Here is a 57671-nt window from a genome sequence, read left to right on the forward strand (position 1 = left end):
CGAAAGTAGTCGCGCGCTTCGGCAAGCGGCAGGCGTGAGCTCGTGCAGGTGCGCGCATGGCGAGCTGCCGACGCGCACATTGCGCGATCTTCGCGCAGGCGGCGGCGTGACACGCGGGGAAAGACTATGGTAATGATCAGGCGTGCCCAGCTCTTCGCGAACGGCTTGCGAGTCGGTTCCTTGTAGCCGCCGTTGCGAGGGGTTGACAGACGCGGCCTTCGAAAGTGTGTTGGCGAATGCGTGCGGCACGCTCGTTGCGTAGGAAAACGGCAAACCTGTTCCGCCCGGAACCGTAGAGGATGATTCGCCGGGATGCGCTCAGGCAGTTCGATGAACGGCACTTTACGACGTCGAAACCGTAGTGCGCCGCCGGACGACAGCATCTGGAAAAGAAGGGGTTGCGCCTGCTCCCAGGCGGCGGATCGCCCCGGCGGCCAGCGATAGCTCGGGATGGCCGCGAGGCGCTTCGGGCGAAAGAACTGGATGACGACGAGGCGTAGATTTTGGCAGGGCACCCCATCGGGGTTGAAGGAGTACGTCCGCGGCTTTCGAGCTGGCAGCGACGTACGAACAAGACCGGGCGGCCAAAGCGGGCCGAGAAGGAATGCTCGCGTTCGCGTCCATTGCGTAGGCGTGGCACGGCGTCGGCGTGGAGGAAGGGGCGGTTTATCGAGGGATTCGGAAGGCGCTGGCGGATGTCGCGCGCACTTCAGGCGGTCGCTGACACATCGACGCTGTGATTGCGGCGGTCTTGGAGAAGATTGGGAGGGAGGCCGATCTCGAAAATCTGGCCGTCGACCCGCAGGCGGGCAAAACCCGCGCGCGCAAAATCGGCAAAAGAGTTCGAGCTTCTGCCCTTGCGGTCGGCGACGGACCGGCGCAGGATCATCAGACGGGTGTCCTCGAAGGGCGAGGACATGATCGACCATCGGCGGACGGTCTGCGCTTCGAGGGCCCGCTGGTGTTCGGCGCATAGGGGTGCCGGACACGGGCGAAGAGAAGGCGCAGGTAGTCGTGAATCTCGGTGCCGTTCAACGTCGAGACGAGGGTTGGGGGATAGGTCGCCTTTCTGTCGATCGAAATCGCGGCGAAGCCCCTCGACAGTGTGACGTCCCGGGTTCTCGATGCGTTGCAGGATTGCCGGGCGTAGCGACGCGACTCGCATAGCGGCGTCTTGCCTCGGCGTAGAGCGTATCGAAAGCAGTGACGAATTGCCCCGGAACCGGACAAGCACGGGATCACGAATCAGGCGATGCGCGGCAGGTCGAGAGGACGTGCTTCATGGTTGTGCGTACGCGCACGCGAATGCGTATTTCGTTGATATACGTCCATTGTGCGAGCACGAGAGGCTTTGGCAACCTGCTTAATATACGCAATTCCGCGTCCGGCACCAAAATCCATGTCCGCCCCAAATATCGACCGAATGAGCAGCAGGAGAAGCGCGCACGATCAGGCGGGAGCGGTGTCTTTGCCTTGCTCATGTCGGTTGTCCTGATCTACCTGTCTTCGCGATCTACGCCAGCGACCTGCCGTCCGGCCCACGATGTGGCGCTCGCGGATTGGCGCTCGGAGAATACGGGCTGACGCAGGCCTTCCTGCAGATAGAACTACGGGGCCGCTTACGATCGTTTCGGGCGCAAAGGCGGTGTAGTTTCGGTGCTTCTACTTTGCCGTCAGGAGCTCGGTTGCCCGACTTCGCGGCGGACATCTACGGGTCAGCCGGCCGCGTGCTGCAGGAGCGGGCCATTCGGCAGCCGTCACCGCGCTGGCTTGCAGAACTCACGCGGAACAGATATCGAACAAGGTGGATGGCATGATCGGCTCGTCGATCGGCATGGTCTTTGCCATCTCGATGGTCGCCGCGCCGCGCTGTTGTCACCATCGGCATGACGGAATCTTCATCCTCACTGGTGGCCTGCCTTGCTGGCGATTTCGTCGTCCTCCAGTGTGGTCCCGGCGCGCCGGCAATTACCGCGTGGCCGCACCTGGCAGAGCTTGGTCGAAGTGCCGCCAATCCCCAACCGCTGCGCTGAACTTCGGCCTGTCTTCGCACTGATGATGCTCACCGCGATGTGGGTCTCTGCCCGGCACAGTTGATCTCGATCGGCGCGCTGCCGGGTGCCGAAACTGGAAGTATACCTGCCGGCGCGCTCGGTGGCCTTCGTGATCATGGTGCGCTAATCGTCGCCGAAAAATATGGCAGCATGAAGTGGTATTCACTACGGCGGTGTTCTTGCTGCTGATGTCGTTAAGGTCGGTTTTGGCCTGTTCTCGACGAGTCTTTACGGGAGGCGCTGTGGCGCGAGGTCCTTCGTGCCTTCCAAATTCTGAAGCGAAGCAGCATTCGCTGATTTCGCGGATCGCACCGCCGCAACGCGAAAGGCGCCGCGCTCGGCGTCTACACCACCACCCAGGGCCTGGGCCTGTTGTCCGGCGGCGGTACTCGGCGGCGCGGGGGGGCTGGGGCCAAGTACCTTGGCCAGGGCGGTTTGGCCTGTGGCGGCTTGCTCACCGTCATTGGCCTGTCGCTGTCGACCACAATGATGATGCCGGCGCTGCGTCCCCGGCAGGCAGCCGCCTTGAGAGTCTGAGCTTAAGCCCTGGCGCGTCATCATATAATCGAGCTTTAATCTGTTCGAACACCATCCAGGGAGGCAAACATGGCTTCGGTAAACAAAAGTGATTCTACGTCGGCAATTGGGGGCCGATCCGGAAACCGTTTCTGCCGAACGGCGGAGCGTCTGCAACATCCGGATCCGCGACTCGAATCGTGGCAAGGACAAGGCAGAACGCGACAAGAAGGAAGCCACCGAGTGGCACCGCAGCCGTGTTTTAGGGCTCGCGGAGATCGCCGGGCAGTATCGAAAGAAAGGCTCGTCGGTCTACGATCGCGGGCAGTCTCAAGCGCGCAAGTGAGGAAGGATGGTACACGAACGCTATACCACCGAAATCATCGGCAACGAGATGAAGAGCTGCGGTCGCGAAGGCATGGGTTCGCCATATGTGCGAATGACGAAAGAGAGTACGGCGGGCAGCATGCAATCGTCGGCCGGCGACTCCGGCGGCGCACCGCGCGGTGGCCCACCGACAGAAGAAGCCCAGCTTCGAAGCATGGACGACGATATCCCGTTCTACGCCCACGCTGCGGGTAACAGCCAGGCCCGGAACGTTTCGGTGAGGCGAGCGCGTTGCTGCCGGCCTTTCGGCCAATATCCTACCACGCGAAGCGAGGGAGCAGGGACGATTACTGTTCCCGTGGACTTGCATAATAGGGCGAGTGGTCTCAAGATATTTCCGGCGGCCTTTGTAGTACTTCCGGCTCGGGGCCGCCGCCGGTCGATTTATCATTTGAAGAAGGCTTTTCTGCACCACCGGAGCGCTGTCGGGCATCGTCGCGTAATTTAGGCGTGCGGTATAATTGCTGCTGAGGATTTCCCGTCGGCGCCGCAGCTTTCATCTTGAGCGAGGTGTGTGGTCTCGATGTAACGCTCACGGCCAAAGCGGTAGGACGAGGGGGTCCCGCGCAGACAGGGATCCGGAAAACCTTCCATATTTGAGGAGAATATACAATGCGCAAGCAAATCACACGGCTCTTGCGGGGGGGCGGCGACGTTGGCGTGCTCGTCGGCCCGTGGAGCGGACTTCAAGGTCAGACGACGTGCTACAAAGGCAGTACAGAAGCGATGAGCAAGCCTGGTCGAGTGCGTTTCTGGAGGAGTTCACTGATCTATATCGACGAGTACCTCACAGGTGCTCGAGAACGCGCGGCCAGTGCAAGGATTCGGCCGCGGCCACTATACAGACATTATCAATCGGCGACTGGCAAACAGCAAAGCGAGTGCATAATGCGCTATCGCGGACATGGAACTGCTGGCAAAGCATCTAAAGGGCCGTCGTCGCGAACCGGAGAAGGCGAAAAACTGTTTCGACTCCGCAAAAGACTATCCTGCTGCGCGCTCACACTCCCAGCACAGGTGAAGCAGCTATCGCGACGGCGCAATGGCTGCAAGGTCTCTGCTGACGACTACTACGCGAAAATGGGGTGGCGCAATTCGGAGCGGCAGGCAATGGAGCTCAACGAGAAATTCGTCGCGGTCACCGCGCGCACGATACCAAGCCGCACTGGAAAAGGGATTACAGCATCAACGGTCTGCCGATCCTGTGCTTCGGTGGGTTGGCTACCTTTACGCGGAGAATCCGGCTGCGGGCAGCGATCGTTTCCGCCGGTGGCTACCTCTATGCGAGGTGATGGTCAATCGGGGAAACCTGCGCATCAAGGAGGATTCGACGGCGAGAAGGTCGGCGCCGAGATCGGCATGACCGTGCAGCTGCTTCAAACACCTTACCCTTCCACTATCACCATCCGCAGGAAATCTACAGACCGGACAAGACGCAGTGTATCGAGCCAGAACAAAGTAATGGTCATGCAAACTGGGATAGGCGACCAATTATGGCAGGATCGGAAGGAAAAGGGCTGGCAGGTGGCGATCGAAGGATCGCAGGGGAAATGGCAGAAATGGTTCGCCAACCAGGAACAGGACAAACGAATGGCTGACCTTATTGAAGTAACGCCATCCAGCTTTTAAGCCCTAGCGACGGATGCAAGCGAGCAGAGAGAACTCCGCGGATGGTACAGTCTGGAGACACGCCCGACGCGCAGGACATGAGCAGAGCATCGCCTGTGTCAGACAACGGCGTCGGCAAGAGGGCCAAAGGGGATGGATGCAACCGGTGACAAGGCGGTCTGTCGACATGCACGAACGGAGCGATGAGTCAGCGCGCAGAGGGCGGGGCGCGTTTCTTCGTCGCCCGCTGCGTCGCTCCGACCCGTTTGCGGGGCTGGCACCAGCGATCGTCGCGTACAGACACGGGTAGACCGACCCGGCAGAGGCGCAGGGATGACCAGAACGCCAGCAGCGACAATCGCAGCCGATTTTTATCGTGGCGCCGGTATCGCGGCGTTCGGTCGCTTAGGGCTGGCCCGCCCTGGACGGTTAGTGGTGACTCGAACGCGGCAGCAGCCCGGCTATCATTCGACGAGGCGTCGGCGGCGCTTTCGCGAGAGTACGGGCGCCGACAGGTGCGCGCCTGACTCGCGCCAGCGGGCGTTCTTCGACGCCCAAGCGCAAGGATTCTGCGACCATGCGATGTCTCGGCGCGTGGGGCCTTGTATGTCGCCATGCGCGGCAAGGAAGATCTGTGGGTGCAGATGGCAAACGTTTCTACCATTGGCGAAACGCTGCGTCTGCTGTCGCCCGCAGAGACCTGTGCCATGCTGTCGGTGTTGCGCCCGGAAGAAGTGATCGGCTCGATTTTCGACCCCACACGCCGCGACATTGACGTGCATGCCCTGCATCAGGGCTACCTGCGTGGGCTTAGTCGGAACGGCGGGCTTGTCGTTTGCGGACGCCGAGGTCAGCGCTGTGCAGCGTAGCCAGGACCTTTGGTGGCTCGACGCGGTGGGCAAAAATATGCCGCGCCAGTGCTGGTCAACGCTGCCGGTGCGTGGGCGGACCACATCGCCACCCTGGCAGCTGTTTGCCCCCATCGGACTTGAACCCAGACGTCGAGCGGCGTTCTCTTCTGCGCCGCCCGAAAACGTGGACACGACGCGTTGGCCATTGACCATTGGTGTGGCCGAAGACTGGTATTTCAAGCCGGACGCCGGCCTCTTACTGGGATCGCCGGCCAACGCCCGATCCGGTTCGCCGCCACGACGTGCAAGCCGAACGAACTGGACATCGAAACCGGCATCTACCGCATCGAACAGGCGACGACGCTAAGTATTCGCCGTCCCAGCCACCGCTGGGGCGGGTTTGCGATCCTTCGTCGCCGATGGCGATCTGGCTGGGTGGCTTCGATCGCTCCACGTTGGATTTTTCTGGATCGCCGCCCAGGGAGGCTACGGAATCCAGGACCTTCGCCGGCGATGGGGAAAGCTGTGCGGCGCTGCTACGTGGCCCAGCGATTCCGGCGTGCCTTGCCGATTTGGCTTTTCTGCGGCAATGCTGAGTCCGCAGCGGCTCATGCCGCTTGCCGGTACTTCTTCCACGCGCTCCAGCTGAAGACCAGCAGGCCGAGCCAGATCAGCGCGAAACTCAACAGTCGCTCACTCTGCATCGGCTCACCGAAGATCCAGACCGCGGTCAGGAACTGCAGCGTCGGATTGATATACATCAGCATTCCGAGACTGGCCAGGTCGAGGCGCTGCGCGGCGGCGGCGAAGGCGATCAGCGGCAGCGCCGTGAGCGCACCCGCGCAAGCCAGCAGCAGGGTGGTTTCGCAGGTCGTGGCCGGTAAATACGGCATGGCCGCTCTGTGCCTGCCACAGTGCGTAAATTATGCACAAGGGCAACATGGCCAGGGTTTCCAGCCACAACCGGAGGTCGAGTCGACCCGGCAGTTTCTTGCGCACCAGGCCATAGGTACCGAAAGTGCCGGCGAGGACCAGCGATACCCAGGGCAGGCTGCCGAGAGCGATGACGTCGTTGGCGATGGCGATCAGCGCCAGGGCCACCGGAAATCCACTCCAGCGGGTTCAGCGTTCCTTGAGCACCAGCAGAGCGAGGAGGACGCTCACCAGCGGGGTCAGGAAATAGCGAGGCTCGAGGCAACGACCTGCTGGTTGGCGACAGCCCACAGGCAGACCAGCCAGTTGGTGCGATCAGCAGGGCGGCAAGCGCCAGCATCGCCAGGTGCTGCCAGGTTCTGAAAACCGTGGCCACTTTGCCCCCACTGGCGGCGCAGGTGAGCAGCAGGCCGACGAAGATAAAGGCCAGGCAGCGCGGTTGCTGAGCACGTCCATTGGCGAGACGTGCGACAACTGGTGGAAGAAGAGCGGAAAGAAGCCCCACATGCCGTAGGCCAGCAGGCCGAAGCCGATGCCGGCCACCTGGCGGTCAGCGCTTCACAGCTCAAGGTTCCGGGCGCAGGACGTCGAGCGTCGCCGAGCGGTAGTCGCGCGATAGAGAACGATCAGGACACTCAGCGAAAGGACGCCGAGGAGCACCGGGCTGAGCAGCCAGCCGGCCGCTGCCAGGCCAAAAGTAGTAGGCACGGATGCCGCGATTGAAGTCGTCTCCGGCGAGGTTATGGACGCCTGCCACACGGCGTGCGAAAGCGTCAACTTTCGGCTCGTCGCGATGGCCTGTTGGCGCCGCACCGATGAGGATCGACAAGACATTGAACTGGCGCAGCGCCCAGGTGAACTTGAAGTAGCCGTAGACGAAGCTGGCGAGAACCAGGATCAGCTTGATTTCGAGCTGTTCGCGGCTGCGGCTGCCGCCAAGCGTCAGGTCGGCGGAGAAGCTCAACAACTGGTCGGCCGCGCCCAGGGCGGCGACCAGGCCGGCGATAATGTAGATGGTGGTGTTGGCGTAGAAGGAAACGCTGGTCATCAGATTGCCGATCAGCGCCGCATCGGTCATCCGCAGGTCGCGTTCGAGCATGTGGTAGGCCCAGTCCTTACGATAGCTGTGCAGGTGTCCGATCAGGCCCTTGCAACACCAGCGACTACGCTCGGAAAACCAGGTGTAGCCTGCCCAGCAAAGCAGGAAGGCGGAAAGGGCCAGCCAATCGATGGTCGATAAGTTCGCAAGTGCGCGCATCGAGCCATCTTGCCACAGAATGCTGCGCGCACACACGGCGGCAGGCACTGGCCAGCCACTGGGCAAGCACTGTGCGGTCCTAGGCCGAAGCGGGGGCTGCGGCTGCGCTGAGTTTGCCGAGCAGCCAGTAGATGCAGCAGGAAGGCGCCGATATGATAGGCGGTGTTCAAGAGCAGCCCAAACTGGACATAGATCAGCACGTCAGCGCCAGGTAGAAGAGCAGGCAGGCCACCAGCAGCAGGCGCCGCCAGAGCGCTGGCATGGCTGGCCGGAACAGGCGCAGCCCGCCGCCAGCGATGGCCAGTGCTGCCATCGCCAGGACTTGCAGCCAGGGGTCGAGGCCGCGCAAGTGCACCCCCTGCAGCAGGTTGTTGACGACATCGGCATGCAACTCGACGCCGTGGCGAAACTCCGCGCCGACGCCGCGCCGAACCCGGAATTGATCCTTGCCGGCACGAGCAATCGCCAATCAGGACGATTTTTCCGGCCAGTTCGCCGGCAGCGATCGTCGCTGCGGGACCGCTGATCGATCGAGTCGTAGAGTGCGGTGGTGCGCAGATCTACGATCGGCGCCAGGCGGATTCAAGCGTCTGTGCGACACGATCGCCGCGCTAGCAGGGGCAGCGTTGCGCCAGCGACCGAGGATTCGACGCTTGCCGGAAGGGCTCAGTGGTCGAGCAGAGCGTCTGCCCCCCCCGGTGTAGCTGACCAGCTCAGTTCGCGCAGCTGTCGTTACGGCCAGTGTTCTGCCGGACCGCGAGGTGGCGAGGCGGCGATCGGTCGCCGATGGGTTCACGGGTGGCTGTCGCTATCTACCGCAGCGGCGAGCGTGAGGCGTGCGCATTGGCGCGACGAGGCGTAACAGGCGGCCGCAAACGCACAGCAGGCCCAGGCACATGCTGCCTTGAGCAGTTCGGAATCACCGCGGGCCTTGGTCGACAGCTGATTGACGCCGACGATGACCTCCGCTGCACCCTGCCTGGCACGCCGATGGCGGCGATCAGCGGGTCGGCGGGATTCGCTTTTCGAATCAGAGGTCGAAGACAATCACATTTGGCGCCCGCGGCGACCAGCTGCGAGCGTAGCGCGTGCTCACGGCCGCCATCGGGTCCGACCTGCCGCAGGCGCGCTTCGGATTCTCGTCAAACCGACGATTCACGATGCGCTCGCTGACCCGGCGCCGCTGGCGACCGGGTCGCCGGTGCATGGGTAGCTTCGAGACGTGTATCGATGCCCAGCGCGTCGAACAAAACTGTACCCAGCCGAGGAGAAATCAGCAGCGCGACGCCGGCGCCACCGTAGAGTCCCATTCGACAGGCGTTCGGCATTCATAACTTGCACGAATGATGAGCCAGGGATTGCCGCCCCTCTGATGCTGCGGATCAAGGCATCAAGCTCAATTTGAACCCGATTGTCGTCAAGAGCGTGGCCTGGCGGCGAGCAGCGCGAAGAAGTGCCGGTAGCTCCCCGGCGGCGGCATCGTCGCGCCGACGACCAGACACCGGGAATCAGGGCGTTGCCTGTGGAGCCCGCTGCCCGCAGTTCTGGCAGGCAAAATCGTCGGGATGACGAGAAGCCGGCGTTCTCGTGTTGAGGGCGCACAGCCCAACGCGGGCCAATCAAGGCGATGACTACGTCACAGGTGTCGATCTCGCGGTCGAGCACGTTCACGAAATCGTCGCCAGCTTCGATCTGGCCGATGTCCATGAACACCTGCTCGGCGCCGAAGTGCGCACTCAGGTGATCGTAGAGTCGTCCGGCGTAGGCGATGCTGTCTTCGCGGCGATAACTGATGAAAATCCGGGATGCGGTCTTTGCCAATTGGGCTGGGCCTGTTTTCGGTCGTGCGTCGCTGAACGGCAGTAGCTTCTGCACGGCGCTTGCAGCCGCCGCTCAAAGCGGTGGCCAGTTAGCGAAACTTGTCGCCGCGTGTTGGTGGCGGCTCCATGGGTGCTTTCCGATCGCTGTCGTGGCCGTCGTTCGAGCGGCTGCTCATCACCCCCACGCCGATAGCGAACAATCCCGCTGCCAGCGCGGCTGTGCCGAGGTTGGCGGTGTTGGGCACCAAGGCATCGAGATTCCTGATGCGGTGCGAATCTGCTCGACTTCGCCGCTGCTCGCCCGCCCGACTTCGAGAAGATCGGGGCCGACGATCGTCGCCGATTGCCCGACTGCCAGCCAGGTCTTGGCCCACTGCGCGGTGTTCGAAGTCAGCGCGACGCGGTCTTCGGCGACGACCACCCTGACCTGCGCGTCGGGGTCCACCCGCACCAGGTATTCGGTACCTTCCGAAGCGGCCGTGGCGTACTCGGTCTTGACTTTGAAGAGGCCTCTGGCCTTGACCAGGACTTCGCCGATGAAAACGAAGATCGAACCCAGGCGGACGTGCGTGTTGGGCTGCACGTAAACCCGGGCGCCCTCGGCAAAAGTGAGCACGACGGTCGACTGCGCATCGGTTCGGATCTCGTCACCCGGCTGCAGCGACATATTATGTTTTCGGCTGTGCGCGTGCGCCCTGGCGAACGACGTCGACGCCAGCGATCGTCGCGCTGTCGACCAGTTGCCCCCCCCTGCACGACACCGAGCGTGATCGACGCACAGCCGCTGACGGCGAAACAGAGAAGGAAGAGAAGGACGAGAAGCGGGGCAGCACGGCCATGTTCGAGCAAGTGTCGCCATGCCAGCCAGCCAGATGTAGTGTTGCTCTGTGTGCTTGACGCCATGAGAACGCCCTCCTTACCGCGGTTTAGCCCTGGGGCTGCGCGAATGGTCGCGGGCAGCTCGCACGAATCCAGGCCGGGTTGAGTGGGTTCGACCGCCCTGCGTGCCAGTAAGTGCGATGGACGTATGGGGAGTCGAGGAACGATAGCAGGAGTATATTCACAGCGGTCGGCAATAACAAACCCCCCGCAAACCCCAGTAAGGCTCAGAGCTCCGAGGAGGAGTCGACAAATGCAGATTGCGCGCCAAGTCATTCTCGCGGTGCTCGTTGCCGGCCTGGTCGCCTGCTCCTGGCTGGCGCCGCTGGACTCGGCCGCCACGCAGCAGGCCGACGCCGGTCTGCAGCGGGCACTGCTCAGCTTTGCGACCGCCAGGGCTCTGAATGCGGCAATTTCGGTCGCCCAGGGAACCGAGATCGCGGTGCAACCCGGTGGCATGGGCGTCGTCCTCTCGCCCGGGCAGGTGCTCGATCCGGTCAACGATCTCGTCGAGCAGTTTTCGAACGTCATGCTCGCCGCCAGCGTCGCTTTCGGCGTCCAGAAAATGCTCATCAGCATGGCTGGCTACTGGCTGATCTCCCTGCTGCTGAGCGGCACAGCTGTCTGCTGGGCGTGGTTTCACTTCCGGCAAGAGGCGCTGCCGGGATGGTTGGCGCGGACCCTCGTCGTCCTCCTGATGCTGCGCTTCGCCGTGCCCGCAGTGAGCATCGGCAGCGACCTGCTGTTCGAGAAGTTTCTCGTCGCCGACTATGACGCCAGCCAGCAGGTGATGAGCGTCGCACCGGCGCAAGTCGCCAGACTCGATGCGCCGCAGCCGCTGCCCGCCGGGGAGCAGGGCCTGCTGGACAGAATCAAGGGCTGGTGGGGGCAGGATCTGGAGGTGAAAGCGCGTTTCGACGCCCTGCAACAGGCGGCGGAGCAGGCCACCGAGCACATCATTACCTTGATCGTGGTCTTTCTGCTGCAGACCGTGGTCATCCCACTCCTCCTTCTCTCCGGTCTTTATGGCCTGGCGCGTGCTGCTTTCACGGTGCGCCGGAGCTGATCGGCGCGCCGAGTCCCTGCGCCCCGGTGGCGCGGCTTGGCGCCGATGCGCTTGCGCCTGCCGGCTATAATCGGGGGCTACTCGCCAGGGGATTCTGATTCATGTCCGATTTGCTCGCCCATCTCAATCCGCCGCAGCTTGCCGCGGTCACCCTGCCGCCGCAGCATGCCCTGATCCTGGCCGGTGCCGGCAGTGGCAAGACGCGGGTGCTGACCACGCGCATCGCCTGGCTGATTTCCACCGGGCAGGTTGGTCCGCAGGGTGTCCTGGCGGTGACTTTCACCAACAAGGCGGCCAAGGAAATGCAGGCCCGCCTGGCGGCACTCTTACCGATCAATACCCGCGGCATGTGGATCGGGACCTTTCACGGCCTGTGCAACCGCTTCCTGCGCGCGCACCATCGCGAGGCCGGCTTGACCGCGCAGTTCCAGATTCTCGATTCGGCGGACCAGCTGGCGGCGATCAAGCGCCTGCTCAAGAACCTCAACATCGACGACGAGAAGTATCCGCCACGCGAGCTGATGCATTTCATCAACGCGCACAAGGAGCAGGGGATTCGCGCCGCGCAGGCCGAAGCCTACGACGCCTATACCAGTCGGCGCGTCGAACTGTATGGCGAGTACGAAGGCCAGTGCCAGCGCGAAGGGGTGGTCGACTTCTCCGAGCTGCTGCTGCGTTCCTACGAGCTTCTGCAGCGCAACGAGCCACTCTGTCAGCATTATCAGGCGCGTTTCCGGCACATCCTGGTTGACGAATTCCAGGACACCAACCGCCTCCAGTACGCCTGGCTGAAACTGCTTGCCGGACGCGGCAGTGTCAAGTCCGAGAGCGCCGGCGCCTGCCTCTTCGCCGTCGGCGACGACGATCAGTCGATCTACGCTTTTCGCGGTGCCGAGATCGGCAATATGCGCGACCTGCAGCGCGAGTTCGATTTGCCGGAGGTGATTCGCCTCGAGCAGAACTATCGCTCGCACGGCAATATCCTCGACGCGGCCAATGCCCTGATCAAACAGAACCGCGGTCGTCTCGGCAAGAACCTGTGGACCGAGGCCGGCGCCGGCGAACCGATTCGCGTTTTCGAGGGCTATTCGGACATCGCCGAGGCGGCGTTCATCGTCGAGGAAATTTGCGAACTGGCCGGCGACGGGGTTTCGCGCCAGCAGATGGCGCTCCTTTATCGCTCGAATGCGCAGTCGCGGGTGCTCGAGCATCAGCTGTTCAAGCAGGGCCTGGCCTATCGGGTACATGGCGGCCTGCGCTTCTTCGATCGCCAGGAGATCAAGCACGCGCTCGCTTATCTGCGGCTGCTGGCCAATCCCGACGACGATACGGCTTTCGCGCGGGTGGTCAATTTCCCGACGCGCGGGATCGGCGGTCGCAGCAGCGAGGCGCTGCAGGAGGCTGCCCGGCAGAGCAACTGCAGTCTGTATAACGCCGCCGCCAGTCTGGCCGGCAAGCCCGGCAGTGCGGTGGCCAGGTTCATCGCCATGATCGAGAGCCTGCGCGCCGAGACCCGGGATCTGCCTTTGCCGGAAGTGATCGACCAGCTCATCGAGCGCAGCGGCCTGCGCCAGCACTATCTTGCCGACAAGGAAGGCCAGGATCGGCTCGAAAACCTCGACGAACTGATCAACGCTGCGAGCAGTTTCCTGAAAGACGATGGCGTACCGCTGGTCGACGGTGACGAAGTCGTGCCTGATGGCGGTCCGCTGGCCTCCTTCCTGGCGCACGCCTCGCTCGAAGCGGGCGAGCACCAGGCCGGCGAGGGGCAGGACGCCATCCAGTTGATGACCGTGCACGCGGCCAAGGGTCTCGAATTCGACATCGTCTTCATTACCGGCCTCGAACAAGGCCTGTTTCCGCACGAGAATGCGGCGCAGGAGCGCGAAGGCCTCGAAGAGGAGCGCCGGCTGATGTACGTGGCGGTGACGCGGGCGCGCAAACGCCTCTACCTGACGCACGCGCAGACGCGCATGCTGCACGGGCAGACCCGCTACTGCCTGCCGTCGAGCTTTCTTGAAGAACTGCCGGTGGAACTGTTGCGCAAAATCAACCGTGGCCTCAGCAGCGCCCCGCTCGCTCCGCCGCGTTCGACCGCCGTCGCTGGTGCTGCCTGGCAGCAGCCGGCTGCTGCCAACGCTCTGCGCATTGGTCAGAACGTCCGCCACGCCCGCTTCGGCGTCGGGGTTATCGTGTCCAGCGAAGGGGCGGGGCCGGAGGCGCGCGTACAGGTCAATTTCGGTGCCGGCGGCGTGAAGTGGCTGGCGCTCGAGTACGCCAAACTGACGCCTGCCTGAGCTGCGGCGGGTTGTCCACAGGTCGCGCGTCACAGCGGCGCTGGTTTCGGTGCGGGATTTGTAGTTACGCACCACTTGTGTGGATAAGCCTGTGGAACGTCTGTTGCTTCACTCGGCAAGTAGTAGCCTGGACAGGCCTTTTTTGCGCTTGCTCAAAAAGCGGGCAGCGCACTAGACTATCAGGCCTAACCAAGGAGGGAGCTGGCCATGCCTTTTGCCATTCGAATTCATCAGACCGGTGGGCCGGAAACGATGTGCTGGGAAGAAGTGTCAGTGGGCGAACCAGCGGCTGGCGAGGCGCGGGTGCGTCACGAAGCAGTCGGGCTCAACTTCATCGACATCTACCATCGCAGCGGACTCTATCCGCTGCCGCTGCCCAGCGGTCTCGGCCTGGAAGGCGCCGGGGTGGTCGAGACCGTCGGTGAGGGCGTCACGGAGCTGCGCGCCGGCGATCGAGTCGCCTATGCGGGTGGTCCCGTGGGTGCTTACAGCCAGGTGCGTTGCCTGCCCGCCGACCGGCTGCTGAAACTGCCCGAGGCGATCGCTTTTCGCACCGCGGCGGCGATGATGCTGCAGGGCCTGACCAGTGCCTATCTGCTGCGTCGTACCTATCGCGTGCAGGCCGGCGAAAGCGTCCTCATCCACGCCGTTGCCGGCGGCGTTGGCCTGATCGCCTGCCAGTGGGCCAAGGCGCTGGGCGCAACGGTGATCGGTACGGTTTCCAACCCGGCCAAGGCGGCGCTGGCTACCGCCCACGGCTGCGATCACGTGATCGACTACAGCCGCGAGGAGGTCGCGCCAAGGGTTCGCGAGATTACCCGCGGCGAGGGGGTGGCGGTGGTCTATGACGGGGTTGGCAAAGACACTTTTGCCGCCTCGCTGGACAGCCTGCAGACGCGTGGGATGATGGTCTGTCTGGGCAATGCCTCGGGGCCGGTGCCGCCCCTGGACCCGCTGCTGCTTTCGCAGAAGGGCTCGCTATTCCTGACGCGGCCGACCTTGATGCACTACATCGCCAAGCGCGCCGAACTCGCCGAGCTGGCTGCCGAACTGTTCGAGTTGGTCGGCTCGGGCAAGGTCAGGATCGAGGTCAACCAGAGCTATGCGCTTGCCGACGTGGCTCAGGCGCATCACGATCTGGCCGCACGCAAGCATAGCGGGTCGACCGTCCTGCTGCCGTGATGGAGGGTCTGCGCGCAGCCTTTCGCTGGCTTTTGCCAACCTGCGTTACAAAGTGCGCGAGCACGTCAACCGGCTTCGTGAGAAGCTTTGCCGGCCTGCAACCACACCCATGACAAGGACAAAAAAAGAATGAAATCCTTCCTGATTGCCAATCCAAAAGGGGGTTCCGGGAAATCGACGTTGGCGATCAATCTGGCCGGCCACCTCGCGTGTAGCGGCCATCATGTGATGCTCGGCGATGTCGATCGGCAGCAGTCGTCACGGGAGTGGCTGCGCATGCGCCCGCGCGCGCTGGCGGAGATTAGCTGTTGGGACATCGAACCGGGGAAAACTGCCCGGCCGCCGAAGGGCACGACGCACGTCGTCCTCGACACGCCAGCGGCTTTGCACGGCAAAGCGCTCGATAACGTCGTCAAGCAGGTCAGTCGGGTACTCATTCCGGTGCAGCCGTCGCTCTTCGATATGCTCGCGACACGCCAGTTTCTCGAGGCCTTACTGGCCGAGAAAGCGGTACGCAAGGAGCAGACCCTCATCGCCGCGGTCGGCATGCGCGTCGATCCACGCACGCGTGCGGCTGCCGAGCTGGAGCGTTTTCTGGCCAAATTCGAGCTGCCGGTGCTGACGCATCTGCGCACTACCCAGCTCTACGTACAGACGGCGATGCACGGCATGACCATCTTCGATATTTCCGCGTCGCGTGCGGCCAAGGACCTCGAGCAGTGGCAGCCGATCATCGACTGGATCAACCAGGGCTAGGCTCCTGCGGCAGCTGTTCGCGAGCCCCGCAGGGCGTGTGGGGTCGGTGATGACTTTCGTGATCCGGGGTGTCCCTCCATGTCGTGACCGTTTGCGTGCCGCGTCGGCGTAAAATGGCCGGATGCCTGAAACCCCGTTCGTCCATCTTCGCCTGCACAGTGAGTATTCGGTTACCGACGGCATCGTCCGTCTCGGTGATGCGCTTGCTCGCGCAGGCAGCTACGGCATGCCGGCTCTGGCGCTCACCGATCTGGCGAATGTCTTCGGCCTGGTCAAGTTCTACTCTGCGGCACGTGGCAAGGGAATCAAGCCGCTGCTCGGTAGCGATGTCTTCATTGCCAACGAAAGCGATCCCGATCGTCCGTATCGACTGCTGCTACTGGTTCGCTCGGGGCAGGGCTACCGGCAACTGTGCGAGCTACTGTCGCGTGCCTATCTGGCGCCGCGCGTGCGTGGTCGTGCCGAGCTCAGCCGGCGCATGCTGCACGAGGTGGGCGTCGATGGTCTGATCGCGCTTTCGGGCGCTGCTGGCGGCGATGTCGGTGAAGCGCTGCTGCAGGGCCGGTTCGAGCAGGCGGCGCTGTGCGCGCGGCGTTGGCAGCAGCTCTTCCCGGACGCTTTCTATCTCGAAGTGCAGCGCTACGGGCAGCCTCAGCAGGAGTTCCTGGTCACCGCGACCGCCGATCTTGCGGCGGAGCTGGAGCTGCCGCTGGTGGCCACGCATCCAATCCAGTTTCTCGAACGCGACGATTTCAAGGCGCACGAAGCCCGCGTCTGTATCGCCGAGGGCTACATGCTCGGCGACGCCCGGCGTCCGCGCTTGTACACTGAAGAGCAGTATTTCAAGTCCTCCGAGGAGATGGTCGCGCTTTTTGCCGACCTTCCCGAAGCGCTCGAGAATGCGGTCGAAATCGCCAAGCGCTGCAATCTGCAGATCACCCTCGGCAAGAGCTACCTGCCCGATTTTCCGACTCCGGAGGGTGTCACCCTGGCTGACTTCCTGCGCCAGGAAGCCGTCGCCGGCCTCGAAGTGCGCTTGCAGCAGCTCTTTCCAGATGGCGCCGAGCGCGCCGCACAGCGGCCGGCGTACGATGCGCGCCTGCAGCTCGAGACGGACACCGTCGTGCAGATGGGCTTCCCGGGCTACTTCCTGATCGTTGCCGATTTCATCAACTGGGCCAGGCACAATGGCTGTCCGGTCGGGCCGGGGCGTGGTTCCGGCGCCGGTTCGGTGGTCGCCTACGCCTTGGGAATCACCGACCTCGATCCCCTGCGCTACGCGCTGCTCTTCGAGCGCTTCCTCAACCCCGAGCGGGTGTCGATGCCCGACTTCGACATCGACTTCTGCCAGGACAATCGCTGGCGGGTGATCGAATACGTGCGCGAAAAGTACGGCGCCGCGGCGGTGTCGCAGATCGTCACCTTCGGCACCATGTCCTCGAAGGCGGTGATTCGCGATGTCGGGCGCGTGCTCGACCTGCCCTACACTTTCTGTGATCAGCTTTCCAAGCTGATCCCGGTGGAAACCAACAAGCCGCTGTCACTGGCCAAGTCGCTGCTTGCCGAACCTCAGTTGCAGGCGCGGATCGACGAGGAAGAGGAGGTCAGGGATCTCTTCGACCTCGCAGCCCGTCTCGAAGATCTTACGCGCAACGTCGGCATGCACGCTGGCGGCGTGCTCATCGCGCCCGGCAAGCTGACCGACTTCTGCCCGATCTATTCGGCCGACGGCGGCGGCTCGGTGGTTTCGCAGTACGACAAGGACGATGTCGAGAAAATCGGCCTGGTGAAGTTCGACTTCCTCGGCCTGCGCAACCTGACGATCATCGAACTGGCGCTCAAGTACGTCGAGCAGCTGAGCGGCGAGCGCCCGGATCTGGCGAGCCTGAGCTTCGACGATCCCAAGACCTACCAGATTCTCAAGGACGGCAATACCACCGCCATCTTCCAGGTGGAATCGGAAGGCATGAAGAAGCTGGTGCGCAAGCTGGCGCCCGACCGCTTCGAGGACATCATCGCCGTGCTCGCGCTGTACCGGCCGGGGCCGCTGGGCTCCGGAATGGTCGACGACTTCATCCTGCGCAAGAAAGGTCAGCAGAAGATCGACTATTTCATCGACGACCTGAAGACCTGCCTCGAACCGACTTACGGGGTCATCGTCTATCAGGAACAGGTGATGCAGATCGCGCAGATCATCGGCGGCTATACGCTGGGTTCCGCCGACCTCCTGCGCCGCGCGATGGGCAAGAAAAAAGCCGAGGAGATGGCCAAGCATCGCGACATGATGCGTGACGGGGCGAAAATCAAGGGCTACGACGAAAAGCTGGTGATGCAGCTCTTCGACCTGATGGAGAAGTTCGCCGAGTACGGCTTCAACAAGTCGCACACCGCCGCCTACGCGGTGGTCACCTATCACACCGCCTGGCTGAAGGCACACCACTGCGCGGCCTTCATGGCAGCGACCCTGTCCTCGGACATGGACAACACCGACTCGGTGAAGATTGCCCATGACGACGCACTCAACAACGGCCTGCAGATGCTTGGCCCGGACATCAACGCTTCGCAGTATCGCTTCACGCCGGTCGATCGACAGCACATTCGCTATGGCCTCGGTGCGGTCAAGGGAACCGGCGAACAGGCGGTGAATACCATTCTCGACGCCCGCGCAGCCGCCGGCCCGTTCAAGGATCTCTTCGATTTCTGTCGGCGTTCGGACAAGCGCATGGTCAACCGGCGCAGCATCGAGGCGCTGATTCGCGCCGGCGCCTTCGACTCGCTCGACGATCATCGTGCCCGTCTGCTGGCCTCGGTCGGCATCGCCATCGAAGCCGCCGAGCAGGCCGAGCGCAACGCCATGCAGGTCAGCCTGTTCGATCTTCTCGAAGCCGGTGGCGACGAGGACGGTGGAGCGCACGGCCCGCGCTACGTCGAAGTGCCGCGCTGGAGCGAAAGGCAGCGGCTCAACGAAGAGAAGATCGCCCTCGGCTTCTACTTTTCCGGTCACCCTTTCCACGAACTGCAGGCCGAAGTGTCGCGTTTTGCGCGCAAGCCGCTGGCGGCGCTGGAGGCGCGCAAGGAGCCGCAGTTCCTCGCCGGGCTGGTGGTCGGCGTGCGCAGCAAATTCACGGCGCGCGGCAAGATGGCCTTCATCCAGCTCGACGACGGCAGCACTTCGCTCGAAGTCTCGGTGTTCAGCGAGTTGCTCGATGCCGAACGCGCCAAGATCAGGGAGGACGAGGTGCTGATCGTCGAAGGCAAGGTGCAACGTGACGACTTTGCCGGCGAAGGTCGCCTGAAAGTCGTTGCCGAACGCCTGCTGACGCTGGCCGAGGCGCGTGGCCGCTTTGCTCGCCATCTGCGCCTGACGCTCAACGGCCAGGCCAGTGGAGGCAATGCCCGGGCTGCGGCACAACGCCTGCGCAGCCTGCTGGCACCGTACACTCCGGGCAATTGTCCGGTACGGCTGGCGTATCACAACGGCGAGGCGACTTGCGAACTGGCGTTCGGTGACGCCAGTCGGGTGCGCCTCGAGGACGATCTGCTGACCTCTTTGCGCGCCTGGCTGAGCACGGAAAACGTCAGCGTTGACTACCCCTGAGCGAGGCCATGAAAATCCCCTTGCTAATCGACCAGGCTCTGCTCGATAGCGTCAGTCTCGAAGCCTGTCGCAGCCCGCGCCAGCGCAAGAATCGCAACTTCCATGCCGACGATGCGGCGCGCGCACACCGCTTGCTCAATGCCATCGAGCCCGGCTCCTACTTGATGCCGCATCGCCATCTCGACGCCAACAAGGACGAAACGATGATTGTTCTGCGCGGCCGCCTGGGCGTCGTTTTCTTCGACCAGCTTGGCCAGGTGCAGCAGACGGTGGTGCTGGCGCCAACGGGCCCGGTCTGCGGCGTCGACATCCCGCACGGCGTGTATCACACGATTCTGGCGCTCGATCCCGGGACGGTGATGCTCGAAGCCAAGGGCGGTCCCTACCTGCCGCTCGACGAGGCCGAGCGTGCGCCATGGGCGCCCGCCGAAGGGGCGCCGGAAGTAGCCGCCTACGCGCGCTCATTGCGCGAGCGCTTCGCGTAGCGAAGCGGCAGTCCAGCGACTTGCAGGCGATTTGCCCGGATCATCCCTCTTTGGGCTTGCTGGCCAGCCGATCCGGTACCGTCAGGTTCCAGTGGATGGCCGCTGCGCGCAGCGCGAAGATAAGCACGATTGCCGTCGCCGCGCCGAGCGATCGATACTCGGGAGCGAATGCCAGTAGCGCCACGTAGAGCGCGCAGCCGAAGCTTATCGGTATGGCGTAGATCTCGCGCGTCATCAAGAGCGTTTGTCTTCCCGCCAGTACGTCGCGAATCAGTCCGCCACCAATCGCGGTGATGATCCCCAGGATGACCGGGGCCAGTGGCCGGCCGAAGTCCAGTGCCCAGACCTTGTCGGTCGCCGCGATCGCAAACAGGGAAGCGCCCAGGCCATCGAGATAGAGCATCAGCCTGTAAATCTCTTTGCGCGTAAATAGCGAGTTGGCAGCAAAGGTAGCCAGACTGGCAGCCAGCGCGACCCAGATATAGGCGAGATCGGAGGCCCAGAAGACCGGCACGCCGAGGATGATGTCGCGGATCGTGCCGCCGCCGATGGCGGTGATGATTCCCAGGACCGTCGCCCCGAAAAAATCGATGCCGCGGGGCGCGACGGCGAGCACCGCGGTGACTGCGAAAGCGGCCGTGCCCGCCATCCCGACCCAGTAAGTGAGCGCATTCAATACAGTTCTCCCTCCGCAAGGTGGTGCGTGTTTTTTTCTGGTGCTGGTGCTGTTCAGGGCGCTTGCTCGGCGGCCGTTCCCGGCCGGCAGGGTCGCGCGGCGGGGCTTGTCGGTCTCGATCCGCTGTTTTATGGTGACATTATCGGCGCTTACGGGGTTCTCGAACGTGCTGCTGGGCAGCGAAGGCGCGAGTCGTGCAGCGGATCTCTCGTACAATCGGGAAAAAGCGGGAACAAGCGGGATGGCCTCCGCTAACGGAGCGGCAGGCGCCGAAGTCCGCTCAAAGTCCGCGAACGCTGCACCTGCCGGTCGATCGCTGGATTAGCCACCGCTCGAGCGTGCCCCCGACAATACATGAGGCCTGTCCGATCACTGCCATGCAAAAGACAACCAAGTTGAACGCCAAGCGTGGTTGGGCAAGGTACGTCCTGCTCGCACTGGCGGCGCTGATTCTGGCCCTGATCAGCGCCGCGAGCTGGTTTGTGCTTGACGGTGAGCGCATGCGCGTGGCGCTCGAAAAAGGCGTCAGCGCCCTGAGCGATCGCCCCTTCCACGTAGACGGCGATTTGGCGATCAGTTTCGGTCGCATCACGACCGTCCGTGCTGCCAATATTCGCTGGCTGAATCCGGCATGGAGCAAGCAGCCGGACATGCTTTCGGCGAGGAATCTGTCGCTCTCCATCGACCTCTGGAGTCTTGTTCGCGGCCCGATCGTGATCAGCAAGGCGCAGGCTGACGACGCCAAGCTGTTCTTCGAGTGGGGTGAAGAAGGGCAGTTCAACTGGACAATGGGGGGCAGTGACAGGAGCAAATCTGACGAGCGCTCATCTCCGCTGCGCCTGGTTCTCGGTCAAACCGAACTGCGCAATGTCCAGTTCCGCGTCCGTCACCCCGGCATGACTGACGAGTTGCTTGTCGAACTTGTCCAGGCAAGCCAGCAACAAGATGCGGAAGACATGCTGCTGATCAGCACCGACGCCGTGATCAACAAGCGCCCGATCAAGGTAAACGGTCGCGTCGGTCCTTTCCACGAGCTCATCGCCGGGGGGGCGATAAACTACGACTTCAATCTCGAAGGGCCGAATGTCAGCCTGAAAGCGAGCGGCCATCTCGATCGCCTGAGCGATCCGAGAGCGCCGCGCATGAGTGTCGATCTTTTCGCGGCCGACGCTGCTGACGTCTTGCGTACCCTCGTGCTTCCCGAACTGACCACCGGCAGCATCGAGCTGCACGCCGGGATTACGCCTGTCGAAGAGCATCTGGACGGTACGCTGAAGGGCAACTTTGGCGCCTTCAAGCTGGATGGCAAGTTGACGACGACGAGTCTCTCTTCGCTAGACGATTTCTCCCTGCTGTTGCACTCGGATGGTCCCGGTGTGGCTGCCTTCGGCAAGCTGCTTGGCGTCGCTCGTCTGCCAAACGAACCCTACTCCTTGCAGGTCGATGTCAGTCGGAATGGCAAGGAGTTGCACGTCAGGCAGCTGTCGTACGCCAGCGAAGGCTTGCTGATCAAGGCATCAGGCGCGGCGTCCAGCTGGCCGGAACTCGGCGACCTCGATCTCGATATTGACGCCAAGGTGGCCAACTTGCAGAGCTTCGGCAAGCTGCTATCGCTGCCGTCCTTGCCGACATTGCCACTGACGGTCAAAGCCAGCGTGAAGCGCAAGGGGGGCGGTGGTAGCAACGACTTGCAGGGCGACTTCGCCCTCGGCAATATCGCCGGCGAGGTGTCCGGCAAGCTGAGCGACCGCAAGAATCTCGCCGGTTCCACCTTCAGCTATCGTGCCGGCTCTGCGGACTTGCGCGAACTGGCACGGGCGCGTGGTATCCCTTTGCCCGCGGAGGGACCGCTTCCTGCACGCTTGAACGGCGAGCTGGCGCTGCTTTCGGAGCAGCTACGGATCGACAGCTTTGCTGCGGACATTGCCGACAATCATTTGTCCGCCAGCGGGCAGATCGACTTCCGACCTGCCGACTCGCTTGTTGAACTGGAACCGCAGATAAGAGGCACGGACCTGTATCGCCTGGCGCGATTCCTCCTTGGCGAAGAGAAAGCCGCTTATTTTCCCGTTGGCCCCTATGCGCTTGGCGGCAAATTGCGGCTCCAGGGTTCTCGGCTGCAGTTCAACAGCAAGGACGCACAGGCGGGAAACAGCGTGCTTGGCTTTGATGGTTCGCTTGATTTTGGGAAAAAAAAAGCGCCAAGGGTGGACGCCAGGGTCACGGCCAAGGGCGGGAGCCTTGCCGCGCTCCTCAAACCGGAGATTCTGGAGGGGGTGCCGGCGGCGGCGTTCTCGTTGAGTACCACTTTGGCAATGTCCGATCAGGGAATGGTGCTGAAGGATCTGCAGTTCGCGCTGGCAGATAGCACTTTGACCGGGCGGCTGTCGACGGGCTGGCCTCGCGAGCCAGAACGCATCAGCTTCGATTTGATTGCCGCCGGCAGCGATCTGCGCGCCTCCTTGCCGGCCACTCCTGGCTACGTCGCCGCGCCGGTTGCCTTTCGCGTCGAAGCCAAGGGCAGGGCTGACCCGGCCAGTGTTCAAATCGAGCGACTGGATGGCAAACTCGCGGAGGCCACTATCGCTCTCGCCGGCAAGCTGGTCTTGAAACCGGTTTTGTCGGCCGATGCTCTCCGCCTGTCGCTGAAGGGGCCGAAATTGTCGGCGCTTGGCAGCCTGACGGCGTGGCCCGTGGTCGATTTGCCCTTCGCGGTCAGCGGCACCATGACCGGCAGCAAGGATGGCGCGCGCATGGACGATTTTCAGGCCACCCTTGGCAACAGTGACCTCAAGGGAAGTTTGCGCATCAGCACCGCGGCCAGGCCACGTATCGATCTCGACGTGCGCTCCGACTATTTGGCCCTCGATCTACTGCGCGAGCCTCAGGGCGTTGTGGCGCAGGCGACGACTGGGGTCGATAAGGCGAGAGGGGGCCAGAAAGCGCAGGCAGACGACAAGAGCGGCAAATTGTTTTCGGACGAAGCGCTGCCTCTGGACGTGCTGCGTACCTTCGACGGCACACTGCTGGCGTCGCTTGCCAAGGTGGAAGGTACGCAACAGCAGCTACGTGATGTTCACGCCGCCGCCACTCTTCAAGACGGACTGCTGGCGGTGAAACAACTGCAGGGTCAGGGGCGGCAGGGCAAAGTGACGGCAAACTTCACGCTCGATGTTCGGGGTAAGCAGCCGGCCGTCAAGGGGCAGCTCAAGGCGAGTGATGTGATTTTCTTTGTCCGCGGCATGGCCAAGGAGGATGAAGCCAGGCTCCCGCATCACACCCTCGAAAGTCACTTTTCCGCAAGTGGGAACAGCGTCAGCGCCTTGGCCGCAGGCCTTGACGGCTATTTCTGGTTGCGCAGTTCCCCGGGGCAATTTCGCTCGCTGGACATGGACGTGCTCTTCGGCGATTTCGCCTCCCAGTTGTTCAGCACGCTCAATCCCTTTGCCAAAAAGAACACCTACTCGACCCTGAGCTGCGCCGGCGTTTATCTCGAGGCGCGCAAGGGGCGCGTCGAGACTGCGCCAGCGGTGGTTCTGCAAACTGACCGGCTTTCCGTTGTGTCGCGAGGAACGATCGACCTGCGCTCGGAGAAGATCGACTTCACCTTCAGAGTCGCACCGCTGCAAGGGGTCGGCTTCAGTGCCGGCGACCTGATCAAGCCCTTCATCAAGCTGGGCGGCACCTTGCAAGCCCCGGCGCTGGATCTCGATGTCGCCAACGCCGCGGTTGAAGGAGGTGTTGCCGTTGCCACCTTCGGAGCGTCGCTGCTCGCCGGCAGTCTCTGGGATCGCTGGATCAGCTCGCCTGGGGCTTGCGCGAAGATCGAGGAGGAGGCACGCAAGCTTCGCCTTTCGCGAAGCACGTAGGATGTGCCCGGGTTCTGACCGCAGAAAAGAATGTGTACCGCGTTGCGCAAGTCGGCGAACAGGAACGGGCGAGCGAGTCGGCGCCTTCGAGGGTGCGAATTTGGCGGCCGCGAAGCAAAGGCGACTGGAATGTACCAATGGCCTGTATGCTGGTGGTCAGGAGGTTGTTGCAGATGAGAATCACGGCATCTTGGCCCTTACGTCTTGCCTTGGCTGTGCTGTTGCTGCTGGTCGTCCCGGTGGGTGTGGCGCTCAGCCGGCATTTGAGCGACGACAGCCGCCCTGGCGACTGGCGTAGCGCCCGGCACGATAGCAGCGGGCAGGCGCCCGATGCACGCAACACGCCGGAGGCCTTGATCCAGGTCTATGCGGCGCGCGCTTTCGGTTGGCGCGGCGTGTTCGGAGTGCATACCTGGATCGCCACCAAGGAAAGTGACGCCGACCGCTACACCCGTCTGGAGGTGGTCGGCTGGGGCATAGGCCGGGGCATGGATGCGGTGCGCATCCACAAAGGAGAAGCTGACGGCTATTGGTACGGCAGCGAGCCAACGCTGATTCGCCAGCTCCGTGGCGGCGCCGAGGTGGACACGCTGATTGCGCGCCTGCACACAGCGGCGCGTGCCTATCCGCATAATCACGAATATCGGCTGTGGCCTGGTCCGAACAGCAATACCTTCATTGCCTACCTGGGCCGAGCCGTTCCGGAGCTCCATCTCGACCTGCCACCGACGGCAATCGGCAAGGACTACCTGCCGGAGGGCGGCCTCGTTGCCAGCGCACCGAGTGGCGGAGGTTTGCAGTTTTCCCTGGTCGGCCTGATCGGTGCGACGATCGCCGCCGAAGAGGGCATCGAGGTGAACCTGCTCGGCTTGTCGCTCGGCATCGATCTCTCGCCGCCGGCGCTCAAGCTGCCGGGGGTCGGCCGAGTGGGGATGTCGGAAGTCGATTGACGGCTGGCCGAGAGGCCGGGCTTGGCCCAGCGATGGTGTTGGTCATGGCCGGTGAATGTCCCGTAGCCGGGCGAGCAGTTTTGCAGGCAGGCAAGGAAAGCGCGTGAAAAAACGGCTTGCTGTTCCGGTTCCGATTTTACAATTCGTCATGGAAGTTTATTGACTGACAGATGGCCAAGCGTTCCTTCGATTTCTTGCTGAGTGTTGTTGCCGCGCTTGTTCTGGCGCTCCCCCTTGTGGCGATTGCCATACTGGTACGTCTGACTTCTACCGGCCCTGCGTTGTATTGGTCTGACCGGGTTGGCAAGGGAAACCGCATTTTCCGCATGCCAAAGTTCCGCAGCATGCGACTGGGAACGCCTGCAGTGGCCACTCATCTACTGCAAAACCCCGACGCGCACCTGACGCCGATCGGCTCGTTTCTGCGCAAGAGCAGTCTCGATGAACTGCCTCAACTCTGGAACATCCTGAAAGGGGAGATGAGTTTCGTTGGTCCGCGTCCTGCGTTGTTTAATCAGGAGGACTTGATCGCCTTGCGCACAAAGTGCGCTGTGCACGAGCTTTTGCCGGGACTGACCGGCTGGGCGCAGGTCAATGGGCGGGACGAGCTGCCAATTCCCGAAAAGGTGAAGCTGGATGCGGAATACCTTCGCCGTCAGTCGCTCGGCTTCGATATCTCTATCTTGTGGTTGACCGTTGTGAAGGTTGCGCGGCGCGATGGAGTGGCGCACTGATGGGTGGCTGTCTATTTCGGCTGGGTCGTGCGCAGTGTCGCGAGCGTCAATGTGAAAGTCGCCTACGCGACTCTCGACTCTCCCTCTCACCTTGCGCGAGAAGGGCCTGGGGACGACGGGAGGGGGCGGTCATGACTTTCATGATCCGGGGTGTCTGGACAGGTCATGGCCGTAAGGGCGACGAAAATGGGATAATAGCGACTTTTCGCCGGGCCGAAGACGGTGATTCTCGCTAACGGCATTGGCAAGACCGTCCCGTGGTATCGGTAGCGCCGGAACTGACTCGCGCTTGGCTTGAATAGGCGAAAACGACAACCCTCTTTCCTCTTGCGGCCTGAAACAGCCCTGCTGGAAAAGCGGCGTCGCACGCATGCCAACCGAAGTCCTGGAGAAAAATCCTCATGACCCAACGCAAAGGCATCATCCTCGCCGGCGGCGCCGGCACCCGTCTCCACCCGGCTACCCTGTCCGTCTCCAAGCAGTTGCTGCCGGTCTACGACAAGCCAATGATCTACTACCCGCTGAGCACCCTGCTGCTGGCCGGCATCCGGGACATCCTGATCATCTCCACCCCCGAGGATACGCCGCGTTTCCAACAGTTGCTCGCTGACGGTCGCCAGTGGGGCATCAACCTGCAATACGCCGTCCAGCCCAGCCCGGACGGTCTCGCCCAGGCCTTCATCATCGGCGCCGACTTCCTCGGCAACGAGAGCTCGGCGCTCGTCCTCGGCGACAATATCTTCTATGGCCACGACTTTCATCAGATCCTTGGCAATGCCGACCTGCGCCCTGACGGCGCCACCGTCTTCGCGTACCACGTGCATGATCCGGAACGCTACGGCGTTGCTGAATTCGACGTGGCTGGCAAGGTCCTCAACCTCGAGGAAAAGCCCAAGCAAGCGAGATCCAATTACGCCGTTACCGGCCTGTACTTCTACGACAACAAGGTCGTCGACTTCGCCCGCAACCTGAAACCCTCAGCGCGCGGCGAGCTCGAAATCACCGACCTCAACCGCCTCTACCTCGATCAGGGCAAACTCAACGTCGAGATCATGGGCCGCGGCTACGCCTGGCTCGACACGGGCACCCACGACAGCCTGCTCGAAGCGGGCCAGTTCATTGCCACCATCGAAAAGCGCCAGGGCCTCAAGGTCGCCTGCCCGGAAGAAATTGCCTTGCGCCAGAAGTGGATCAGCCGCGAACAGCTCGAAGCGCTCGCCCAGCCACTGGCCAAGAACGGCTACGGGCAATACCTGCTTGGCCTGCTCAAGCAAGAGGTGTTCGGATGAAGGCCACCCTCTCAGCCATCCCCGATGTCGTCATCCTCGAACCCCAAGTATTCGGTGACGAGCGAGGCTTCTTCTTCGAAAGCTTCAACGCCCGTGCCTTCGAGCAAGCCACCGGTCTGAAGCGCGAGTTCGTTCAGGACAACCATTCCAAGTCCGCGAAGAATGTCCTGCGCGGGCTCCACTATCAGCTTGAGAAGCCGCAAGGCAAGCTCGTTCGCGTCGTGCAGGGCGAAGTCTTCGATGTTTCGGTAGACCTACGCAAAAATTCGCAAACCTTTGGCCGCTGGGTCGGTGTACTCCTGAGCGCAGAAAACAAGAAACAGCTCTGGGTGCCAGAGGGCTTTGCGCACGGCTTTTTGGTGCTCAGCGAAACGGCGGAGTTCCTGTACAAGACCACCGACTACTACGCCCCGGAATACGAGCGCGGTCTGTTGTGGCATGACCTTGCGCTGGGCATCGACTGGCCCATCGAGGGCGAACCCAAGCTTGCCGCCAAGGACGCTGCTGCCAAGCGCCTTTCCGAAGCAGAAACCTTTGCCTGACGCGGAATCTTCCCGCCAACCCGCACGCGATCGCCATCTAAGCGGTGTGGCCCGGTCCGCTGCTGCAAGCGCTGCCCGAGCACTATGCTGCCGAGGTCAAGCGGTAGCTGCACCTTCGCGAGGGGCGTCAGAGGGATGAACATACCGCCCTGCGCGAAGTCATCGACGACTGGAAAATAATCCTGCGTCCGCGCGGAGCCCCTGCTGCCACTCGCCAACAATGCCGACTCCAGGATCATACCGATTCGCGAGTCTCCGAACATGCGCAAAGGATATTTGTGCACTGGAAAATAGACACGGTGAAAATGCTTCAGTAGGCAGCCCTGAAGCATGAACGCTGCAGCCCCGTATTTTCAAGGCCTGGCGGTGGGTAGCAAGAAAAAACCTTCGCGCAAGAGGGCTAAACAGCCGGGCGGACTTCTGGCAGGATAGGTGGAGCGTAATCAATCGGCGCTTCAGTCGGAGGTTTTGCGATGGTTGCAACGAGTGCGGGGGAATGGCAGCGCTGACGCATGACCCTGCTGAACCGGCCCTGTTTGCCGGCAGCGCCTACTTTCGCCGCCGAGGCGGGCAGTTCGCGGTTGGCTAGCGGCGAAGGACGGGGGGCATGGAGTCAGTCAGGAGGATGTCGAAAGGTTTTTTAGACTCCGTTACGATCGCCAGGCGAGCCTTTCCCGACGCGGAGTACGCCGGGCTTGAGAAGAGGTCTTGAGCGGGTGCGGGCAAGGTTATTCGAGTTGCAGCAGGAACGGTTCGGCGAGGAGTAGGCGGATGCGTGCTGGGTCGAGCCAGGGGGCGGCGCAGGAGCTTCGGATGAAGGCGATGGCACCGCGCACGCCGAGTTGCTGATAGAGATCGCGTAGCTGTCGGGTGAAGCGTGCCAGGGTATTGAACACATGCGCCAGGCGCATGAGGAGGTGATAGCCTTTCATGGCATTCCAGTCGAGGGCAAAGGCATGCTCGTAGTGGTAGCCCTGATGTTTTGTGCGCCGTGCCAAGGCGCTGTCTTTCAGCGGGTGCGAATCCCGCCCGGCAACTTTCGCTCCGGCCGGTAGCAACTGGAGCAGTCGTGGAGGTAACGAAGCGGCTGAAGCCTCTGGTGTAGAGGGTTCTTTAAGGAACTTGGCGAACACGCAGGCCGTAATTTGATTGAACACTGAGCAGGCCTCGAAAAGGGTGATGCGGAAGCCGACCCGGCGAAACTACGGGGAAGGCCGTTGTCACAGGTGAATGCGAGCGAAACGCAGCCTGGGGTTCCGCCGGGGTAATGGTGACGGCATGTGTGGAAGAGGGAGACAGACGCAACACGGGAAGCCCCATCACGTGGTCAAGCGCAAGACCAACCGGACGCCCGCGAGGGACAGGCCGGGCGAGGTGGGGTGGCGGAGAGGCCCGTAGTACCGTTGAAGTCGGGTAATGCCGATGGAGGAAAGGGGCCTCAGTTCAAGACTAACGCAAGAAGCGGAAAGGGACAGGAGATTGGGGCAACCCTGTACACTCCGGAGAGTTCAGAGACCGTGGAAAGCGTTACATGCCGAAGTGAAGGAAGAACTCGGGTACTGAACACGTGCTCGGGAAACTGGCGTCGCCAGCAAGTCATGGGATCAATATCCATGCTTGTCGCGGCTACGTCAGTGGTTGTGCAAGGCTCTTGGCAAGGGGGAGGCGTTACCCCAATCAGTGCCCAGCAAACTGCTGGGGCTGGTCAATTTGCCGGTAAGCAGAACCCATGACCTTCCGTGGGCGAAAGCGTGATGTCTTGTCCGAGAGCCGGATGCGGGAAATCCGCCTGTCCGGTTCGATGAGCGGGATGTGGAAACGGGGCGATGGCCCGGTTACTTGGGCACCGTCAGACGAAAGGGACGGTAACGGACAAGCCGAACCTAATGCTACCGCGCCACATCTCGACTCTACTCGACGAGGAAGCCCGCTTCGATGCCCCAGCGGTGGCGGGCACCGAGGTTGCAGCGCTCATGGACATTGTCTTGGCTGAGCGGTTGGCTGGAGAGCCAGGCGTGGCGCGATGTTTCGGTGACGGTCCTGGCCTGTTCATCGATCTTCTCCCAGCTTTCCTCACAGACCACCAGGTTCAGCTTGAGACGCTGACGCCCGTTGGCAGCGAAGGCGTAGTCGATGTCGTTGACCCAACTGAAGTGTTGTCGGCGTCTTCCCCAACCGCGCTGCATGACTTGTGGCTTCAGGGCGTGGAGCGCGCGGAACTCCTGCCAGACCGTGGACAAATCCTTGTCCTTGAGCACGATCATGAACTGCCAGTGGGCGCGCAAGCAGCGCTGCATCACCGGCCCGTTGGCGTAGAGGCCGTCGAGCAGGAGCAGGATCGGCAGGCGGGGGAACAGCGTCTTGAGCCGGTCGCTCAAGCGCACAAAGCCGCGCAGCTCGCAGTCCTGCTTTTGCGCTTCGGGTTCGCCCAGCGCGTGTTCGAGGAACTCGCTGAGCAGTGGGATGACCAGGCCGTTGTGGAAGGCAAGGCTGGCCTCGAGGACGTAGACGAAGTACTGGGTGTGGCGGGTTTCCTCCTTGCCGACGGTGCGCTGCAGGAGTTCCTCCGCCCAGAGGGTGTCGCCGGCGACCTTCTGCGAGCCGTCGATGGCGATGGGGTAGCAGTGGTTGATCAGATAGCGGCGGAAGCTCTTGCCGCGGATCAGCCGCTTCACCAGATCGACGTGGGCCTGCTCAAGGTGGTCAAGGTCGATGTCGCGCAGCAGCCGAAACAGGGTGTCGGCGTGTGGCAGGGTATCGATCTCCGGGAACAGCAGGTGGAGGTTGGCCATGAACTGGGGACGGGATATTTCGCGGTTGGTCTCGCGCCGAGAGGAGAACTGAAAGACGAACATCAGCAGACCGTAAAGCAGCAGCGCGGTCAGCTTGTGGCGGCGCTTTTTGGGGTCTCTCGGGTCGGGAATTTGTTCCAGCTGACCGAGCAAGGCGGGCAACTCTTTGCGCAGGAGACGCATCTGTTTGCTCACGGCGTCCTCGCGGGCCTTTTGTTCCTCGTCGACGGTCGCGAAGGGCGAGCGTCTGTTGGGCAAGGGAGCGGCTGAGTGGGGGACTTGTCCCGTTGCGCGCAGCTTGGCGTTCAGTACCTTCTCCTGCCGTTTCTTCTCCGAGCGCAGTTTCTTGATGGCAACGCGTGTCGGGCGACGGCAAGGTTTGCTCATGACCGCGGGCTCCCCGGCGCGGCGCACAGCGAGGCGCAAGCATCCGAGGTCAGCGCTTTGACCCACACCTGGCGGGGCGTGCTGTGATACGACTGGCCGGGGCGAGCCAGCCCGCGCCCGCTGGTCTCCCCGAGTAACTGCCAACCGGCGGCACGGTAACAGGTGCCGGCATGGTGACGCGGATCGACGAAGGTCTCCAGCAACAGGGGCTCGAAACCCCAGTGATCGAGCCAGTCCGCGCGTGCGCGGCGCGCGAGTTGCCCGAGCACATGACTGGCCAGATGCGGCACCCGGACGTGGGGAAAGATCAGGAAGCGGCTGTTGTTCACCACTCGCGCCATGTTCTCGCGGCGTGCCTGGGCCGTCCAGCCGATCCACTGATCGCGCACGGCCACCGCGCGGGCAGCACCGGACAGCAGGACGCAGCCCAGCCGCCGGTCGCCCGCCGTGATGAAGTAGCGCAGCCGGTAGCCGAAGGCCCCCTGGAAACCCAGCGGGTGCCAACGCGCCACCAGCGCATCCCACTGCGCCACCCGGGTCGCGTCGCGAACCACTTCCAGGGACACCGGCGCGAGCGCCGACAGGGCGCAGTGCACCGCCGGCTCGGCAACGGGGGCGGCGGATGCCGAGGGTGGCGCGCAACGGCGCGGCGGCGAGGGCCTCAACGCAGGCAGTACCAGCAATCCGGCCGACTGCAAACGCTCCAGGAAGTCCAGGCAGGCGCTGATCTTCGCCGTCCCCGTCAGGGTCGTCCAGCCCAGGTGCTCGCACACCGTCGCCGCCAACTCCTTGCGTGCCAATCCCGGCAGCCACGCGACCGTCGCGCAGAGCTCGGCAATCTCCGTAGCGCTGAACACGCGACCGCAGTGCACCCATTCCCCCGCACTCGTTGCAACCATCGTGAAACCTCCGGCTGAAGCGCAATTTGATTACGCTCCACCTATCCTGCCAGAAGTCCGCCCAACTGTCTAGGCGCTTAAGCGGGTGTTGACGCAAACATGTTGGTGTTAATGTAGGTGCCAGGACCAACGGTGATGTGCAGGGTGTCGAAGGTGCTGCGCAACTGGCGCTGGAGATTTTCGTAGTGCTGGTCAAGGGCCTGGATGTTCTTGGGTGGGGGTCCCAGGTGTGGTTTGCCGGCGCCGGCGAGAACGGGTTTGATGACTTTCTCGCGCAGGATGAGCCAGCCAGCCAGAATGCTGATGCCCGTCGGATGGGGCCGGTAGCGGCGCGTTGTGGCGATGCGCTCGATGAGTTTCTTGCCACGGAACTTCATGAGATCGTAGGCGGCCTGACGCCCGGTGTAGCCGTCGCGGGCGACTTCAGGCAGCGAAGGACGCACTGCGTCAGCAAGCTCTTGTACCGTGAACCCGTCGGGATTGGGCGCGAGATGCAGGACGGCTTCGGCGACAGAGCGCATGCGCGGCTTTTGTAGATCGACGCCGGACAAGCGGCGATTGCCGCGCTCGGTCGGTTCGATGAGGGAGTCGAGCACGCCATCGGGAAGGAAGCTGACATGTGCGGCCTGCATGGCGTTGAGAAAGTCGATCGCCATGTGCTGGAGCTTGGCCAGCATGATCGAGAGTTTCTCCAGCGAACGCCCGCAGCGCAGTTCCTTGATGTTGTGGGCGATGGCCTCGGCGCGCAGCACGCGCGCTCCCTTGTCGTAGAGCTTGAGGGTCAGCGCTCCGAAATGTACCTTGAAGACCGTCAGGTCGTAGGCAGACTGATCCACGATACGAGCCACGCCGTGGCTTCTGTCGGTACGCCAGCGGGGTCTTTGTTTGCGGCCGAATAGCGTGCGCAGGACCGGCACGTCGAGCAGACGCCGGGTACGATCGATCAAGCCCTGGAAGATCGCATCCAGGGTGTTGCCACGAACGAACAAGAGATTGCGACTGTACTCGATCTGATAGACCGAGTAGCGGTACCGAAAGCGGCTGCGCTCTTGCTCCTCGATCGTCAGAGCGAAGCACAGGCAGCTCGAGTACACCCAACGGTCACAGACCTCGGCCAGTCGCCCTATGGCGTGCTCATCGCACAAGGTATCTGCGAGCTGATCCAAAGCCTGGAACGAACCCCCGACGAAGCAGTTACCCTCCTTCTCCAAGGAGATGGTCTGCGCGCGGGCTTGCCGTTCGACCCATTCGTGACCGTTGAGCATGATTTGGACACCGAAAGGCGGATGTCCACTCATTTTGATGGTGAGGTGACCCCACTCGGGGTCGATCAGGTGAAAGTGGTAATGATTGACGTAGGGCCAGGGCTTCTTGCGCTCCAGGTGGGGCGAACCGTTCTTGCAGGTCGTCACCTCCCAGACCAGGGCAGGTGCCTTGGCGACGAGGATCAGGAACAGGCCGCGAAACTGCGGATCCGCGGGTAGGTATTTCTCGGCCAACTCGTGCTTGCGCAGATCGGGAGGGCAATGGATCAGGGGAATGTCGTGCTCCTTGGCCCAGGCATGAACCCGACGGCTGAAGCGCCCGGCCATCTGCATCAGGTGATCCGCATCCAGGGTCGCGTCCGATCCGGTGAGCGCTCGCCACCAGGTACGGAAAGCGCCCCCTTGCTGGCCGAGGGGAAAGTAGCCATTGAGCACGATGCGATCGATGCAGTCATAACGACCTTCAAGGAGCTCTTCGTAATACGCGGACAAGTCATCGGCTTGTTTCATCGCAAGAACCTCGGTGGGCACCGGAAAATCCCGTCATCCTTTGACAGGCGCGGCGCGAACGGGATTCTTTTCTTTCGCCCGGCGAGGCGTGACCCTCTGTTTGCCCGGAACCACCCCTGAGTGTGGCACCCCTCGCACGGTCTGCGTACCATCACGAATACCCATCCCATGGCGTCAGGACCGCACCATTCCGACAACTCAGTTCGCGGCTGTTCTCCGCAGGAGAACCTCTTTTCCCAAGCGCAGTCTTGGGAAAAGCCTAGCCCCCTTGTGCGAAGGTTTTTTTTTGCTACCCACCGTCAGGCCTTGAAAATACCGGGCTGCAGCACTCATGCTTCAGGGCTGGGGGAATGGGTGCACTGTGGTCGCGTGTTCAGCGCTAGGGAGATTGCCGAGCTCTGCGCGACGGTCGCGTGGCTGCCGGGATTGGCACGCAAGGAGTTGGCGGCGACGGTGTGCGAGCACCTGGGCTGGACCACCCTGACGGGGACGGCGAAGATCAGCGCCTGCCTGGACTTCCTGGAGCGTTTGCAGGCGGCCGGATTGCTGGTACTGCCTGCGTTGAGGCCCTCACCGCCGCGCCGTTGCGCGCCACCCTCGGCATCCGCCGTCCCCGTTGCCGAGCCGGCGGTGCACTGCGCCCTGTCGGCGCTCGCGCCGGTGTACCTGGAAGTGGTTCGCGACGCGACCCGGGTGGCGCAGTGGGATGCGCTGGTGGCGCGTTGGCACCCGCTGGGTTTCCAGGGGGCCTTCGGTTACCGGCTACGCTACTTCATCACGGCGGGCGACCGGCGGCTGGGCTGCGTCCTGCTATCCGGTGCTGCCCGCGCGGTGGCCGTGCGCGATCAGTGGATCGGCTGGACGACCCAGGCACGCCGCGAGAACCTGGCGCGGGTGGTGAACAACAGCCGCTTCCTGATCTTTCCCCACGTCCGGGTGCCGCATCTTGCCAGTCATGTGCTCGGACAACTCGCGCGCCGCGCACGCGCGGACTGGCTCGATCACTGGGGCTTCGAGCGTGTGCCGCAGGTACACAGAAAGGAAGTTCGCTATGAACTGACGAACTGTGTTGAAGCTGCACGGAAGATGAGGGTAGGTCCCTCGGGGTCGGCTTTCAGGAGCGGGCCTCAAACCACCCCAAGCTGCTGCGGTCAAGAGCCGTGGTGGTAAGCGTTGGGGCAAGAGTCCAAGGAATACCTTGGGCAGGTATGGATCAGAGAGACGAACGAAAGTGAACCTTCGATGAGGCGTCGTAATCCAGAGCTTTGTCGTCAAAACCAGAAGCCGCTCGTACTTCTGGGACAAGCTTGCCGGGCACCTGATTACTGGGCAAGCGGCGGCCGGCGTAGAGGAGGCGTGAAGCTGATCCTGGCTTCTGTGTGGAACTGCGGGAACCAGTCGTTCCGATGTCAAGGGAGAAGCACAAGTGGCAGAAACCACGAGGCGAGAGTACCGATGCGGAGCACTGGGACGGACCGACCTGTATGAGCGTTGAAGGCTGTGTAATGCGGCTGGAGCAAAGGGGTCGGGTCAAGCGGTTGTGTTTGACGTCCAACTGACAACAGGAGGAGACGCCGAATTCAACGAGGCTATCTGTCGTGAGACAGGTATGTGTGCTTGATGGGAGCGGTGTGAATCGAGAGGTTCACGCACCGTTCTGTGAGCGGCCGGAGGTGCAATTCCTCCGGCCGACTTAACCCCTGCTGCTGGAGACCTTCGTCGATCCGCGTCACCATGCCGGCACCTGTTACCGTGCCGCCGGTTGGCAGTTACTCGGGGAGACCAGCGGGCGCGGGCTGGCCCGCCCTGGCCAGTCGTATCACAGCACGCCCCGCCAGGTGTGGGTCAAACCGCTGAGCGCCGATTGTCGCGACCGGCTGTGTGCCGCCCCTGGGAACTCCCGGCCATGAGCAAACCCTGCCGTCGCCCGACACGCACCGCCCTCAAGGAGCGGCGCTCAGAGAAGAAGCGGCAGGAAAAGGCACTGAACGCGAAACTGCGCGCGAGTGGACAAGTCCCCCACTCACCCGCTTGTCTGCCCAACCGATGCTCAGCCTTCGCGACCGTCGGCGAGGAACAAAAGGCCCGCGAGGACGCCGTGAGCAAACAGATCCGTCTCCTGCGCAAAGAGCTGCCCGCCTTGCTCGGTCAGCTGGAACAAATTCCCGACCCGAGAGACCCCAGGAAGCGCCGCCACAAGCTGACCGCGCTGCTGCTCTACGGCTTGCTGATGTTCGTCTTTCAGTTCTCCTCTCGGCGCGAGACCAACCGCGAAATATCCCGTCCCCAGTTCATGGCCAACCTCCACCTGCTGTTCCCGGAGATCGATACCCTGCCACACGCCGACACCCTGTTTCGGCTGCTGCGCGACATCGACCTTGACCACCTTGAGCAGGCCCACGTCGATCTGGTGAAGCGGCTGATCCGCGGCAAGAGCTTCCGCCGCTATCTGATCAACCACTGCTACCCCATCGCCATCGACGGCTCGCAGAAGGTCGCCGGCGACACCCTCTGGGCGGAGGAACTCCTGCAGCGCACCGTCGGCAAGGAGGAAACCCGCCACACCCAGTACTTCGTCTACGTCCTCGAGGCCAGCCTTGCCTTCCACAACGGCCTGGTCATCCCACTGCTCAGCGAGTTCCTCGAACACGCGCTGGGCGAACCCGAAGCGCAAAAGCAGGACTGCGAGCTGCGCGGCTTTGTGCGCTTGAGCGACCGGCTCAAGACGCTGTTCCCCCGCCTGCCGATCCTGCTCCTGCTCGACGGCCTCTACGCCAACGGGCCGGTGATGCAGCGCTGCTTGCGCGCCCACTGGCAGTTCATGATCGTGCTCAAGGACAAGGATTTGTCCACGGTCTGGCAGGAGTTCCGCGCGCTCCACGCCCTGAAGCCACAAGTCATGCAGCGCGGTTGGGGAAGACGCCGACAACACTTCAGTTGGGTCAACGACATCGACTACGCCTTCGCTGCCAACGGGCGTCAGCGTCTCAAGCTGAACCTGGTGGTCTGTGAGGAAAGCTGGGAGAAGATCGATGAACAGGCCAGGACCGTCACCGAAACATCGCGCCACGCCTGGCTCTCCAGCCAACCGCTCAGCCAAGACAATGTCCATGAGCGCTGCAACCTCGGCGCCCGCCACCGCTGGGGCATCGAAGCGGGCTTCCTCGTCGAAAAACATCAGGGCTACCACTACGAGCATGCCTTTGCCCTCGACTGGAATGCCATGAAAGGCTATCACCTCCTCATGCGCCTGGCGCATGTGTTCAATACCCTGGCACGCTTCACCCGACAGCTACGCGATCTCTATCAGCAACTCGGCGTGCGCGGTGCCATCGCCTTCATCCGAAGCTCCTGCGCCGCCCCCTGGCTCGACCCAGCACGCATCCGCCTACTCCTCGCCGAACCGTTCCTGCTGCAACTCGAATAACCTTGCCCGCACCCGCTCAAGACCTCTTCTCAAGCCCGGCGTACTCCGCGTCGGGAAAGGCTCGCCTGGCGATCGTAACGGAGTCTAAAAAACCTTTCGACATCCTCCTGACTGACTCCATGCCCCCCGTCCTTCGCCGCTAGCCCTGCCCTTGCCCCACATCTTCAACTAACACGAGTTTTTCGTGTTGAGACAAAAGCCTTCGCACAGAGTCTGAAGCTGGGCATAGCCGTGCCACATGATTTGGTGTCCTGGGGGCGGATCGTTGGCACGGCCGAGGTAGCCACCCAGGCGAGCGACGAGGCGCACGGCATCACCCAGATGTTTGGGCTGAGGCAGTCTTTTTTTTTTTGCATAGGCATCGAGCACCTTGATTTCGAGCTCGGAGAAGAGAACGTCAGGGGGAAGCCCGGGACATTCTCTGCCGAGCAGGGTCATCAACATGATCCGCCAAGCAATCACCAGATGGATGGCGATGGCGCGTTGCAGTCGCTCGGTACTTCGGTGTGCCAAGGCTTCGACGCGGCAACCGCTCTTCAGGACGCGATGCCAGTCTTCAATGCGCCAGCGCAGGCAGTACCAACGCAGACACTCCTGTGCCTGCTCGACGGTCGTGATTTCGCGCGTCGTCAGCAGAAACCACTCAAGCGCCTTGGCATCCGCTGGCGGAGCGGTTTCGCGCACGTGCACGACCCACAGCGTGATCGGCGCCTTATCCTTGTGCGCGAGTGGTGGCGGTAGATCGACACGCCGATAGCGCAAGGCGACCGCCGCACAACGCTGCTTTCGCGGCGCACGGGCCTTCTGCTTGCTTTTCTTCGCTCGGGCACTTTGCCGAGGTACCGTGATATTCAAGCGGCCCTGCACAGGGCTTTGTCTGGCCGACTCGAAGAGACGTAGGGCCTCGCCAGTGCAGCGGTCATGCTGGGCTCGGATCAAGAGATCGACGCGGGCGCGTTGGCGCTGCTCGTCGAAGAGTTCAAAGAAATCGGCCTCGCGATCCATGACGCAGATCTGGCGTGTCGTGGGGAGCTCTTTGGCCTGTTGGCTGCACGTGCGCAAGCCCTCAATCCAGGCGAAGGTCTTCTTTTCTTCAATCGGCACGGGAGGCGTCGCCCCCTGCGGCTCGTTCTTCACCTTGGCGATCGGCGCCGAGCACTGCGCCGCCAGGACGCCGAGCGGCAGGCCGTCGGTGCTCACGACCAGGGTCGAATGCAGGTGCAGCCCCCGACTCTGGGCACCGGTCTGATTGCTCCCGATCACCCCCAAGCCCGCGCATTGCGCGAGTCCGGAATAATTGAGGTCGCTGCCATCCTGAATGCACAGGACCGTCGCCTGTGCTTTCATCCGCTGCAGGGTCCGTTGGCGGTGCGGTGCCAAAATCGCTTCAAGGGTGACAGCCGAGTCAGCGGCTTGGTCGATCAGCCGGTAGTGCCCCTTGACCGCGGCGCGGTCGCCTTGTGCCGCGCCGGAGAACGCGCGTCCGGGCATCGCCGCCAGCGTGCAGGCACTATCGACCAGGCGCTGGCTGAGCCGCTCATCCCCCAGTGCGGCCCCGGCAAACTCCTGCGCCGCCCACGCGTTGCCCTCCAGGCCCTCGGCGATCGTCAGCGCCGGTAGGCCGATCGGTTCGGCAAGCCCCAATCGGTTGCGCCAGTCCGACGCCAAGGGATAGGCGTAGATCGCTTTGACCGTCTTGTTCTTCTGATGCGCGCGGTCTTGGCGGCCTCGACCTCGGGTTTGCCCGATGGCCTCCCAGTTCGCCGCCCGATAACAGGTTCCGGCAAAATGCGCGCTGTCGACAAAGCTTTCGACCAGCCAGGGTTGATACCCGTATTGCCTTTGGAAATCCCCGCCCAGGCGACGAAGAACCATGCCCAGCACACGCGAGGCCAGGTTGTGACAAGCGACTGACGGCCGAATCAGAAAGCGGCTCATGCCTACCACCCGGTGCAAGTGTTGCCGACGCGTCGCCGCGTCCCAGCCCATCCAGCGGTCCCGATCCGCCAGTTGCAGGGCGGCGGCGCCGAATCCCAGACCGCCCAGCCAACCATGCGCCGAGCCAATCAGATAACGCATCTGTGCGCCGACCAATGGTCCGGCTCCCTGCGGATGTTCGCTCAGCATCAGTTCGTTCCACAGCCGCATCTGATCGACCGTTTCAACCGGGAGTATACCAAGATAGGTCACAAACGACTTTAACTATTTGGTGTAACAGGCTGTAGAATTACGGCATTGCTTTCTGCGTGGACAGGCTGCGATGCTGAGACTGACATTTACCCAGGCGGAGGCGGAGGCGGAAGCCTTGGAACACGAGCGCTTTCACCATTCGCATCCGCACGTGCGACGCAAGATGGAAGCGCTGTGGTTGAAAAGCCAGGGGCTTGCGCACCAAGAAATTGCGCGGTTCGCGGGCGTGAGCGGCAAGACGCTTCGCACTTACCTCCAGCAGTATGCGGAGGGCGGCGTCGCAGGGCTGAAGGAACTGCATTTTCGTCAGCCGCAGAGCGAACTGGTGGCGCATCAGGATACGATAGCGGGTTATTTTCTAGCCCATCCGCCGGCTTCGATCAATGAGGCAGTTGATGCGATCAGAAAGCTTACAGGCTTGAGCCGCTCGCCGACGCAGGTGCGCCTTTTCCTGAAAGAGAAGTGCGGAATGAAGCGCCTGAAGACCGGCACCCTGCCGGCCAAGGCGGATCCGGAGGTCCAGGAAGCGTTTAAAAAAAACACCTTGAACCGCGTTTGGCGGAAGCCCAAGAGGGCCAACGTGCCGTGTTCTTCGTAGACGCGGCGCACTTTGTCTTGGGAGCCTTCATGTCGGCGGTGTGGTGCCTGGCTCGGGTCTGGATCAGGGCGCCCTCGGGGAGACAGCGCTTCAACGTGTTGGGTGCCATCGATGCCGTGACCAAAGAGGTCATTACCGTCGTCAATTCCGCCTACATCAATTCGCTCAGCGTGTGCGCCTTGCTGGAGAAACTGGCCTCCTTGCGGCCCACGCTGCCCATTACGGTCGTACTCGACAACGCCCGTTATCAGCGTTGTGCGTTGGTGCAAACCTGCGCCGACCAACTGAAGATCGAGTTGCTCTTTTTGCCGACCTACTCCCCGAATTTGAACCTCATCGAGCGTTTGTGGAAGTTCGTCAAAAAGCAGTGCCTCTACGCCAAGTACTACCCCGACTTCCATTCCTTCACTACCGCCATCGAACGCTGCTTGCAAGATACCCATACCATCCACGCCAAGGCGCTACAGTCTCTATTGACCTTGAACTTCCAAACCTTCCAGAAGATTCAATCGTGACCGCTCACGGTATAGCGTCAGTTCCTGGACCGCCTCCGCTTGTGCTGGTACGCCGTTTGGCGCCTCGACCGGTTGTCCCAGGCGCCGCGGTCGGCGGCCTTCGACCGACACCCGAGGCCGTGCGGTGGGAAGCACAAAATGACCGCCACGTTCCAATTCCAGCAGCGCCTTTATACAGCTAGCGGCTTGTGGTTTCCCTCGCCCGTCAACAAAGCCGAACTGCTCGCACACCTCGCCAACAAACGCCGAACGCGTAGAATGACCAAAGTTGCCCAGAAGCTTGCAGATCGTTTCGATCGAATCCGCTTGGGCCAGCGTTCGTTTGATCTGATGTTGTTTTTCCATCCCGTCAGGATGGCCGGCCCGCCTAGAAAAGTTCAGCACTTATTGTGGGGCAGGGGCAGCGCTAGCCAACCGCGAACTGCCCGCCTCGGCGGCGAAAGTAGGCGCTGCCGGCAAACAGGGCCGGTTCAGCAGGGTCATGCGTCAGCGCTGTTCAGTAGGCGGCTTTCTTTGTCTGATGCTCAAATGCAAGTACAATGCCGACGTGCGCGGCATGGTGAATGGATTGCCGACGGATGGGGTGTACCGCCCGGATCCGCTCATGCTGCGTATTCGACTGATGCGGTGGGGTTGCCATTGGTCACAAGGAATTCAGGCACGAAGCACTCTCGAAATGGCGCTCGCCGCGCCGCGACAAGAAATCGGCATTGGCCGACCTCAAATATTTTTTGGATTGCCCTGTCGAGGCTGACGTCGGCTTTATCCTATTCCGCCTGTCAGAGGACGAAATGCGTAACTACCCCACGATTACCGGTCGCAGGATCCGAATGGCGCTTGTCGGTTGCGGACGCATCGCGGCCAATCATTTTGGCGCCATGGAGCAGCACGCCGAGCACATCGAAATCGTCGATGTTTGTGACGTTGACCGCAACGCGCTCGACAAGGCCGTCCAGCGTACCGGCGCCAAAGGGCATGACAGCCTGACGGAAATGCTGAAGTCGACGACCTCGGACATCGTCGTCCTGTCGACGCCGAGTGGTTTGCATCCCGAGGAGACGATCGAAATCGCGCTGTCAGGGCGTCACGTCATGACCGAGAAACCGATGGCAACGCGCTGGCACGACGGTCTGCGCATGGTCAAGGCTTGCGACGACAACGGTGTGCGCCTCTTCGTCGTCAAGCAGAACAGGCGCAACGCGACGCTGCAATTGCTCAAGCGTGCGGTCGAGCAGAAGCGTTTTGGCCGCATCTATATGGTCAACATCAATGTGTTCTGGACGCGGCCGCAGGAGTATTACGACAGCGCCAGGTGGCGCGGCACCTGGGAGTTCGACGGCGGAGCCTTCATGAACCAGGCTAGCCACTACGTAGACCTGCTCGACTGGTTGATCGGCCCGATCGAAAGCATGCAGGCCTATACTTCCACGCTGGAGCGCAACATAGAGGTCGAGGACAGCGGTGTGCTCAGCGTTCGCTGGCGGTCCGGCGCACTGGGTTCGATGAATGTCACCATGCTGACCTACCCGAAGAACCTGGAAGGCAGCATCACGATTCTTGGCGAGAAAGGCACAGTGCGTGTGGGCGGCGTTGCGGTCAACGAGATCCAGCACTGGGAGTTCGCCGAAAAGCTGTCCGAAGACGAGCAAATTGCCTCGGCCAACTACGCAACCACTTCCGTCTACGGTTTTGGGCATCCGCTCTATTACGACAATGTAATAAAGGTGATGCGCGGCGAGGCGGAGCCGGAAACGGATGGCCGCGAAGGCCTGAAGTCACTGGAGGTGCTCATCGCTGCGTATCTTTCGGCTCGAGACGGCAAGCGCGTTGCCTTGCCGCTGGATTACTGACATGGCGGTCACCATCCATCCCTCCGCGATCGTGGACGCGGGCGCCGTCATCGGCGACGGCAGCCGCGTCTGGCATTTTGCCCATATCTGCGGTGGTGCGCGCATCGGCAAAGATTGTTCCTTCGGCCAGAACGTGTTCGTCGGCAACGACGTCACCATCGGCAACAACTCCAAGGTGCAGAATAACGTTTCGATCTACGATGGTGTGCATCTTGAGGACGACGTCTTCTGCGGCCCGAGCATGGTTTTCACCAACGTCTACAACCCGCGCTCGGCGGTCAGTCGCAAGGATGAGTACCGGGCGACCAAGGTCAAGAAGGGGGCGACTCTGGGTGCCAATTCCACGATCGTTTGTGGTGTCACCATCGGCGAGTTCGCCTTTATCGCCGCCGGTGCGGTAATCAATCGCGACGTCAAGCCCTACGCCCTGATGGCGGGTGTGCCATCCCGACAGATCGGATGGATGAGCGAGCATGGCGAACGGCTAGACCTGCCGCTCGAGGGCGACACCTCCGTGCAATGCCCGAACACCGGCAAGACCTACAAGCTGACGGGGACGATGCTGGCGGTCGAATGAAGGCTGCAGTTAGCGGCGGCGGGATCAACGGCGTCATGACCGCCTGGGCCTTTGCCCGGCGCGGCGATTCCGTCGATCTTTACAAGAAAGGCCAGTTGATGTCCGCTACCAGTCCGGCCTCTACCAGGATGCTGCACGGCGGCTTGCGTTAGCTTGAACATGGCCTCTGGGGCTGATTCGCGAGGAACTCCCGGAGCGCTCCTGGTGGATCAGGCAGGCGCCGCAACTGGTTCAGCCCCTGGAGTGGCTTATCCCGATTCGCCGCAACGGTGAGCAAACAAAGTGGTTGGTCGGGGCAGGCCTCAGGCTCTGCAACCTCCTGGCAACCGGATCCGGCTTGCCGTGTGGCGGTTGGTACGGTGCCGCCGACGTGGCCGTCCGCTTTCCGGGCTTGCGGCGCGAACAGTTGCTCGGTGCTTACGGATACTGGGGTGCCCGAATGGATGACTACCTGCTTGGCCTGTGGGCAGCAGAAAAGGCCAGAGAATCGGGTGCCAGATTTCACGAGCGGAGCCCCGTGCTCACGGTTGATCCGGTGACTGGAGAGCTTTCCAGTGGCGTGTTCAGTGCATGTTACGACCGAAGTCAGTCAGGAGAACCCCGATCAGTGTGCGCCAAGCGATGAGCAAATCGCTTACCTGATTGCCAATTACAACCGCTATTTTTGTAGAAAGATAGCGCTGCAGGATATAATCAGTCGCTTTTCAGGCATCCGGCCGATTGTCGCCAGCAAAATCGATTTTTCCGCAGCTAGTCGGGAATCGGTCGTCGAGCGTCAGGGCAGGCTGATCAACGTCCTTGGTGGCACGTAGACCACCTCGCGGGCGCTTGTCGAAGCCGTCGTCACGAAATCGCAGCATTGAGGTGGGACATGGCAATACAGTTCATCGACCTGAAGGCCCAGTATCAGGCGCTCAAGAGTTCCATTGATGCGCGTATCCACAAGGTACTTGACCACGGGCAGTACATCATGGGTCCGGAGGTCGCGGAACTCGAATCGAAGCTCGCCGAGTACACAGGCGCCAGGTACTGCATCACCGTAGCCTCCGGTACCGAGGCGCTTCTGATTGCCCTGATGGCTCTCGATATCAAGCCGGGTGACGAGGTTATCACCACCCCGTTCACTTTCGTCGCTACTGCCGAAGTTATCGCCCTGGTGGGCGCCACTCCGGTCTTCGTCGATATCGAATCGGATACCTGCAACATCGACGCCAGCAAGATCGAAGCCGCGCTCACCCCCAGGACCCGCGCCATCATGCCGGTGAGCCTCTACGGTCAACCCGCGGACATGGAAGAAATCAACGCCATCGCCGCCAGGCATGGCCTGACGGTCATCGAAGATGCCGCCCAGAGCTTTGGGGCCGAATACAAGGGCGAGAAGAGCTGCAACCTGTCCACGATTGGCTGTACCAGCTTCTTTCCCAGCAAGCCGTTGGGCTGCTACGGCGATGGTGGGGCGATCTTCACCAGCGACGATGGTCTGGCCAGGGCGATGCGCGAGATTCGCGTGCATGGGCAGGAGAAGCGGTACGTGCATACGCGCATCGGCGTGGGTGGCCGGATGGATACCCTGCAGTGTGCTGTCGTGTTGGCCAAGCTGGAAAGATTCGACGGGGAAGTTGAGCGGCGCCTGAAGCTTGGCGGCCGCTACAATGCGCTGCTTGCCGGCAAGGTGCAAACCGTCACTCAGCGTTCGGGCCGGACCAGCGTCTTCGCGCAATTCACAGTCTTCGTCGACAGCCGCAAGCAAATAGAGGAGCAACTCAAGGCCGCAGGGGTGCCCACTGCAGTGCACTACCCTGTGCCGCTACATTTGCAGCCAGCATACAAAGCCCTTTGCCGGGTGCATGGTGGCGTACCGGTCGCCGAATCAATGTCAGGGCGCGTGATGAGTTTGCCGATGAGCGCGGATATCACCCAAGGCGACCAGAGTCAGATTGTTAGTGCCCTTGAGGCAGCCTTGAAACTTTAGGGCTCTATTTTTCTCGCCGGTATTGCAAGCTTATCTAAGTCTATAACCATGACCATCATCGTCACAGGCGGCGCCAGCCTGATCGGCAGCAATTTCGTCCTCGATTGGCCGGTCGAATCGGATAAGCCGGTCATCAACCTCGACGCGCTGACCTCCTGCGCCAGCTACCTCGATAAGGTCGCCAGCCTCCAGGGCAGTTCGCCCCACGGCGTCGTCAAGGGAGACATCGGCGACGTGGACCTCGTCGCCATGGGGCTTGCCGAGCACCAATTCCGTCCCGCGGTCAGTTTTGCCGCCGAATCGCGCGTCGAACGCAGCATCCATGGCCCGGAAGATCTCATCCAGACGAGCATCGTTGGCACTTTCTGCCTGCCCGAAGCGGTGCGCGCCCACAGGAACGGCCTCGATAGCGAGGCGAAGGACAACTTCCGCTTCCTCCACGTCTCCAACGACGAAGTCTATGGCTCGCTGGAAGCGGGTGAGTCCGCCGTCTCCAAGACCCACCGCTACGAACCCAACAGGCCTGCCAGCGGCCACCTGGCGCGCGCCTACCACCACACCGACGGCCTGCCGGTGCTCACCACCAACAGCTCCAACAACTGCGGCTCCTTCCACTTTCCGGGAAAGCTCACCCCGCTGGTCATCCACGATGCCCCGGCCCTGACAAGCCCTTGCCCATCTACGGCGACGGCCAGAAAATCCGCGATTGGCTCTAAATGAAAGACCATTGCAGCGCCATCCGCCGAGTCCTCGAAGCGGGCAGGGTGGGCGAGGTCTACACAGTCGCCAGCGGGAACGAGAAGCCCAACCTCGACGTCGTCCACGCCTTCTGCGCCATGCTCGACGAGCTGGCCCCGCGTGCCGACGGGAAGCCGTGCAAGGAGCAGATCACCTACATCAAGGACCGGCCGCCCCCCGGCCACGGCCGTCGCTACGCCATTGACGCCTCAAAGATCGAACACGAGCACGGCTGGAAACCGGCTGAGACCTTCGAAACCGGGATTCGCAAGACCGTACGGTGGGCCCTCGTCGACCAAGCCTGGGTCGGCAACGTCACCAGCGGCGCGTACAAGCACTGGGTCGGCAAGCAGTACGGAGAGGTAAAGTGAGGCGTCGCAAAGGCCTCTCACTCGACCGCAACCTGAAACCCTCGGCCCGAGCAGAGCTAAAAATCACGGATCTTAATCGCCTCTACCTCGAACAAGGCACGCTTAGTGTCGAAATCATGGGCCGCGGCTATGCCTGGCTTGATACCGGCACCCACGACGGTCTGCTCCAAGCCGACCAGTTCATTGCCACCATCGAAAAACACCAGGGCCTCAAGGTCGCCTGTCCCGAAGAAATCTCCTTCCGCCAGGGCCGGATCAGTCCGGAGCAACTCAAAGCAATCGCCCAAGCACTAGCCAGGACGGGCTATGGCCATCACCTGTGCAGCCTGCTCGGGGAAAGGGCCTTCTGATGGAAGCGACCTCCACGACCATTCCCGACGTGATCGTCCTCGAAGCGAAAGTCTTCGGGGATGGTCGTGGCTTCTTCTTCGAAAGCCTCAGCCTGGCCGCATTCACTAGAGCAACGGGATGCAATGTCGACCGTGAGCAGGAACACACTTGAAGTCGGTATTTATCCGAAATGTGGCTTCGGTGCTGACTGGTAGCATCATGGCGCAGGCGGTGCCGATAGTCGGGGCATTGGTACTTGCCCGGCAGTACGCGCCAGCGGAATTCGGTGCCTATTCGGCATGGCTTGGCGTGGTTCTATTCATGTCCGTGGTTGTGACCGCCCGGCTTGAGGCATGTCTTGCGATCGAGCCTGATGGTCAGCCTCGGAAAGACGCAGTTGTCTCAACGCTCTACACCATCGTGGTAATGTCCCTGCTGCCTTTGGTCATTGTGGCTATCTTGTTGCTGGTCCGCCTGGATTACTTTGAGAGATTTTCTGGTGTATTGATCTGGCTATTCGTGCCGGCAGCGTCTCTTGTTGCTGCAGTCCAGACGTATCAAGCATGGGCAGCCGCCGAGGGGATGTATCGCAGACTTTCCCTCATGCGGATTTCACAGGCGGTTAGTGTTACTGGCCTGCAAGTTGCCGCAGGTGAATTGGTCCCAACGTCGCTTGGACTTGGCGCGGCATACTGCTTTGGCTTGGCAGTTGCGCTTGCGGCCGCGGTCACGCTTATGCCTCTGGGTAGAATTCGATGGGTGCAATTGATAACCAACGCAAAGGCGTTATGGTATCGACAGAGGAACTTTCCAAAGTTCTCATTACCGGCGGATGCAATGAGTGTCGCTGCTGCACAATTGCCGATTGTGATCGTTGCAGCGCGCTTTGGCGCTGATTCTGCGGGGCTTCTGGCGATGGCTATGCGGATGATGGGAGCCCCGATAACCATTTTGGCTTTTGCGGTTCTGGATGTATTCAAGAGGCATTCGGCGGATGCGTTTCGAACGCGAGGCGAGTGCAGGGCTGAATACGTTCGCACGTTCAAGCTTCTGACGGGCGTTGCGGTTGTGCTGTCTGTTGTCTTGTCTTTTGGTGTGGAATTCCTGTTTGGAGTGGCGTTTGGTGAGCTTTGGATTGGAGCAGGGGCGATGGCTCTTTGGCTACTTCCGCGATACATGATGGGCTTTGTTGCCAGTCCGCTTAGTTACATCGTCTACGTCTCGCAGAAGCAGCATATTGACCTTTTGTGGCAACTGGCGCTTTTTGGAGTCACCATGGCGACTTTCATGTTGTTGCAGCCACTTGGCATGGCCGTTAAGGCGTACAGTCTTGGTGCTGCAGCCTTGTATGTTGTCTATTTGGGGTTCTCATATCGACTCAGCAAGGGACAATTGCTGTAGCAAACCTGGGTTATTAACCATGTAAGCAAATGGCAGATATGCGATATAATGCTGTACATGAAGAAGTTCGATGATCGAAAACTACCCCGCCCTGCCCAAGACGCAATTCGTCGGCAGGCAATTCGGCTCCATGAAGAACTGAAATTGCCCTGAAAGGAAGTCACAAGGGTGGTTGGCGTGTATTTGAGTACGGTCATCGGGTGGTACAAGCGCTATTCAATGGAGGGCATGAGCGGCCTGAAGTCGAAGGTGTGCGTTCGCCGATACCTGTCGGGATGGGCGCCGGCTCTGGCCAAGGAATGGCAGTTGCGCTCGGTTATCGTCGGCGAGAACCCCAAGCAACTGACTTTGCCGTTTGGATTGTGGAGCCGCTGGGCTGTAATGCGGTTGGTCAAGGTGCTGTTCAACATCGAGATGCCGATTCGTACGGTGGGTGAATACATGCTGCACTTGCGCTACGCCCCGCTGCAGCCGATGAGGCGGGCGCTGGAACAGAGTCCGTTCGGGGTCGAGCAATGGCTCAACGACATCTACCCGACGAACGCTGCCGGGACTAAGGCGGAAGGCGCTGTCGTTTGCTGGGGGGGTGAAACGGCGGTGGCAGAAGACGGGCACTGGCTACGCAGCTCTGCACCGACCGGACAGGGGTCCGCTCTGGCGGCACCGGGCAAGCACGCCATGTCCTGGCGATGGATTCCGCCATCAGCAACCAGGAGGGGCGCGCTTCGAGTTCGCTGGGGCAGCCATGAACACCGACCTGTCCATCGGTTTCATGGAAAGGCTGATTGCCGACAGCCGTCAGAAAGTGTTCCTGTTTCTCGACAGCCTGAAGGTGCACTATGCCAGTTTGGTCAGCGCGTGGCTGGTGGAGGAAGGGTCGAATCGAAGTCTTTTATGTTCCGTCCTGCTCGCCAGAGATCAATCCCAATGAATATTTCAAGCGGGACTTCAAGACCGAGTTTCGCTCTTTTGATCGCATCACCAGCAGAAAGGTATTGCTTCGCAAGGCGAATACCTTCATGAAGCGACCGGTCAAGGCACCGGAACGGGTGATGGCTTATTCCAAACATTCGGCTGTCCAATATGCAGCACTTTTTTTATTTGATTGCCCGGTTAATAATAAAACATTGGATCTAAACCAGAGAATTCTATGATCGTTGTTGTGGATTACGGCGCTGGAAACATCGCCTCGGTGATAAACATGTTGCGGCGGATCGGCGCACCTGCCAAAGCGTCAGGGTGCGCGGATGAGATTGCTGCTGCCGAAAAAATTATCCTGCCTGGGGTGGGATCGTTTGATGCAGGCATGTCGAATCTCCGTGCCCGTGGCCTGATTGATGTTCTGAACAATCAAGCCCTAATTCAAAAAAAACCAATTCTCGGAATATGCCTTGGCTCCCAAATGCTCGGGACAAGGAGCGAAGAGGGAGAATTGCCGGGTTTGGATTGGATTGACATGGAGATCGTCAGATTTCATTCGCGGCCAGACCTCAAAGTTCCGCATATGGGTTGGAACTATGTCAAGGCTGCCAAGAGCCATCCAATTCTCGACGGCATCGATAGAGATTTTCGCTTTTATTTTGTGCATAGCTATTTCATGCGGCCGATAACAGCCGGTGATGTCTTGCTTACGGCGGATTACGGTGAGCAGTTCGTCGCTGCGGTTGCCAAGGAAAATATTGTTGGCCTGCAGTTCCACCCGGAAAAGAGTCATCGGTTTGGAATGACACTTCTGAAGAATTTCGTGGAGAAGTGCTGATGTACCGTAATCGCGTTATTCCCTGTCTCCTGTTGCTAGATCGAGGTCTGGTGAAGACCGTGAAGTTTCGTGATCCCGTATATGTGGGTGACCCGGTTAATGCGGTCAAGATCTTCAATGAGAAAGAAGTTGACGAGCTGGTTATTTTGGATATATCGGCATCCAGACTAAATCATGAGCCAGATTTTGACCTTGTCGCCGAGATCGCGGGTGAGTGTTTTATGCCCATTTGTTACGGCGGCGGGATCAAGAGCCTTGACCATGCTCGGCGGCTTTTTACTTTGGGCGTCGAGAAAGTTGCGTTGAATTATGGCGCAATTAACAATTTGAGCCTTGTTACGGAAATCGCCACCGTTTATGGCAGCCAAAGCGTTGTTGTCGGGATCGATTGCAGGAAGGCGTTATTGGGCGGTCATCATGTGGTGGCCCTATCGGCCACCAAAGACTTGAAGACCAAACCTTCGGAATGGGCAAGAAAAGTTCAGGATGCAGGGGCAGGCGAGATATTTCTCAATTCTGTCGACCGCGATGGAACAATGCGCGGCTTCGATCTTTCGTTGATTGAGACCGTGGCCAGGGCCGTATCTATACCGGTAATTGCGTGCGGTGGAGCTGGATCCCTCGCGGATCTTGCTGAACCGATCCAGCTGGCCAGCGCGTCCGCTGTCTCTGCTGGAAGCCTATTCGTATTTCATGGAAGGCATCGGGCAGTGCTGATCAACTACCCGACCCACGATGCAATGAACAAATTCAATCTATAGAGGTTTAGTGTGGGCACTTATCAGATATGTACTCGTTGTGTCATGGATACCAGTGATCCTGAAATTGTCTTCGACGAAGACGGAGTGTGCAATCACTGCCTGCATTTTGATAACGTTCAGGCCAAGCAGTGGTTTCCCGGGGAAGCTGGAAAGCCAAAGCTCGCTGCGATACTCGACACCATCAGAGAGGATGGGCGCGGTAATGAATATGACTGCATCATCGGCCTGAGTGGTGGCGTCGACAGTTCATATTTGGCCGTAAAGCTGAAGGAGTTCAACCTGCGGCCGCTTGTTGTTCATGTTGATGCCGGGTGGAACAGCGAACTGGCGGTCAGCAATATCGAAAAGGTGGTCAAGCACAGCAATTACGACTTGCACACGCACGTCATGAACTGGGAGGAAATGAGGGATCTTCAGTTAAGCTATCTAAAGGCCGGCGTGGCCAACCAAGATGTACCGCAGGATCATGCGTTCTTCGCGAGTATGTACCATTTTTCAGTCAAGCACCGGATCAAGTACATCTTAAGTGGGGGAAATATTGCGACGGAAGCGGTTTTTCCAACTGCATGGCATCATAGTGCGATGGATGCTATCAATCTAAAGGATATTCATCGAAAGTACGGCGCTCGACCCATGAAAGATTACAGAACCATCAGTTTTTCCGAATATTATTTCTTGTATCCATTTGTCAGAGGTATGAGAACGTTTCTGCCGCTGAACTTCATGGCCTACGACAAAGAGGCTGCGCTGAAGTATCTTTCCGATGTAATAGGTTATCGCCCCTACCCGCGCAAACACGGGGAGTCCGTATTTACAAAGTTCTTCCAGAATCACTACCTCCCGGTCCGGTTTGGTTACGACAAGCGCCGGCCGCACTTGGCGAGTTTGATTGTCTCTGGGCAGATGACCCGAGACGAAGCGTTGCGTAAGCTTGACGAACCCCTCTATGACGTCGATGAACTTGAGTTGGATATCGAATATTTCTGCAAGAAGTTGAGAATTCCCCGCCGCGAATTCGACGAACTTATGCAGGCGCCAATACATCATGCTAGCGACTTCAAGACGTGGAACGGCAGGCAGCAGTTTGCGAAGAAAATGCAGCGGATTGTTCAGCGCATTCTTGGCCGATCTCTGAATATCTATTCCTGATAGCGCTGGAAAGGTATGTCCTCGCTCCCCGGGATTTTTGGCAATGTCTATCATGCTCGGGAGAAAGGCGCACTCAGTCAGCGCTTGGGTTTCCACGACACTATTTCAGTATGAGGTAACACCTTGAAGAGAATCGTTACGATCGTCGGGGCTCGGCCGCAGTTCATCAAAGCGGCCATGGTGTCCAGAGCACTCAAGAGCAGTGGTCAGTTTTCCGAGATAGTGTTGCATACTGGCCAGCATTATGACAAAAACATGTCTGACATCTTCTTCGATGAATTGGGCATTCCGAAACCCGACTACAACCTTGGCGTTGGCGGAGGTGGTCATGGTCAGAATACAGGCCGAATGTTGGAAGGCATCGAGTCCATCCTGAACAAGGAGCGCCCGGATTGGGTGCTTGTGTATGGAGATACCGACTCAACCCTTGCGGGGGCCCTCGCTGCAGTAAAGTTGCTGATTCCCCTGGCGCATGTGGAAGCTGGGCTTCGTTCCTACAACAAGCAGATGCCGGAAGAGATTAACCGGCGGCTCACCGACCATGCCAGTGATCTCCTGTTCGCACCGACCCTCTCCGCCATCGCGACTCTCGCCAAAGAGGGCATCGTCGGTCCGCAGGTCGTCAATGTTGGAGACGTCATGTTCGATGCTGCTCGCACCTTCGGCGAAGTAGCGGCAAAGCGATCGAAAATTCTGCAAGAACTCGGTCTGCGGTCGAAGAGTTATATCCTTGCGACTGTTCATCGTCAGGAGAACACCGACTCCCGCGAGCGGTTGGGTAACATACTTGTTGGATTCTCTGCAGCTTCCCTGCCCGTATTGCTTCCGCTTCATCCGCGGACAAAGCAGCGCATCGCTTCATTGGCTCTGGACATCCCGCCCAATGTAAGGGTGATCGACCCCGTCGGCTATCTGGACATGACCTTGCTCGAGAGGAATGCCGCCCTTGTTGCAACCGATTCCGGCGGTGTTCAGAAAGAGGCCTACTTTCATGGCGTGCCGTGCCTTACGTTGCGTGATGAGACGGAATGGACCGAACTTATCGAACTGGGTTGGAATACGCTTGTTTCACCGGGACGGGCTGATTTGGCATCGTTCTTTCGCGCGAACTATCGCGAGGGGGCGGGCGATGCCACGCCTTACGGTAACGGAAAAGCAGCTGAAGCAATAGCTCGTGAGTTGGTCGTGTATTGATACCGGAAACGGCTGGTTTTACCCAGACCAACAACCAAGGAACCCTTCATGCTTAGCGTTGCATCGTTTCGTTTAGCCTCCCTGCTTGTTCTCGGCCTGTCTTTTAGCGCAGGTGCCGAGCAGTCTGGATCGTGGAATCTCAAGTCGCCGGCGCAGTTCAACTGGTCATCCGAGCGGCGGATGGACAAGGGAATTGCGAAGGGCGATCCACTGATCGCGACTTGGGCGGCGTGGACAGAGTTTGCCATTTCTGGAAACCTAGACCACGCCAAAGCCAACGCCGATAAGATTGTTTCAACCTGGAATCTCGGCGAAACGAAGAAACTGATATACAAGTATCAATACAACTCTCTTGCGCCAGGATGGTGGTCCTCAATGGATTCGCTGTTCTTTCCGCTGTTTCTCCTTCAAGTTTATGGCGACAACGAAGATGAAATTGATTTGGCGAGGGAGATGGTTGATCGGGCACTAAAATCTCCTGTCGAAGGTGGGAGTCTTTGGCCGGACGAAGGTGATGGCTGTTTTTTCTCGGAATATTCATGGCCCACAATCAATTCGGGCGAGGAGTATTATGTGATGAACGGGCATCTATTCTCACTGACGGCACTGAAGCTGATCGCTGATCGGTTCCCGCATCATCCTAACTATGCAAATGCCTTTGAGTGCGCGGTGCGAGGCACTAAATCAAGGGCCGGGCAGTTCTTTGATGAAAATGGCTGGCCGTTGTATCAACTTGTGCCGAGAACTATAAATATGCCTCATTACGTTTTGTATGAGAGTATGCAGTTCGGTGATCTTTGGGAAGCTACGGGCGATCAGTTCTTCCTTGAACAGCAGAGGGCTCGGCACCGTGCACTGGAGGAACGGTACCCTGTGTATTTGGTGTCGCGCGGCAAAGAACGCGTGCTTTTCTTCTCCGGTGTTGGAGCCCCCCACCCCTATAGCCCCGATCTGTTCCTGAATTCGGTTGTTTGTTTTGACAAACGTTCACGCCGTATCGACCTGAAGGCGATTAATACCGATGGTCTGCCGAAATCCCGTTTTCTTGTGTCAGAAAAAATTTCTTCGAAGATCAAGCGATGCGATGTGTATGCAACCACGAGCGGTGGTGTAACTGCCTTGATTTTTTCAACATCAAAAATTCAGGAGATCACTGACCAAGCCGCTCGAGAATTGCAATTTTCCAGCGCGGGGATGTTTGACGCAGTTGCGATTAATTCGGATAGCCATGAGTTCTTGATCGATCCATCGCGCAGGTACAGTAAAGAGGACGAAAGCAGCTATCTTGATGTCGAAGGAAGGTTGGTAATTTCTATTCCGGGTGTCATTTTAGAAAAAGCTCGGATGTTCGCCATAGAACTGCAATCCGATGTGGAAGTGCAAATCGGCCTGATTCTTTGGCAAAACGATAAGGCGATTGCGCGTTATTACCGTCCACTTCTGAATTCGAGACAGAATATTGTTATCGCGTTGCCGTTAGGGTTTGACGGGTCGGAAGGCATTCGGGCTGTGGATAAAATAGGAGTGGTGATCTATACGGATCGACTCTCCACCGTGGCCCACATACAAGTCAAGAATGTTCGGTTGGTGGAAAATTTGTATCAACTTTTTCAGTTGCTTTCTGCGGGTGGGAAGATAAATTTTGCGGACTAATCGGAAATAGTATTAATTAAATTAACTAAATGGCTGGCAAAAAAGCAATCTGACGCTAAGGCGAGATATTCATGGTGACAATATGAGCGTTGACTTTAAGGCTCCTCAGATAAAACAAAAAATAAAAGGGTTGGATGGATTGAGGGGGTTGTCCGTTCTGCTGGTCATTTTTTCCCATGCGGAAATTTGGCCAAAGATCGGCCTGGAAAATTCCCGGGTTTTGGCGGTTCTAAGCGCCCATGTAGGCGTTAGCGTCTTTTTTGCGCTATCGGGGTTTTTGATCACGCTGTTGCTGTTGCAAGAGCGTAGTTCGACAGGCAGTGTTAGCCTTAGGAATTTTTTTTTCCGGCGCACCCTGAGAATATTCCCACTGTACTATTTGTCGCTAATTATACTTTGCCTAATTGATTTTCTCGCTTACGCGAACATCCCAAACTGCGCCTTCCTATACGCGTTTACATACACGCAAAATTTTGCCCCGCCAACGTGTTCGTTTTCATCTATGTCACATTTTTGGTCTCTGGCGGTCGAGGAGCATTTTTATCTTATTTGGCCCACTGTCTTCTTGCTTGGTACTAGGGTTGCATTTGGGTTTTCTGGATTGTTTGCAATCGCATGTTTGACTGTTGGTCCAATAGTGACCGGTGCGATGACGGGTGTTGACGTATGGCGATGGACCTTTCCAGCAGCGGCGCCAATTGCGTTTGGTTGTGTCGCGGCAATTGTTGTCGAAAATCCAGTGGCTGCTCGCTTATTCTTAAATGAAAAAGTGGCTTCCTCGGCTTTGTTGTTTTCACTTGTCGGTTTGTTATCCCCTGCTTTCCTTACAACTGATACCTTATGGCTGGTATCAATTTCCGTATTGATCGTTTTTGTGTATTACAAACAAAATTCGCTGTTTGTGAATTTTCTAGAGTTCAGGCCGCTTGCCTACCTTGGTCTAATAAGTTATGGGTTGTATGTATGGCAGGGTGTTTTTACTGGTAACGGTTCTTACCGAGTTGGAGAAAGCTTTCCGCCGGGACTGGATTTGGGTGTTTGGCTGACCTTTCTTGTCGCGCCCATCAGTTATGTTTTCTTCGAGCAGCCTATTTTGAAGCTAAAGCGACAATATTCTTGGCGGCAACATGAGGGCTGACTCTGGGGTATCTTGCGAAGCTGTCGTGTCGGATTTGGATCCTTGCGTTCTCACAGCTAAGTCAATGACAGTTGCGGGTGGCGAGCGGCATGGTTACAGGCTGCAATTCAGTGCGTTCTATGGCCTGTTATGTCGTTTTCTTGTTTTTTCCGTTCTTGCCAAGGTTAGTATCGACTATTTTATGTTTTCGGTTTCGCCGAATTTTGGTAGTTATGGGGTTGATTTAAACGGCACATTTTTTTCAGCAGAATATTGGATTTCATGGTTTGTATTCGTGTTCTCAGCAATTCCTCTAATTTTGTATTCTGCGAGCGAAAGGAACCCGTTCGATGCAGCCGTGGTTCTTGTTTACTTCGCCACACTGCTTCCGACTGCCTCACTTTACTGGATTCGCGGGGCCGGCCTAGAATACCTCCTATATTGTGTCGCCTTCTGGACAGGCTTGGCTATTTTGTTGGTTGCAATGCCGAAGTGGGGACAAAAGCCCGCGGAAGTACCTCCGCTCTCTCTCCCCAGGGACACTCTGGCGTGGGTCTTTGCCTTTATCCTTTTTTGGATGTTTTTGTTCTTTCTCAGTCTCGTTCCAGGTGCGTTGGAATACGGCTTGGGATTCGATACAGTATACGAACGCCGAAAGATATTCGGGGTTGCACTTGGCGGTGGTGTGCTGGTGTATCTCGTCAGTTGGTCAGCCTATGTATTGGTTGTCTATCTGATTTTTGCCGGCAGAAATATATATTTTAGATTCTTCGCGTTATTCTATATTGTTTTGCTTTTCTTTGTCTCCGGGGATAAAATCTATCTCTTTTTTTTGCTGATGGTTGCGTTTATTGGCGTTGTCTCGCGAAGCGGGCGTGTTTGGTTGATTCCTGCCGGGATAGGTTTGGCCAGTTTTCTTGGGAGCGTGCTCTATCGCGTTGGTGACGTGTGGGTTGCTTCGATTGTCCATCGCTTCATTGTGATGAATGCGGATATTGCTTTTAAATCAGCCGAGTTTTTTCAAGACTCTCCCCAGTATTATTCCTATAGTTTTATGTCCCCATTTATTCCGTATAACTATTCAGACATTCCATCGCGCCTGATAGGCTCGGCATTTTTTGTCGGGGGCGATAATGCGACGGCAGGGTTTCTTGCCGATGCCTATGTTAATCTCGGGCTGCTTGGATTGTTTCCGCTGCTGGCTTTTTTTGTGGGACTGCGTTTGTTGTTAATTAATTCCGGCGGTTTGCTATTGATCGTTCCCCTGTTCGTCCAGATTATCGATACGCCGTTGCCAACGGCGTTGCTTACCGGGGGGGGGGGGCTCATGCTGATCAATGTCTATCTCGTAACGCGTAGAAGCAAGAGGTATCGTATTGACTAAAGTCTGTCATTTCAGTTCGGTGCACAGAGCCGATGACGTCAGGGTGTTCCACAAGGAATGCACTTCCTTGGCTGAAGCAGGATTCAAGATTACGCTAATCGCGTGTAAAGGGAGGGTTTCTGGTCCTTGCGAGGTTCAGGTCGTTACGCTTCCGGAAATGGGCTCACGCATCAGGCGAATGTTGGTCCGCTCCTACCTTGCGTATCGATCGGCTCGCAATATCTTGGCAGATGTCTACCATTTCCACGATCCAGAACTGTTGCCTTATGGCCTGTTGCTGAAAGTGAGAACGGGCGCGCGGGTGGTTTACGATTCTCATGAGTGCTACCCGGAGGACATTAGAACCAAGGAGTGGCTGCCGGTTTGGCTTCGCGGAGCAGTTTCCTGGGCATTCAAGCTGCTGGAGGATTTCGTGAGCCGTCGGTTGGATCTCGTGGTGGCTGCAACGCCTCATATAGAAGAGCGCTTTAAGGGCATTGCTCGGAGCACGCTTACGATCAACAATTATCCTCGACTCAAGGAGTTCGACGGGGCTGCTGGGGATCTTTTTGGCGTGCGGGATGGTGTGTGTTATGTTGGATCTATCAGCATTGTTCGCGGGTTTATGCCGTTTCTTGATTCTCTGGACAAGGTTCCCCAGGATGTTGCTGCCTATGTCGCCGGACCATTTTCTGGCCCTGAGGTCGAGCGTCTGGCCAGGCAACACCGTAACTGGAGCCGCGTGACGTATTTTGGGACGGTCGCGAGAGATGAGGTAGCGAAGATATACAATCGGTCGTTTGCGGGCATTGTTAACTTCCTGCCCGCGCCCAACCATTTATTTTCTCAACCGAACAAACTTTTTGAGTACATGGCTGCAGGGATTCCCGTAATCTGCTCAAACTTCGATCTCTGGAGGGACATTGTCGATGTTGGTGGCTGCGGGATATGTGTAGACCCGGCGTCTGCTGACGAAATTGCAGAGGCAATAAATCGCCTTCTTTTTGACGTGGGTTTGCGAGAAAAAATGGCTTTTCAGGGCAGAACGGCAATTACGACAAAATTTTCGTGGGAGTTCGAAGCGGAAAAGCTTGTTGATGCTT

At 60.0% G+C, this 57671-nt stretch carries 48 protein-coding genes and 4 pseudogenes (1 of these 52 running past the window's edge); 36 read left to right on the forward strand and 16 right to left on the reverse strand.

Going from position 1 to position 57671, the window contains the following annotated elements; translation table 11 throughout:
- The 3 genes from QZ648_RS19920 to QZ648_RS19930 form a co-directional block, all read right to left on the reverse strand.
- A partial coding sequence (locus QZ648_RS19920) for a hypothetical protein (protein ID WP_291998069.1) occupies nt 1-341 on the reverse strand: 341 nt, incomplete at its 3' end.
- Between the two features lie 368 nt (nt 342-709).
- Nucleotides 710-1165, reverse strand: a complete 456-nt coding sequence (locus tag QZ648_RS25155; protein WP_366144206.1) for a hypothetical protein — start codon at nt 1163-1165, stop codon at nt 710-712.
- 739 nt (nt 1166-1904) lie between these two features.
- Nucleotides 1905-2171: a hypothetical protein gene (locus QZ648_RS19930; protein WP_291998071.1), complete on the reverse strand. Its 267-nt coding sequence runs from the start codon at nt 2169-2171 to the stop codon at nt 1905-1907.
- A gap of 508 nt (nt 2172-2679) precedes the next feature.
- Here QZ648_RS19930 and QZ648_RS19935 point away from each other — a divergent pair.
- The 3 genes from QZ648_RS19935 (at nt 2680) to QZ648_RS19945 (ending at nt 5434) form a co-directional block, all read left to right on the forward strand.
- Complete coding sequence (locus QZ648_RS19935) at nt 2680-2916, forward strand: single-stranded DNA-binding protein (protein ID WP_291998072.1); 237 nt, start codon at nt 2680-2682, stop codon at nt 2914-2916.
- Between the two features lie 653 nt (nt 2917-3569).
- On the forward strand, nt 3570-4586 hold the full coding sequence (locus QZ648_RS19940) for a hypothetical protein (protein WP_291998073.1): 1017 nt from the start codon (nt 3570-3572) through the stop codon (nt 4584-4586).
- Nucleotides 4587-5179: 593 nt separating this feature from the next.
- The gene (locus QZ648_RS19945; RefSeq protein ID WP_366144210.1) at nt 5180-5434 is read left to right on the forward strand and encodes a hypothetical protein; all 255 of its coding nucleotides are present in this window, start codon (nt 5180-5182) and stop codon (nt 5432-5434) included.
- Nucleotides 5435-6024: 590 nt separating this feature from the next.
- Here the strand turns inward: QZ648_RS19945 and QZ648_RS19950 are convergent.
- The 6 genes from QZ648_RS19950 to QZ648_RS19975 all read right to left on the reverse strand — a co-directional run bounded on the left by QZ648_RS19950 (nt 6025) and on the right by QZ648_RS19975 (nt 10094).
- Entirely contained in the window at nt 6025-6309 is a 285-nt protein-coding gene (locus QZ648_RS19950) for a hypothetical protein (protein WP_291998075.1), read from the reverse strand.
- 605 nt (nt 6310-6914) lie between these two features.
- On the reverse strand, nt 6915-7607 hold the full coding sequence (locus QZ648_RS19955) for a DUF599 domain-containing protein (RefSeq protein WP_291998076.1): 693 nt from the start codon (nt 7605-7607) through the stop codon (nt 6915-6917).
- Between the two features lie 193 nt (nt 7608-7800).
- Nucleotides 7801-8076 carry a hypothetical protein gene (locus QZ648_RS19960; RefSeq protein ID WP_291998077.1) on the reverse strand — a complete coding sequence of 92 codons (276 nt, stop codon included), beginning with the start codon at nt 8074-8076 and terminating at the stop codon, nt 7801-7803.
- A gap of 323 nt (nt 8077-8399) precedes the next feature.
- Nucleotides 8400-8654, reverse strand: a complete 255-nt coding sequence (locus QZ648_RS19965; RefSeq protein ID WP_291998078.1) for a hypothetical protein — start codon at nt 8652-8654, stop codon at nt 8400-8402.
- A 108-nt stretch (nt 8655-8762) separates the two neighbouring features.
- Nucleotides 8763-9482: a toll/interleukin-1 receptor domain-containing protein gene (locus QZ648_RS19970; protein WP_291998079.1), complete on the reverse strand. Its 720-nt coding sequence runs from the start codon at nt 9480-9482 to the stop codon at nt 8763-8765.
- Nucleotides 9483-9602: 120 nt separating this feature from the next.
- The gene (locus QZ648_RS19975; protein ID WP_291998080.1) at nt 9603-10094 is read right to left on the reverse strand and encodes a FecR family protein; all 492 of its coding nucleotides are present in this window, start codon (nt 10092-10094) and stop codon (nt 9603-9605) included.
- A 465-nt stretch (nt 10095-10559) separates the two neighbouring features.
- On the opposite strand from QZ648_RS19975, the gene QZ648_RS19980 reads away from it, so the two are divergent.
- The 6 genes from QZ648_RS19980 to QZ648_RS20005 all read left to right on the forward strand — a co-directional run bounded on the left by QZ648_RS19980 (nt 10560) and on the right by QZ648_RS20005 (nt 19690).
- Nucleotides 10560-11372 (forward strand): hypothetical protein, encoded by an 813-nt coding sequence (locus tag QZ648_RS19980; RefSeq protein ID WP_291998081.1) that lies wholly within the window; start codon nt 10560-10562, stop codon nt 11370-11372.
- 101 nt (nt 11373-11473) lie between these two features.
- Nucleotides 11474-13669, forward strand: coding sequence for a UvrD-helicase domain-containing protein (locus tag QZ648_RS19985; protein WP_291998082.1), 2196 nt, complete (start codon nt 11474-11476; stop codon nt 13667-13669).
- 207 nt (nt 13670-13876) lie between these two features.
- Entirely contained in the window at nt 13877-14851 is a 975-nt protein-coding gene (locus QZ648_RS19990) for a quinone oxidoreductase (RefSeq protein ID WP_169065199.1), read from the forward strand.
- A 129-nt stretch (nt 14852-14980) separates the two neighbouring features.
- Entirely contained in the window at nt 14981-15607 is a 627-nt protein-coding gene (locus tag QZ648_RS19995) for a ParA family protein (protein WP_169065200.1), read from the forward strand.
- Between the two features lie 121 nt (nt 15608-15728).
- Entirely contained in the window at nt 15729-19205 is a 3477-nt protein-coding gene (dnaE, locus tag QZ648_RS20000; protein WP_291998083.1) for a DNA polymerase III subunit alpha, read from the forward strand.
- An 8-nt stretch (nt 19206-19213) separates the two neighbouring features.
- On the forward strand, nt 19214-19690 hold the full coding sequence (locus QZ648_RS20005) for a WbuC family cupin fold metalloprotein (RefSeq protein WP_169065201.1): 477 nt from the start codon (nt 19214-19216) through the stop codon (nt 19688-19690).
- A 40-nt stretch (nt 19691-19730) separates the two neighbouring features.
- On the opposite strand, the gene QZ648_RS20010 is transcribed toward QZ648_RS20005, so the two are convergent.
- Entirely contained in the window at nt 19731-20366 is a 636-nt protein-coding gene (locus tag QZ648_RS20010; protein WP_291998084.1) for a TRIC cation channel family protein, read from the reverse strand.
- A 377-nt stretch (nt 20367-20743) separates the two neighbouring features.
- Here QZ648_RS20010 and QZ648_RS20015 point away from each other — a divergent pair, with 377 nt between their 5' ends.
- The 5 genes from QZ648_RS20015 to rfbC all read left to right on the forward strand — a co-directional run bounded on the left by QZ648_RS20015 (nt 20744) and on the right by rfbC (nt 27750).
- Entirely contained in the window at nt 20744-24235 is a 3492-nt protein-coding gene (locus tag QZ648_RS20015; protein ID WP_291998085.1) for an AsmA family protein, read from the forward strand.
- 173 nt (nt 24236-24408) lie between these two features.
- On the forward strand, nt 24409-25185 hold the full coding sequence (locus QZ648_RS20020; protein ID WP_291998086.1) for a DUF3750 domain-containing protein: 777 nt from the start codon (nt 24409-24411) through the stop codon (nt 25183-25185).
- A 170-nt stretch (nt 25186-25355) separates the two neighbouring features.
- Nucleotides 25356-25919, forward strand: coding sequence for a sugar transferase (locus tag QZ648_RS20025; protein WP_291998087.1), 564 nt, complete (start codon nt 25356-25358; stop codon nt 25917-25919).
- Between the two features lie 401 nt (nt 25920-26320).
- Complete coding sequence (gene rfbA / locus QZ648_RS20030) at nt 26321-27208, forward strand: glucose-1-phosphate thymidylyltransferase RfbA (RefSeq protein ID WP_291998088.1); 888 nt, start codon at nt 26321-26323, stop codon at nt 27206-27208.
- Nucleotides 27205-27750 carry a dTDP-4-dehydrorhamnose 3,5-epimerase gene (gene rfbC / locus QZ648_RS20035; protein WP_291998089.1) on the forward strand — a complete coding sequence of 182 codons (546 nt, stop codon included), beginning with the start codon at nt 27205-27207 and terminating at the stop codon, nt 27748-27750. The genes rfbA and rfbC overlap by 4 nt, the downstream gene beginning before the upstream one ends.
- Nucleotides 27751-28478: 728 nt before the next feature.
- Here the strand turns inward: rfbC and QZ648_RS20040 are convergent.
- The 4 genes from QZ648_RS20040 to QZ648_RS20055 all read right to left on the reverse strand — a co-directional run bounded on the left by QZ648_RS20040 (nt 28479) and on the right by QZ648_RS20055 (nt 33603).
- Complete coding sequence (locus QZ648_RS20040; protein ID WP_291998090.1) at nt 28479-28748, reverse strand: hypothetical protein; 270 nt, start codon at nt 28746-28748, stop codon at nt 28479-28481.
- A gap of 912 nt (nt 28749-29660) precedes the next feature.
- The gene (locus QZ648_RS20045) at nt 29661-30929 is read right to left on the reverse strand and encodes a transposase family protein (RefSeq protein ID WP_291998091.1); all 1269 of its coding nucleotides are present in this window, start codon (nt 30927-30929) and stop codon (nt 29661-29663) included.
- Nucleotides 30926-31828 (reverse strand): DUF4338 domain-containing protein, encoded by a 903-nt coding sequence (locus QZ648_RS20050; protein ID WP_291998092.1) that lies wholly within the window; start codon nt 31826-31828, stop codon nt 30926-30928. Before QZ648_RS20050 ends, QZ648_RS20045 begins: the two co-directional genes overlap by 4 nt.
- A 77-nt stretch (nt 31829-31905) precedes the next feature.
- The gene (locus QZ648_RS20055; RefSeq protein ID WP_169066271.1) at nt 31906-33603 is read right to left on the reverse strand and encodes a hypothetical protein; all 1698 of its coding nucleotides are present in this window, start codon (nt 33601-33603) and stop codon (nt 31906-31908) included.
- Nucleotides 33604-33972: 369 nt separating this feature from the next.
- On the opposite strand from QZ648_RS20055, the gene QZ648_RS20060 reads away from it, so the two are divergent.
- Together QZ648_RS20060 and QZ648_RS20070 are read left to right on the forward strand one after the other, a co-directional pair.
- Nucleotides 33973-34773, forward strand: a complete 801-nt coding sequence (locus QZ648_RS20060; RefSeq protein WP_291998093.1) for a Druantia anti-phage system protein DruA — start codon at nt 33973-33975, stop codon at nt 34771-34773.
- 928 nt (nt 34774-35701) lie between these two features.
- Entirely contained in the window at nt 35702-37030 is a 1329-nt protein-coding gene (locus QZ648_RS20070) for a transposase family protein (RefSeq protein ID WP_291998094.1), read from the forward strand.
- A 168-nt stretch (nt 37031-37198) separates the two neighbouring features.
- On the opposite strand, the gene QZ648_RS20075 is transcribed toward QZ648_RS20070, so the two are convergent.
- Entirely contained in the window at nt 37199-39178 is a 1980-nt protein-coding gene (locus QZ648_RS20075) for an IS4 family transposase (protein WP_366144207.1), read from the reverse strand.
- 112 nt (nt 39179-39290) lie between these two features.
- Here QZ648_RS20075 and QZ648_RS20080 point away from each other — a divergent pair.
- Nucleotides 39291-40333, forward strand: a pseudogene (locus QZ648_RS20080) (IS630 family transposase).
- On the opposite strand, the gene QZ648_RS20085 reads toward QZ648_RS20080, so the two are convergent.
- Entirely contained in the window at nt 40289-40678 is a 390-nt protein-coding gene (locus QZ648_RS20085) for a hypothetical protein (RefSeq protein WP_291998096.1), read from the reverse strand. The pseudogene QZ648_RS20080 and the gene QZ648_RS20085 sit on opposite strands and share 45 nt — an antisense overlap.
- A gap of 446 nt (nt 40679-41124) precedes the next feature.
- On the opposite strand from QZ648_RS20085, the gene QZ648_RS20090 reads away from it, so the two are divergent.
- From QZ648_RS20090 to QZ648_RS20175, 19 genes and pseudogenes are all read left to right on the forward strand, one after another.
- Nucleotides 41125-42183 carry a Gfo/Idh/MocA family oxidoreductase gene (locus QZ648_RS20090; RefSeq protein WP_291998097.1) on the forward strand — a complete coding sequence of 353 codons (1059 nt, stop codon included), beginning with the start codon at nt 41125-41127 and terminating at the stop codon, nt 42181-42183.
- Nucleotide 42184: 1 nt separating this feature from the next.
- Entirely contained in the window at nt 42185-42760 is a 576-nt protein-coding gene (locus tag QZ648_RS20095; RefSeq protein ID WP_291998098.1) for an acyltransferase, read from the forward strand.
- Nucleotides 42757-42912, forward strand: coding sequence for an FAD-dependent oxidoreductase (locus QZ648_RS20100; RefSeq protein ID WP_291998099.1), 156 nt, complete (start codon nt 42757-42759; stop codon nt 42910-42912). Before QZ648_RS20095 ends, QZ648_RS20100 begins: the two co-directional genes overlap by 4 nt.
- Before the next feature lie 414 nt (nt 42913-43326).
- Nucleotides 43327-43572, forward strand: a complete 246-nt coding sequence (locus QZ648_RS20105; RefSeq protein ID WP_291998100.1) for a hypothetical protein — start codon at nt 43327-43329, stop codon at nt 43570-43572.
- A gap of 65 nt (nt 43573-43637) precedes the next feature.
- Nucleotides 43638-44732, forward strand: a complete 1095-nt coding sequence (locus QZ648_RS20110; protein ID WP_291998179.1) for a DegT/DnrJ/EryC1/StrS family aminotransferase — start codon at nt 43638-43640, stop codon at nt 44730-44732.
- A 48-nt stretch (nt 44733-44780) separates the two neighbouring features.
- Nucleotides 44781-45841 (forward strand): annotated as a pseudogene (locus QZ648_RS20115) (GDP-mannose 4,6-dehydratase).
- A gap of 26 nt (nt 45842-45867) precedes the next feature.
- A pseudogene (locus QZ648_RS20120) lies at nt 45868-46191 on the forward strand (sugar phosphate nucleotidyltransferase); the annotation flags it as partial.
- Nucleotides 46191-46343 (forward strand): dTDP-4-dehydrorhamnose 3,5-epimerase family protein, encoded by a 153-nt coding sequence (locus tag QZ648_RS20125; RefSeq protein WP_291998101.1) that lies wholly within the window; start codon nt 46191-46193, stop codon nt 46341-46343. The pseudogene QZ648_RS20120 and the gene QZ648_RS20125, both read left to right, overlap by 1 nt.
- Nucleotides 46340-47572 (forward strand): hypothetical protein, encoded by a 1233-nt coding sequence (locus QZ648_RS20130; protein WP_291998102.1) that lies wholly within the window; start codon nt 46340-46342, stop codon nt 47570-47572. The genes QZ648_RS20125 and QZ648_RS20130 overlap by 4 nt, the downstream gene beginning before the upstream one ends.
- Before the next feature lie 414 nt (nt 47573-47986).
- A pseudogene (locus QZ648_RS25160) lies at nt 47987-48040 on the forward strand (hypothetical protein); the annotation flags it as partial.
- Between the two features lie 277 nt (nt 48041-48317).
- Nucleotides 48318-48503, forward strand: a complete 186-nt coding sequence (locus tag QZ648_RS20135) for a hypothetical protein (protein ID WP_291998103.1) — start codon at nt 48318-48320, stop codon at nt 48501-48503.
- Nucleotides 48504-48722: 219 nt separating this feature from the next.
- A complete protein-coding gene (gene hisH, locus QZ648_RS20140; protein ID WP_291998104.1) occupies nt 48723-49331 on the forward strand; it encodes an imidazole glycerol phosphate synthase subunit HisH in 609 nt (202 codons plus the stop codon).
- A complete protein-coding gene (locus QZ648_RS20145; RefSeq protein ID WP_291998105.1) occupies nt 49331-50092 on the forward strand; it encodes an AglZ/HisF2 family acetamidino modification protein in 762 nt (253 codons plus the stop codon). The genes hisH and QZ648_RS20145 overlap by 1 nt, the downstream gene beginning before the upstream one ends.
- Before the next feature lie 9 nt (nt 50093-50101).
- Nucleotides 50102-51241, forward strand: a complete 1140-nt coding sequence (locus tag QZ648_RS20150) for an N-acetyl sugar amidotransferase (RefSeq protein ID WP_291998106.1) — start codon at nt 50102-50104, stop codon at nt 51239-51241.
- A 123-nt stretch (nt 51242-51364) separates the two neighbouring features.
- Nucleotides 51365-52435, forward strand: coding sequence for a UDP-N-acetylglucosamine 2-epimerase (non-hydrolyzing) (wecB, locus tag QZ648_RS20155; RefSeq protein ID WP_291998107.1), 1071 nt, complete (start codon nt 51365-51367; stop codon nt 52433-52435).
- 48 nt (nt 52436-52483) lie between these two features.
- Complete coding sequence (locus tag QZ648_RS20160; RefSeq protein WP_291998108.1) at nt 52484-54088, forward strand: D-glucuronyl C5-epimerase family protein; 1605 nt, start codon at nt 52484-52486, stop codon at nt 54086-54088.
- 82 nt (nt 54089-54170) lie between these two features.
- The gene (locus QZ648_RS20165; RefSeq protein WP_291998109.1) at nt 54171-55226 is read left to right on the forward strand and encodes an acyltransferase; all 1056 of its coding nucleotides are present in this window, start codon (nt 54171-54173) and stop codon (nt 55224-55226) included.
- A gap of 64 nt (nt 55227-55290) precedes the next feature.
- Entirely contained in the window at nt 55291-56589 is a 1299-nt protein-coding gene (locus tag QZ648_RS20170; protein WP_291998110.1) for a hypothetical protein, read from the forward strand.
- A 43-nt stretch (nt 56590-56632) separates the two neighbouring features.
- Nucleotides 56633-57671 carry the 5' portion of a glycosyltransferase family 4 protein gene (locus QZ648_RS20175; protein ID WP_291998111.1) on the forward strand. It continues 26 nt past the right edge of the window, so 1039 of the gene's 1065 nt are visible here — the first part of the coding sequence; it begins with the start codon at nt 56633-56635; its stop codon lies off the right edge, out of view.

The organism is Candidatus Accumulibacter sp. ACC012, assembly GCF_907163155.1.
In the GTDB taxonomy this organism is placed as follows: Bacteria; Pseudomonadota; Gammaproteobacteria; order Burkholderiales; family Rhodocyclaceae; genus Accumulibacter; species Accumulibacter delftensis.

Coding starts and splice junctions, on each gene's coding strand:
- QZ648_RS20050 (WP_291998092.1), bottom strand. CDS start 31,828: ATGGTTGCAACGAGTGCGGGGGAATGGGTGCACTGCGGTCGCGTGTTC.
- QZ648_RS19980 (WP_291998081.1), top strand. CDS start 10,560: ATGCAGATTGCGCGCCAAGTCATTCTCGCGGTGCTCGTTGCCGGCCTG.
- QZ648_RS19940 (WP_291998073.1), top strand. CDS start 3,570: ATGCGCAAGCAAATCACACGGCTCTTGCGGGGGGGCGGCGACGTTGGC.
- QZ648_RS19985 (WP_291998082.1), top strand. CDS start 11,474: ATGTCCGATTTGCTCGCCCATCTCAATCCGCCGCAGCTTGCCGCGGTC.
- QZ648_RS20125 (WP_291998101.1), top strand. CDS start 46,191: ATGGAAGCGACCTCCACGACCATTCCCGACGTGATCGTCCTCGAAGCG.
- QZ648_RS20020 (WP_291998086.1), top strand. CDS start 24,409: ATGAGAATCACGGCATCTTGGCCCTTACGTCTTGCCTTGGCTGTGCTG.
- QZ648_RS20170 (WP_291998110.1), top strand. CDS start 55,291: ATGACAGTTGCGGGTGGCGAGCGGCATGGTTACAGGCTGCAATTCAGT.
- QZ648_RS20165 (WP_291998109.1), top strand. CDS start 54,171: ATGAGCGTTGACTTTAAGGCTCCTCAGATAAAACAAAAAATAAAAGGG.
- QZ648_RS19995 (WP_169065200.1), top strand. CDS start 14,981: ATGAAATCCTTCCTGATTGCCAATCCAAAAGGGGGTTCCGGGAAATCG.
- QZ648_RS20095 (WP_291998098.1), top strand. CDS start 42,185: ATGGCGGTCACCATCCATCCCTCCGCGATCGTGGACGCGGGCGCCGTC.
- QZ648_RS19950 (WP_291998075.1), bottom strand. CDS start 6,309: ATGCCGTATTTACCGGCCACGACCTGCGAAACCACCCTGCTGCTGGCT.
- QZ648_RS20090 (WP_291998097.1), top strand. CDS start 41,125: ATGCGTAACTACCCCACGATTACCGGTCGCAGGATCCGAATGGCGCTT.
- rfbC (WP_291998089.1), top strand. CDS start 27,205: ATGAAGGCCACCCTCTCAGCCATCCCCGATGTCGTCATCCTCGAACCC.
- hisH (WP_291998104.1), top strand. CDS start 48,723: ATGATCGTTGTTGTGGATTACGGCGCTGGAAACATCGCCTCGGTGATA.
- QZ648_RS20015 (WP_291998085.1), top strand. CDS start 20,744: ATGCAAAAGACAACCAAGTTGAACGCCAAGCGTGGTTGGGCAAGGTAC.
- QZ648_RS20160 (WP_291998108.1), top strand. CDS start 52,484: ATGCTTAGCGTTGCATCGTTTCGTTTAGCCTCCCTGCTTGTTCTCGGC.
- QZ648_RS20045 (WP_291998091.1), bottom strand. CDS start 30,929: ATGAGCAAACCTTGCCGTCGCCCGACACGCGTTGCCATCAAGAAACTG.
- QZ648_RS20145 (WP_291998105.1), top strand. CDS start 49,331: ATGTACCGTAATCGCGTTATTCCCTGTCTCCTGTTGCTAGATCGAGGT.
- QZ648_RS19955 (WP_291998076.1), bottom strand. CDS start 7,607: ATGCGCGCACTTGCGAACTTATCGACCATCGATTGGCTGGCCCTTTCC.
- QZ648_RS20135 (WP_291998103.1), top strand. CDS start 48,318: ATGAACACCGACCTGTCCATCGGTTTCATGGAAAGGCTGATTGCCGAC.
- QZ648_RS20025 (WP_291998087.1), top strand. CDS start 25,356: ATGGCCAAGCGTTCCTTCGATTTCTTGCTGAGTGTTGTTGCCGCGCTT.
- QZ648_RS20100 (WP_291998099.1), top strand. CDS start 42,757: ATGAAGGCTGCAGTTAGCGGCGGCGGGATCAACGGCGTCATGACCGCC.
- QZ648_RS19945 (WP_366144210.1), top strand. CDS start 5,180: ATGCGCGGCAAGGAAGATCTGTGGGTGCAGATGGCAAACGTTTCTACC.
- QZ648_RS20085 (WP_291998096.1), bottom strand. CDS start 40,678: ATGGAAAAACAACATCAGATCAAACGAACGCTGGCCCAAGCGGATTCG.
- QZ648_RS19975 (WP_291998080.1), bottom strand. CDS start 10,094: ATGTCGCTGCAGCCGGGTGACGAGATCCGAACCGATGCGCAGTCGACC.
- QZ648_RS19930 (WP_291998071.1), bottom strand. CDS start 2,171: ATGATCACGAAGGCCACCGAGCGCGCCGGCAGGTATACTTCCAGTTTC.
- QZ648_RS20055 (WP_169066271.1), bottom strand. CDS start 33,603: ATGAAACAAGCCGATGACTTGTCCGCGTATTACGAAGAGCTCCTTGAA.
- dnaE (WP_291998083.1), top strand. CDS start 15,729: ATGCCTGAAACCCCGTTCGTCCATCTTCGCCTGCACAGTGAGTATTCG.
- QZ648_RS19990 (WP_169065199.1), top strand. CDS start 13,877: ATGCCTTTTGCCATTCGAATTCATCAGACCGGTGGGCCGGAAACGATG.
- QZ648_RS25155 (WP_366144206.1), bottom strand. CDS start 1,165: ATGCGAGTCGCGTCGCTACGCCCGGCAATCCTGCAACGCATCGAGAAC.
- QZ648_RS20075 (WP_366144207.1), bottom strand. CDS start 39,178: ATGCGGCTGTGGAACGAACTGATGCTGAGCGAACATCCGCAGGGAGCC.
- QZ648_RS20005 (WP_169065201.1), top strand. CDS start 19,214: ATGAAAATCCCCTTGCTAATCGACCAGGCTCTGCTCGATAGCGTCAGT.
- rfbA (WP_291998088.1), top strand. CDS start 26,321: ATGACCCAACGCAAAGGCATCATCCTCGCCGGCGGCGCCGGCACCCGT.